This window comes from Pseudomonas sp. BIGb0164, assembly GCF_024810135.1.
Lineage (GTDB): Bacteria > Pseudomonadota > Gammaproteobacteria > Pseudomonadales > Pseudomonadaceae > Aquipseudomonas.
Map to the genome: position 1 here is coordinate 1 of NZ_JANUEA010000013.1, position 57,000 is coordinate 57,000.

General features: G+C 62.8%; 51 protein-coding genes (1 of these 51 only partly in view). 29 read left to right on the forward strand and 22 right to left on the reverse strand.

Annotated elements, in window-relative coordinates; translation table 11 throughout:
- The first annotated feature begins 177 nt into the window (after positions 1 to 177).
- Entirely contained in the window at positions 178 to 1,329 is a 1,152-nt protein-coding gene (macA, locus tag M2394_RS28495) for a macrolide transporter subunit MacA (RefSeq protein ID WP_259175491.1), read from the forward strand.
- 3 nt (positions 1,330 to 1,332) lie between these two features.
- On the forward strand, positions 1,333 to 3,291 hold the full coding sequence (locus tag M2394_RS28500; RefSeq protein ID WP_259175493.1) for a MacB family efflux pump subunit: 1,959 nt from the start codon (positions 1,333 to 1,335) through the stop codon (positions 3,289 to 3,291).
- A gap of 71 nt (positions 3,292 to 3,362) precedes the next feature.
- Here M2394_RS28500 and M2394_RS28505 read toward each other — a convergent pair whose 3' ends face one another.
- Both M2394_RS28505 and M2394_RS28510 read right to left on the reverse strand, forming a co-directional pair.
- Entirely contained in the window at positions 3,363 to 4,034 is a 672-nt protein-coding gene (locus M2394_RS28505; RefSeq protein WP_178923234.1) for a response regulator transcription factor, read from the reverse strand.
- Positions 4,035 to 4,261: 227 nt separating this feature from the next.
- Complete coding sequence (locus M2394_RS28510; RefSeq protein ID WP_259175495.1) at positions 4,262 to 5,506, reverse strand: methionine gamma-lyase; 1,245 nt, start codon at positions 5,504 to 5,506, stop codon at positions 4,262 to 4,264.
- Between the two features lie 123 nt (positions 5,507 to 5,629).
- Here M2394_RS28510 and M2394_RS28515 point away from each other — a divergent pair, with 123 nt between their 5' ends.
- Complete coding sequence (locus tag M2394_RS28515; RefSeq protein WP_259175496.1) at positions 5,630 to 6,100, forward strand: Lrp/AsnC family transcriptional regulator; 471 nt, start codon at positions 5,630 to 5,632, stop codon at positions 6,098 to 6,100.
- Between the two features lie 3 nt (positions 6,101 to 6,103).
- Here M2394_RS28515 and M2394_RS28520 read toward each other — a convergent pair whose 3' ends face one another.
- Entirely contained in the window at positions 6,104 to 6,892 is a 789-nt protein-coding gene (locus M2394_RS28520) for a helix-turn-helix domain-containing protein (protein WP_178923240.1), read from the reverse strand.
- Positions 6,893 to 6,977: 85 nt separating this feature from the next.
- Here M2394_RS28520 and M2394_RS28525 point away from each other — a divergent pair, with 85 nt between their 5' ends.
- The 15 genes from M2394_RS28525 to aqpZ all read left to right on the forward strand — a co-directional run bounded on the left by M2394_RS28525 (position 6,978) and on the right by aqpZ (position 23,712).
- Positions 6,978 to 7,976 (forward strand): bile acid:sodium symporter family protein, encoded by a 999-nt coding sequence (locus M2394_RS28525; RefSeq protein ID WP_176998987.1) that lies wholly within the window; start codon positions 6,978 to 6,980, stop codon positions 7,974 to 7,976.
- Positions 7,977 to 8,083: 107 nt separating this feature from the next.
- The gene (locus M2394_RS28530) at positions 8,084 to 8,869 is read left to right on the forward strand and encodes an EAL domain-containing protein (RefSeq protein ID WP_259175499.1); all 786 of its coding nucleotides are present in this window, start codon (positions 8,084 to 8,086) and stop codon (positions 8,867 to 8,869) included.
- A gap of 63 nt (positions 8,870 to 8,932) precedes the next feature.
- Positions 8,933 to 9,559: a response regulator transcription factor gene (locus M2394_RS28535; protein WP_178923245.1), complete on the forward strand. Its 627-nt coding sequence runs from the start codon at positions 8,933 to 8,935 to the stop codon at positions 9,557 to 9,559.
- Positions 9,560 to 13,231 (forward strand): transporter substrate-binding domain-containing protein, encoded by a 3,672-nt coding sequence (locus M2394_RS28540; RefSeq protein ID WP_405046588.1) that lies wholly within the window; start codon positions 9,560 to 9,562, stop codon positions 13,229 to 13,231.
- A gap of 177 nt (positions 13,232 to 13,408) precedes the next feature.
- Positions 13,409 to 13,867, forward strand: coding sequence for an REP-associated tyrosine transposase (locus M2394_RS28545; protein WP_259175501.1), 459 nt, complete (start codon positions 13,409 to 13,411; stop codon positions 13,865 to 13,867).
- Positions 13,868 to 14,199: 332 nt separating this feature from the next.
- Complete coding sequence (locus M2394_RS28550; protein ID WP_178923249.1) at positions 14,200 to 14,745, forward strand: fimbrial protein; 546 nt, start codon at positions 14,200 to 14,202, stop codon at positions 14,743 to 14,745.
- Between the two features lie 62 nt (positions 14,746 to 14,807).
- Positions 14,808 to 15,545 (forward strand): fimbria/pilus periplasmic chaperone, encoded by a 738-nt coding sequence (locus M2394_RS28555; protein ID WP_256732900.1) that lies wholly within the window; start codon positions 14,808 to 14,810, stop codon positions 15,543 to 15,545.
- A gap of 26 nt (positions 15,546 to 15,571) precedes the next feature.
- Entirely contained in the window at positions 15,572 to 18,142 is a 2,571-nt protein-coding gene (locus tag M2394_RS28560; protein ID WP_259175505.1) for a fimbria/pilus outer membrane usher protein, read from the forward strand.
- Positions 18,143 to 18,154: 12 nt separating this feature from the next.
- Entirely contained in the window at positions 18,155 to 19,273 is a 1,119-nt protein-coding gene (locus M2394_RS28565) for a fimbrial protein (RefSeq protein WP_259175507.1), read from the forward strand.
- A 9-nt stretch (positions 19,274 to 19,282) separates the two neighbouring features.
- The gene (locus tag M2394_RS28570) at positions 19,283 to 20,494 is read left to right on the forward strand and encodes an EAL domain-containing protein (RefSeq protein ID WP_259175508.1); all 1,212 of its coding nucleotides are present in this window, start codon (positions 19,283 to 19,285) and stop codon (positions 20,492 to 20,494) included.
- Entirely contained in the window at positions 20,491 to 20,775 is a 285-nt protein-coding gene (locus tag M2394_RS28575) for a hypothetical protein (RefSeq protein ID WP_178923257.1), read from the forward strand. The genes M2394_RS28570 and M2394_RS28575 overlap by 4 nt, the downstream gene beginning before the upstream one ends.
- A gap of 55 nt (positions 20,776 to 20,830) precedes the next feature.
- On the forward strand, positions 20,831 to 21,190 hold the full coding sequence (locus M2394_RS28580; protein WP_178923259.1) for a type 1 fimbrial protein: 360 nt from the start codon (positions 20,831 to 20,833) through the stop codon (positions 21,188 to 21,190).
- A 124-nt stretch (positions 21,191 to 21,314) separates the two neighbouring features.
- Positions 21,315 to 22,499 carry a sugar transporter gene (locus M2394_RS28585; protein ID WP_178923262.1) on the forward strand — a complete coding sequence of 395 codons (1,185 nt, stop codon included), beginning with the start codon at positions 21,315 to 21,317 and terminating at the stop codon, positions 22,497 to 22,499.
- Positions 22,500 to 22,510: 11 nt separating this feature from the next.
- Positions 22,511 to 22,870, forward strand: coding sequence for a lysozyme inhibitor LprI family protein (locus M2394_RS28590; protein WP_259175509.1), 360 nt, complete (start codon positions 22,511 to 22,513; stop codon positions 22,868 to 22,870).
- 137 nt (positions 22,871 to 23,007) lie between these two features.
- Positions 23,008 to 23,712, forward strand: a complete 705-nt coding sequence (aqpZ, locus tag M2394_RS28595) for an aquaporin Z (protein WP_178923266.1) — start codon at positions 23,008 to 23,010, stop codon at positions 23,710 to 23,712.
- A gap of 51 nt (positions 23,713 to 23,763) precedes the next feature.
- Here the strand turns inward: aqpZ and tal are convergent, their stop codons facing one another.
- The 7 genes from tal to M2394_RS28630 all read right to left on the reverse strand — a co-directional run bounded on the left by tal (position 23,764) and on the right by M2394_RS28630 (position 30,968).
- Positions 23,764 to 24,687, reverse strand: a complete 924-nt coding sequence (gene tal / locus M2394_RS28600) for a transaldolase (protein WP_259175510.1) — start codon at positions 24,685 to 24,687, stop codon at positions 23,764 to 23,766.
- Positions 24,688 to 24,711: 24 nt separating this feature from the next.
- Positions 24,712 to 25,665 (reverse strand): sugar-binding transcriptional regulator, encoded by a 954-nt coding sequence (locus tag M2394_RS28605; protein ID WP_178923270.1) that lies wholly within the window; start codon positions 25,663 to 25,665, stop codon positions 24,712 to 24,714.
- A gap of 45 nt (positions 25,666 to 25,710) precedes the next feature.
- Positions 25,711 to 26,511, reverse strand: a complete 801-nt coding sequence (locus M2394_RS28610; RefSeq protein WP_259175511.1) for an SDR family oxidoreductase — start codon at positions 26,509 to 26,511, stop codon at positions 25,711 to 25,713.
- 22 nt (positions 26,512 to 26,533) lie between these two features.
- Positions 26,534 to 27,298, reverse strand: a complete 765-nt coding sequence (locus M2394_RS28615) for an SDR family oxidoreductase (RefSeq protein WP_178923274.1) — start codon at positions 27,296 to 27,298, stop codon at positions 26,534 to 26,536.
- Positions 27,299 to 27,453: 155 nt separating this feature from the next.
- Positions 27,454 to 28,962, reverse strand: a complete 1,509-nt coding sequence (locus M2394_RS28620; protein WP_178923276.1) for a sugar ABC transporter ATP-binding protein — start codon at positions 28,960 to 28,962, stop codon at positions 27,454 to 27,456.
- 15 nt (positions 28,963 to 28,977) lie between these two features.
- Positions 28,978 to 29,910, reverse strand: a complete 933-nt coding sequence (locus M2394_RS28625; RefSeq protein WP_176999006.1) for a sugar ABC transporter substrate-binding protein — start codon at positions 29,908 to 29,910, stop codon at positions 28,978 to 28,980.
- A gap of 50 nt (positions 29,911 to 29,960) precedes the next feature.
- Positions 29,961 to 30,968 (reverse strand): ABC transporter permease, encoded by a 1,008-nt coding sequence (locus tag M2394_RS28630; protein WP_259175512.1) that lies wholly within the window; start codon positions 30,966 to 30,968, stop codon positions 29,961 to 29,963.
- A 361-nt stretch (positions 30,969 to 31,329) separates the two neighbouring features.
- Here M2394_RS28630 and M2394_RS28635 point away from each other — a divergent pair, with 361 nt between their 5' ends.
- The 3 genes from M2394_RS28635 to M2394_RS28645 are packed head-to-tail and all read left to right on the forward strand — an operon-like array spanning position 31,330 to position 34,568.
- Entirely contained in the window at positions 31,330 to 32,166 is an 837-nt protein-coding gene (locus tag M2394_RS28635; RefSeq protein ID WP_178923278.1) for a transketolase, read from the forward strand.
- Positions 32,156 to 33,088: a transketolase family protein gene (locus tag M2394_RS28640; RefSeq protein ID WP_259175513.1), complete on the forward strand. Its 933-nt coding sequence runs from the start codon at positions 32,156 to 32,158 to the stop codon at positions 33,086 to 33,088. The genes M2394_RS28635 and M2394_RS28640 overlap by 11 nt, the downstream gene beginning before the upstream one ends.
- Before the next feature lie 4 nt (positions 33,089 to 33,092).
- A complete protein-coding gene (locus M2394_RS28645; protein WP_259175515.1) occupies positions 33,093 to 34,568 on the forward strand; it encodes an FGGY family carbohydrate kinase in 1,476 nt (491 codons plus the stop codon).
- Positions 34,569 to 34,760: 192 nt separating this feature from the next.
- Here M2394_RS28645 and M2394_RS28650 read toward each other — a convergent pair whose 3' ends face one another.
- The 6 genes from M2394_RS28650 to M2394_RS28675 form a co-directional block, all read right to left on the reverse strand.
- Positions 34,761 to 35,705, reverse strand: a complete 945-nt coding sequence (locus M2394_RS28650; protein WP_259175517.1) for an aliphatic sulfonate ABC transporter substrate-binding protein — start codon at positions 35,703 to 35,705, stop codon at positions 34,761 to 34,763.
- Positions 35,706 to 35,946: 241 nt separating this feature from the next.
- Positions 35,947 to 36,843 (reverse strand): DMT family transporter, encoded by an 897-nt coding sequence (locus M2394_RS28655; RefSeq protein ID WP_259175518.1) that lies wholly within the window; start codon positions 36,841 to 36,843, stop codon positions 35,947 to 35,949.
- Positions 36,840 to 37,106, reverse strand: a complete 267-nt coding sequence (locus tag M2394_RS28660) for an Ada metal-binding domain-containing protein (protein WP_259175519.1) — start codon at positions 37,104 to 37,106, stop codon at positions 36,840 to 36,842. Before M2394_RS28660 ends, M2394_RS28655 begins: the two co-directional genes overlap by 4 nt.
- Positions 37,103 to 37,801 (reverse strand): 2OG-Fe(II) oxygenase, encoded by a 699-nt coding sequence (locus M2394_RS28665; protein ID WP_259175521.1) that lies wholly within the window; start codon positions 37,799 to 37,801, stop codon positions 37,103 to 37,105. The genes M2394_RS28660 and M2394_RS28665 overlap by 4 nt, the downstream gene beginning before the upstream one ends.
- A 2-nt stretch (positions 37,802 to 37,803) precedes the next feature.
- Entirely contained in the window at positions 37,804 to 38,526 is a 723-nt protein-coding gene (locus M2394_RS28670) for a 2OG-Fe(II) oxygenase (protein ID WP_259175522.1), read from the reverse strand.
- 70 nt (positions 38,527 to 38,596) lie between these two features.
- A complete protein-coding gene (locus tag M2394_RS28675; RefSeq protein WP_259175523.1) occupies positions 38,597 to 39,460 on the reverse strand; it encodes a LysR family transcriptional regulator in 864 nt (287 codons plus the stop codon).
- Between the two features lie 102 nt (positions 39,461 to 39,562).
- Here M2394_RS28675 and M2394_RS28680 point away from each other — a divergent pair, with 102 nt between their 5' ends.
- Entirely contained in the window at positions 39,563 to 40,561 is a 999-nt protein-coding gene (locus tag M2394_RS28680) for a quinone oxidoreductase (RefSeq protein WP_259175524.1), read from the forward strand.
- Between the two features lie 61 nt (positions 40,562 to 40,622).
- Here the strand turns inward: M2394_RS28680 and M2394_RS28685 are convergent, their stop codons facing one another.
- Together M2394_RS28685 and M2394_RS28690 are read right to left on the reverse strand one after the other, a co-directional pair.
- Positions 40,623 to 41,087 carry a hypothetical protein gene (locus M2394_RS28685; RefSeq protein ID WP_178923292.1) on the reverse strand — a complete coding sequence of 155 codons (465 nt, stop codon included), beginning with the start codon at positions 41,085 to 41,087 and terminating at the stop codon, positions 40,623 to 40,625.
- Between the two features lie 145 nt (positions 41,088 to 41,232).
- The gene (locus tag M2394_RS28690) at positions 41,233 to 41,955 is read right to left on the reverse strand and encodes a pirin family protein (protein WP_259175525.1); all 723 of its coding nucleotides are present in this window, start codon (positions 41,953 to 41,955) and stop codon (positions 41,233 to 41,235) included.
- 180 nt (positions 41,956 to 42,135) lie between these two features.
- On the opposite strand from M2394_RS28690, the gene M2394_RS28695 reads away from it, so the two are divergent.
- Complete coding sequence (locus tag M2394_RS28695; protein WP_178923294.1) at positions 42,136 to 43,086, forward strand: GlxA family transcriptional regulator; 951 nt, start codon at positions 42,136 to 42,138, stop codon at positions 43,084 to 43,086.
- 150 nt (positions 43,087 to 43,236) lie between these two features.
- Entirely contained in the window at positions 43,237 to 44,688 is a 1,452-nt protein-coding gene (locus M2394_RS28700; protein ID WP_259175526.1) for a winged helix-turn-helix domain-containing protein, read from the forward strand.
- Here M2394_RS28700 and M2394_RS28705 read toward each other — a convergent pair.
- Both M2394_RS28705 and M2394_RS28710 read right to left on the reverse strand, forming a co-directional pair.
- Positions 44,635 to 47,397: a helix-turn-helix transcriptional regulator gene (locus tag M2394_RS28705; protein WP_259175527.1), complete on the reverse strand. Its 2,763-nt coding sequence runs from the start codon at positions 47,395 to 47,397 to the stop codon at positions 44,635 to 44,637. The genes M2394_RS28700 and M2394_RS28705 overlap by 54 nt on opposite strands.
- Positions 47,398 to 47,455: 58 nt before the next feature.
- Complete coding sequence (locus M2394_RS28710) at positions 47,456 to 47,854, reverse strand: helix-turn-helix domain-containing protein (RefSeq protein ID WP_259175528.1); 399 nt, start codon at positions 47,852 to 47,854, stop codon at positions 47,456 to 47,458.
- A 205-nt stretch (positions 47,855 to 48,059) separates the two neighbouring features.
- Here M2394_RS28710 and M2394_RS28715 point away from each other — a divergent pair, with 205 nt between their 5' ends.
- The 3 genes from M2394_RS28715 (at position 48,060) to M2394_RS28725 (ending at position 51,361) form a co-directional block, all read left to right on the forward strand.
- Entirely contained in the window at positions 48,060 to 48,968 is a 909-nt protein-coding gene (locus M2394_RS28715; protein WP_176999024.1) for a LysR family transcriptional regulator, read from the forward strand.
- 786 nt (positions 48,969 to 49,754) lie between these two features.
- The gene (locus tag M2394_RS28720) at positions 49,755 to 50,672 is read left to right on the forward strand and encodes a hypothetical protein (protein ID WP_259175529.1); all 918 of its coding nucleotides are present in this window, start codon (positions 49,755 to 49,757) and stop codon (positions 50,670 to 50,672) included.
- A gap of 251 nt (positions 50,673 to 50,923) precedes the next feature.
- A complete protein-coding gene (locus tag M2394_RS28725) occupies positions 50,924 to 51,361 on the forward strand; it encodes a carboxymuconolactone decarboxylase family protein (RefSeq protein WP_178924950.1) in 438 nt (145 codons plus the stop codon).
- Between the two features lie 131 nt (positions 51,362 to 51,492).
- Here M2394_RS28725 and M2394_RS28730 read toward each other — a convergent pair whose 3' ends face one another.
- On the reverse strand, positions 51,493 to 53,646 hold the full coding sequence (locus M2394_RS28730) for a TonB-dependent siderophore receptor (RefSeq protein WP_259175530.1): 2,154 nt from the start codon (positions 53,644 to 53,646) through the stop codon (positions 51,493 to 51,495).
- Positions 53,647 to 53,819: 173 nt separating this feature from the next.
- On the reverse strand, positions 53,820 to 54,716 hold the full coding sequence (locus M2394_RS28735; protein ID WP_178924946.1) for a helix-turn-helix domain-containing protein: 897 nt from the start codon (positions 54,714 to 54,716) through the stop codon (positions 53,820 to 53,822).
- A 138-nt stretch (positions 54,717 to 54,854) separates the two neighbouring features.
- Between M2394_RS28735 and M2394_RS28740 the strand changes: the two genes are divergently transcribed.
- Together M2394_RS28740 and M2394_RS28745 are read left to right on the forward strand one after the other, a co-directional pair.
- A complete protein-coding gene (locus M2394_RS28740; RefSeq protein ID WP_176999028.1) occupies positions 54,855 to 56,213 on the forward strand; it encodes a glutamine synthetase family protein in 1,359 nt (452 codons plus the stop codon).
- A 24-nt stretch (positions 56,214 to 56,237) separates the two neighbouring features.
- Positions 56,238 to 57,000: the 5' portion of a polyamine ABC transporter substrate-binding protein gene (locus tag M2394_RS28745; protein ID WP_259175533.1), read on the forward strand. 326 nt of this gene lie beyond the right edge of the window; only the first 763 of its 1,089 coding nucleotides appear in the window; the start codon lies at positions 56,238 to 56,240; its stop codon lies off the right edge, out of view.

A 57,000-nucleotide genomic window follows, 5' to 3' on the forward strand; every position in this document is an offset into this window, starting at 1 on the left:
CGGCCCCCCAAATCACTGGCGGATTACGGGCACACCGAGCCTGGGCGAGGTGCCGAGTGTTGGGGCAAGAGCCTTTTGGTTACTTTTGGGCTCTTTCCAAAAGTGACCCGCCGTAAGGGCGGAACCCATATCAGCCGTTACCCAAGTAACGGATATGTACACGATCAAAGGCCATCTATGGAAAAGTCAAAGTTACGCAAAACAGGATTAGGCCTGGCACTGGCAGTCGCGGCAGCGTTGGTCATCTACACCGTCCAAGCCCCCGCCGACGCCCCCCAATACCTCACCGCCACCGCCGAACGCGGTGACATCGAAAACGCCGTCCTGGCCACCGGCCTGCTCGAAGGCATCAAACAGGTCGACGTCGGCGCCCAAGTCTCCGGCCAGCTCAAATCCCTCAAAGTCAAAGTCGGCGACAAGGTCAAGAAGGGCCAATGGCTCGCCGAAATCGACCCCTTGATCCTGCAGAACACCCTGCGCAAAGCCCAGGTCGACGAAGAAAACCTCCAGGCCCAACGCCGCGCCACGGCCGCCCAACTCAAGCAAGCCAAGTCCGTGTACGAGCGCTACAAAGGCCTGCAAATCGACGAATCGGTCTCCCGCCAGGACTTCGAGGACGCCGAATCCACCTATCAGGTGCAACAGGCCAACCTGCTGTCCCTGGACGCACAGATCAAAAGCGCCCACATCCAGATCGACACTGCCAAGGTCAACCTGGCCTACACCCGCATCGTCGCGCCCATCGACGGCGATGTAGTGGGCATCGTCACCCAGGAAGGCCAGACCGTGATCGCCAGCCAACTGGCGCCGGTCCTGCTCAAGCTCGCAGACCTGGACACTATGACCGTCAAGGCCCAGGTCTCCGAGGCCGATGTGATTCACATCAGCCCGGGCCAGCAGGTGTACTTCACCATCCTCGGCGAGGCGGACAAACGCTACTACGCCAAGCTGCGTGGCACTGAACCGGCGCCGCAGAACTTCCTCGAAACCCAGCCCGCCGGCACGCCCAAGCAGAACACGGCGGTGTTCTACAACGCGTTGTTCGACGTGCCCAACCCCGATCATCGCTTGCGCATCGCCATGACGGCCCAGGTGCGCATCGTGCTCGACACCGCCCAGGCGGCGCTGATGGTGCCGGTGGCGGCGCTGGGGCCGCGCAACAACGATGGCACCTACTCGGTGCGGGTGCTCGACGCCAAGGGCAAGGCGGTGTCGCGGGAGGTGAAAACCGGCATCAATAACAACGTCAAGGTGCAGGTGCTCGAAGGCCTGGCCGAAGGTGACAACGTGGTGATCGGCGACGCCACGCCGGCCGTGGCGGGGAATTGATCGATGACCCAGCCACTGTTGAAGCTCAAGGGCATCACCCGCAGTTTCATGGCCGGCGAGCGCGAGTTCATTGCGCTCAAGGGCATCGACCTGACGATCGAGGCCGGGGAGATGGTCGCGATCATCGGCGCCTCGGGGTCGGGCAAGTCCACCCTGATGAACATCCTCGGCGGCCTGGATTACGCCACGGCCGGCAGCTACAAGATCAACGGCATCGAAACCCGTTCCCTGGGCGATGAACAACTGGCGGAACTGCGCCGCGACTACTTCGGTTTTATCTTCCAGCGCTACCACCTGCTGGCGCACTTGAGTGCCTTGCACAACGTGGAAATGCCGGCGATCTATGCCGGCACGCCGGAAACCGCGCGCCACAGCCGCGCACGGGAGCTGCTTGCACGCCTGGGCCTGGCGGGGCACACCACCCACCGACCCAGCCAGTTGTCGGGCGGGCAGCAACAGCGGGTGAGTATTGCCCGGGCCTTGATGAACGGCGGGGAAGTGATCCTGGCCGATGAACCCACCGGCGCCCTCGATACCCACAGCGGCAAGGAGGTGATGCGTATCCTTGCCGAGCTGCACGCGGCCGGGCACACGGTGATCATCGTCACCCACGACCCCAAGGTGGCCGCCAATGCCCAGCGCATTGTCGAGGTGTGCGATGGCGAGATCGTCAGTGACAAGGCCAACGACAGCGTCGGGCTGGAGCTGAACACTGAGGCGCCCATCGAGCCCAAGCGCAGCGGTGCCCGGCGTTTGGTGGCCAGCCTGGGGTTGTTCAAGGAAGCGTTCAACATGGCCTGGGTCGCGCTGGTGTCCCACCGCATGCGCACGCTGCTGACCATGCTCGGGATCGTCATCGGTATCACCTCGGTGGTGTCGATCTCGGCCATCGGCGAAGGGGCCAAGCGCTATGTGCTCAAGGACATCCAGGCGATCGGCAGCAACACCATCGACATCTTTTCCGGCACCAGTTTTGGCGACAGCCGTGCCTCGGCCATCGAGACCTTGATGCCGTCGGATGTGGAGGCGCTGAACCAGCTGTATTACGTCGACAGCGCTACGCCGGTGGTGGGCCGCAACCTGTTGCTGCGCTTTGGCAACATCGACCTGGATGCGCAGGTCAACGGCGTGAGCGACCGCTACTTCAAGGTCAAGGGCCTCAAGCTCGAGGCCGGTATTGCCTTCAGCGAAAGCGATGCGCGGCGCCAGGCCCAGGTGGTGGTGATCGACCACAACACCCGCCAGCGCCTGTTCGGGCCGAACATCGACCCTCTCGGCCAGGTGATCCTGGTGGGGAACCTGCCGTGCACGGTGATCGGGGTGACGGCCGACAACAAAAACATGTTCGCCGCGAGCAAGGCGTTGAACGTGTGGGTGCCCTATGAAACGGCGGCAGGAAGGCTGCTGGGGCAACGCCACTTGGACAGCATCACCGTGCGCATCAAGGACGGCCAGCCGAGCAAGGTGGTGGAAGACAACGTCAACAAGCTGATGCTGCAACGCCACGGCACCAAGGACTTCTTCACCAATAACCTCGACAGCATCATGCAGACGGTGCAGAAAACCAGCCGTTCGCTGGCGTTGCTGTTGTCGTTGATTGCGGTGATTTCGTTGTTGGTGGGGGGCATCGGGGTGATGAACATCATGCTGGTGTCGGTGACTGAACGCACCCGTGAGATCGGCATCCGCATGGCGGTGGGCGCACGGCAGTCGGATATCCGTCAGCAGTTTCTGGTGGAAGCGGTGATGGTGTGTCTGATCGGCGGGATGATCGGCATCTCGCTGTCATTTGCCATTGGCTATCTGTTTTCGTTGTTCGTGAAGGAATGGGAAATGGTGTTTTCCCTGGGCTCGATCGTCACGGCGTTCGCCTGTTCGACGATGATCGGCATTGTGTTTGGCTTCGTGCCGGCACGAAACGCCGCACGCCTGGACCCGATCGAGGCATTGGCCCGGGATTGATACCTCCCAGGCACTGGATACTCAATGTGGGAGCGGGCTTGCTCGCTCCCACATATTAGATCTGCGTGGACTTAAAAACTGGCGGTTTCTTCAGTGGCATACATCCACCGCAACAACGAATGCCGCCCGCTGATCCCCAGCTTGATCGACGCGCGCTTGAGGTAGCTTTCGATGGTGTTGACCTTCAACGCCAGTTGCTCCGCCAATTCCGGTGCGGTACGCCCGGCCAGCAGGCCGACGCACACTTCCAGTTCGCGGTTGGACAAGGTCAGCCCCGATTGCACCAGGCGTTCTTCAATGCGCCGGCGCAGGGTGTCGATGCCCTGGCTTTGCGGCACCTGCAGTTCGCTGTCGGTGCGGCACGGCTGGATGGCGGCGATGTGTTTTTCCACCATGGGCAGCAACAGCGAGGAAAAGTCCTGCAACATGCTGCGCTCCTGGGGCGAAAAGCTGTCGGACTGGCTCGCGCGGTACACCGACAGCACGTAGCGCATGTCGTCTTTGCGCCGCGTCAGGTGCAACTGCGCGGCGGGCTGTTCTTGCCCCAGCGCGGTCATCGAATCGGTGTACACAGGGCTGATCTTGCGGCGCAGTTGCCCTTCGGAACTCACCCGCAGCTGCGAGATATGCGTGGCGTCCACTGCCAGTTGGGTGAGGATGAGGTCATGCAGCATGCGTGGGAAATGGCGACTGCCGGTGCTGGCGATGACCTTGCCTATATGTGGGAACAGGTGTGAGTTCATCAATTCGTCCATGAGTTTCAAGTGCAGGCATTCGGCTATATAGCGACGGGGATTAAGAAGGTAGCAAGTGCGAATAACCCACAGTGATAATGCTCTCCGTCGGAACGTATGCTAGTACAGCCTGGCGAAAGGATGGGGATCCAATCTGCAAAAAAACCACTTTAAAAGCACAAAACGGTGGTCGGACCTGTCCGACCACCGTTTTGGGAAAACGCCGTGCTTGAGCGCTATCTGACGGCGTGCGCGACCATCGCGGTATGACGCGGGGTTGTACGTGTGCATTTGGCCAGGGCTTGTTGCACATCTGCCAGCAAATCGGCGACATCTTCAAGCCCCACCGACAGGCGCACCAGGCCTTCACTGATGCCGTGGGCCGCGCGCTCCTCGGGCGTGTAGGTGGAGTGGGTCATGCTGGCGGGGTGCTGGGCCAGGGATTCGGCATCCCCCAGGCTGACCGCGCGGGTGAACAGTTTGAGTGCGTTCATGAAGCGCCGGCCAGTGTCGATCCCGCCCTTGAGTTCGAAGGCGATCATGCCGCCTGATTGGCTCATCTGCCGCGCCGCCAGGTCGTACTGGGCGAACGAGCGCAAGCCAGGGTAGGTGACGCTCGCAACAGCCGGATGGGCTTGCAGCGCCTCGGCCACGGCCAGGGCGTTGCTGCAATGGCGGTCCATGCGCAGCGCCAGGGTTTTCAGCCCGCGCATCAACAACGACGCATCCTGCGGCGACATCACGGCACCGGTCAGGTCCTTGAGCCCTTGCAGGCGGATACGCTGGGCCAGCGCGTGGCTGCTCACGGCGATGCCCGCCGTGATATCGCCATGGCCGCTGAGGTATTTGGTGGCCGAGTGCACCACCACATCCGCGCCCAGGTCCAGGGGGCGTTGCAGGTATGGGGTGCAGTAGGTGTTGTCGACCACCAGCGTGATGTTGCCGTGGGCGTGGGCGATGTCGGCCACGGCGGCAATGTCCACCAGTTGCAGGTTGGGGTTGGCCGGGGTTTCGCAATAGATCATGCGCGTGGCGGGGGAGCGCGCGGCACGCAGGGCGTCCAGGTCGGTGAGGTCGACGTGGCGCACCTTGATGCCGAATTCGCCAATACCGTGGTGCAGCAGTGCGAAGGTGCAGCCGTAGAGCGTCTGGCTGACGATCACCTCATCGCCGGGGCGCAGCAACGTCCAGAAGGTGGCGGCGATGGCGCCCATCCCGGAGCTGAACGCCACCGCCGCCTCGCCGTTTTCCAGGGTGGCCATGCGCGATTCCAGCAGCGCCAGGGTCGGGTTGGAAATGCGCGTATAGAAGTGGCCGTTGGCTTCGCCGGCAAAACACGCCGCGCCATATTCGGCGGTGGGAAAGGCAAAGGTTGCCGACAGGTAGGTGGGCGGCACGAGCGCGCCGTGGTGGTCCTTGGGGTCGTAGCCGTGGTGGATGGCGCGGGTGGAAAAGCCGAATGCATTGTGTTTATTGTTCATGTCGGACGCTCCTTATTTCCTACAATGCTATGCTCATAACCAGAGATGAACGTTGCAAAAAATGCGCACAAATCCCGCGTCCTGGGATGAATCTCCTATAAAAATAATGAATTGAGGCACGTTATGCCCGTGAGTCTGGACCGCACCGACAAAGCCCTGTTAAACGCCCTGCAGGCCAATGCTCGCCTCACCGTGGCCGAACTGGCCGACCGCGTTTCCTTGACCACCTCGCCCTGCTGGCGACGGGTGCGGAACCTGGAAGACAGCGGGGTGATCAGCGGCTACCAGGCGATCCTGTCGCCCAAGGCCCTGGGGTATGGGGTGACGGCCTTTGTCAGCATCATGATGGAAAGCCACACTCAGGAAATCGCCCGGAAGTTCGAGCAGCGGCTGCTGGAAATCCCGGAGATCGTGGCGTGCCACAACGTGTCGGGGCGCTATGACTTTTTGCTCGAAGTGGTGGCCAAGGACCTGGAGTCGTTTGGCGAGTTTGCCCGCGAGGTGTTGCAGACCCTGCCGTGCGTCAAGGAGATCTATTCGAGCTTTTCCTACAAGTCGGTCCGGCCCTTGCGCGTGATCCCGTTGCCGGGATAAAGCTCAGCGAAAGAACTCCCCCGGTGTCGCCTCGAATTGTTGGCGAAACGCATTGATAAACGCTGACGTCGACTCATACCCGCAGCCCAGCGCCACATCGGTCACCCGTTCGCCTTGCTCCAGGGCGGGCAGGGCGGTCAGCAAGCGCAGTCGTTGGCGCCAGGCGCGAAACGTCAGGCCGGTGTCACTGAGGAACAAGCGGCTGAGGGTCTTCTCACTCACCCCCAGTTTCTGGCTCCACTGGCCCAGGGTGGTCTGCTGTTCCGGGTGCGCGTTGAGGCTGCGGTAGATCTGGCGCAGGCGCGGGTCCAGGGGCAGGGGCAGCATCAGGTCGACCTGGGGCGCCGCGGCCAGTTGGTCCAGCACCACCTGGGCCAGGCGCCCGTCGGGTCCGTCTTCGGCGTACTCCACGGGCAACTCGCTGAAACTGCGGATCAACTCGCGCAACAGGCTGCTCACCTCCAGTACATGGCAGCGTTCGGCCGCCCAGGTGGTCACGCTGCAATCGAGGTACAGGCTGCGCATTTCAGTGTGGGGCGAACTGAACACCCGGTGCGGCACGCCTGCGGGGATCCACACCGCACGCTGGGGCGGCGCGACGAAGCGGCCGACGCTGGTCTGAATCTCCAGCACCCCGGAAATCGCGTAGGACAACTGCACCCACGGGTGGCTATGCCGACGGGTCAGCGCCCGGTTGGGCAGTGATTCGGTGCGCCCATACACCGGGCGTGGCAGGCTGGAAAGCCCAGGCACTGTGCGGCGGACGGTCTTGTCATGTCCTTTAGGCGGCATTTACTGGCTCATTGGCGTTAGTCGGTAACAAGCCGTTACGTTAGAGTCGCGAGGATGCTCTTGGCAACCCCTGGAAGATTTGCTTATGACCCGCCCGCGTTTTCTGCCTGACAACTTCACCCTGACATTGATTGCCACGGTGATCCTCGCCTCCTTGCTGCCCGCCAGCGGCCAGACCGCCGTGGCCTTCGGCTGGGTCACCAACCTGGCCATCGCGCTGCTGTTTTTCCTGCACGGCGCCAAGCTGTCGCGCCAGGCCATCGTGGCCGGTGCCGGCCACTGGCGCCTGCACTTGCTGGTGTTCAGCCTGACCTTTGTACTGTTCCCGCTGCTGGGCCTTGCGCTCAAGCCGGTGCTGTCGCCGCTGATCGGCAAAGACCTGTACATGGGCATGCTCTACCTGTGCGCGTTGCCGGCCACGGTGCAATCGGCGATTGCCTTTACCTCCCTGGCGCGGGGCAATATCCCGGCGGCCATCTGCAGCGCAGCGGCCTCCAGCCTGTTCGGGATTTTCCTGACGCCGCTGCTGGTCACCCTGTTGCTCAACGTGCATGGCGATGGCGGTTCGACCGTCGACGCGATCCTGAAAATCAGTGTGCAACTGCTGCTGCCCTTTATTGCCGGGCAGATCGCCCGTCGCTGGATCGGCGAGTGGGTCGGCCGCAACAAGGCCTGGCTGAAATTTGTCGATCAGGGTTCGATCCTGTTGGTGGTGTACGGCGCGTTCAGCGAGGCGGTCAATGAAGGCATCTGGCACCAGATCCCGCTGTGGGAACTGGGTGGCCTGGTGGTGGCGTGCTGTGTGTTGCTGGCCCTGGTGCTGGTGGCGTCGACGCTGCTGGGCAAGGCCTTTGGTTTTAACCAGGAAGACCGCATCACCATCCTGTTCTGTGGCTCGAAGAAGAGCCTGGCGACCGGTGTGCCGATGGCCCAGGTGCTGTTTGCCGGGGCGACCATGGGCGTGCTGATTCTGCCGCTGATGCTGTTCCACCAGATCCAGCTGATGGTCTGCGCCGCCCTGGCGCAGCGCTATGCCAAGCGGCCGGAGTCGATTCCGGAACTGATGGCGCAGGTTGATCCTTAATGAGGTCTTGGGAAATTTCCTACGTATAGGTGGGACGTTTCCCTTATAGATCAAGACTATTCCCGGCCACTATTACCCCATTCGCACCCGCAAAGTGGTTGGTAAGCATGGCCTCTTCCCCCGTCAAACCCTTGCCCAGTGAGCTGGAGATCCAGCGTGGCCTGGCCCTGGGTGAGTTTCGCGCCTGGTTCCAACCCAAGTTCTTCATGCACACCGGCCAACTGGCGGGCGTGGAGGCCTTGGTGCGTTGGGAACACCCGGCGCGGGGCGTGCTGTTGCCCGAAGACTTCCTGGCCGCCGTGCTGGCCTACGACCTGATCGACGACATGTTCAAGCAATTGCTCGAACAGGGGCTGAGCCTGCTCGGCGTATTGCGCCGCCAGTCCATAGCGCTGGAGCTGGCGTTCAACCTGCACGCTTCGCAATTGCTCGGTGGCGCCCTGGTCGCTCACATCCAGTGGGCCCTTGGGCAGCACGGGTTTTCCGGTTCTTCCCTGGTGTTCGAGTTTGCCGAGAACGGTTTGCTGAACGCCTCGCCGGCGGTCCAGGAAAACCTGCTGCGCCTGCGCATGCTGGGCTGCGGCTTGGCCATCGACGACTTCGGCAACGGTTTTTCCTCCCTCAAGTTGCTCTGTCAACTGCCCTTCAACCAACTCAAGCTCGACGGCGGCTTTGTGCGCCACAGCCCCAGCCTGGTCAGCAGCACCCTGGCACTCTCGCGGTTCCTGGGCATGGGCCTGGTGATCGAGGGCGTCAGCAACCCGCAGATTCGGGACGGCGTGCTGGCCCTGGGCTGCGAGCTGGGCCAGGGGTTTTACCTGGCGCGGCCCATGGCGGGCTACCGTTTGCTGCCTTGGCTGGAAGCGCAGGCGTCCGGCTATTCAAAGTTCTAAGAAATTTCCTACACTCAGGTCGCGCTCGTGTATTTTGTGGCGGCGTGTCTCACAGGGGTTGTTATGTTTAAAGCGTTAGTCGTGGACGATCATCCGTTTATTCGCTCCTCGGTGAAGATGCTCCTCAAGCAGGAAGGCTTCGAGGTGGTGGCCGAGGCCGACAATGGCGCCGACGCGGTGCAGTTGGCCCGTGAACACGAGCCTGAACTGATCGTGCTGGATATCGCCATGCCCAAGCTCGATGGCCTGGAAGTGATCGCGCGCATTTGCGGCCTGGGCCTGCGGTGCAAGATCCTGGTGCTGACCTCGCAGTCGCCGCTGTTCTATTCCATGCGCTGCATGAAGGCCGGCGCGGCGGGGTATATCTCCAAGACCAACGACCTGGATGAGCTGATCAAGGCGATCAAGGCGGTCATGGGTGGCTACACGTTCTTCCCCAACTTGGCCCACAGCTCGGTGCGCCGCAGTGACGCCGAAACCACCGACCTGGAATTGATCCAGACCCTGTCCGACCGCGAGCTGACCATTTTGCAGCAGCTGTCCCAGGGCTTGAGCAACAAGGAAATCGGCGACGCGATGCTGCTCAGCAACAAGACCATCAGCACCTACAAGACGCGCCTGATCGAGAAGCTCAAGGTCAAGTCGGTGGTGTACCTGGCCGATTTCGCCAAGCGCAATAACCTGGTCTGAATGAACATGTCCTCGCGTAAATGGCTGATGGGCTTGCTGCTCGCCGGCACCCTGAATGGTGCCGTGCTGGCGGCCGCACCGGCCGATACCTATCAGGTCCTGGGCCGCTCCCATGTGTCGGAGTACGCGGTCTCGCTCGCCGAGCAGGACTGGAGCTGGCTGCGCAGCAAACGCACCCTGGTGCTGGGCGCGTCCGCCCCGGATTATTCGCCGTTTGGCATGACCACCAATGGCCGCGATTACGAAGGCATCACCGCCGACTACGCCACCCTGCTCAGCGAACTGCTGCGTACACCGGTGGAGGTGCACCGCTTTGCGTCCCGGGCCGATGTGATCGAGGCGCTCAAGCGCGGCGAGGTGGATTTTCTCGGCACCGCCAATGGGTTTGAGCAGGCCGACCATGACCTGCTGATGTCGACCTCCTACGCCGAGGACCAGCCAACCCTGGTGACCCAGGTCGCCAACAGCCAGACCCTGACCGAGGACCTGGCCGGCAAGAAGATCGCGATGCTCTACCACTACCTGCCGCCGCAGGCCGTCGAGGCGTTCTACCCCAAAGCCACGTTGCAACTCTATCCCTCGACGTTGAGCGCAATCGGCGCCGTGGCCTTCGGCAATGCCGACGTGTACCTGGGCGACTCTATCAGCGCCCAGTACCTGATCAACAAGAACTACTTGAACAACGTGCAGCTGGCCGACTTCTCGCGGATGGAGGTCAGCAACTTCTCGTTTGCAGTGGCCCAGGGCAACCGCCGCTTGTTGCACATCATCAATACCGCGCTGGCGGCGATCCCCCAGGGCGAGCGCATGACCATCCTGCGCCGCTGGAGCGCGGGCGGTGGCAGCATGCCAGGGCGCACCGCACTGAACTTCAGCGCCAGCGAGCTGCGCTGGATGGCCGCGCACGCCCATGTGAGGGTGTCGGTCGACGACAGCTTTGTGCCGTTCTCGTTTTTCAACGAAGACGGCGAGTTCCGTGGCATCAGCGCCGATGTGCTGGCCAAGGTCGCGCTGCGCACCGGCTTGAAGTTCGATGTACGCAGCACGCAGTCGGTGGCAGGCATGATCGAGCAGATCCGCACGGACAAGGCCGATCTGTTGATTACCGTCACCCCCAGCCAATCCCGTGAAAGCCAGATGCGCTTCACGCGGCCTTACTTGAGCACCCCTTACGTGCTGGTCAGCCGCACCGGCCCGGACAGCCCGGCCACCCTGGATGACATGGCCGGCAAGCGCCTGGCCGTGATCACTGGTAACCCGGTGCGCGACCAGTTGCTGGGTGAGTACCCGAATATCACCCTGGTCAACGCGCAGAACGCCCAGCAAGCCATGGCCCAAGTGGCCAATGGCGAGGCTGATGCGGCGGTCAATTCGTTGATCACGGCGCGCTACATGATCTCGCGCCAATACCGCGACCGGTTGCGCATCACCACCACGGTCGGCACCGAATCGGCGCGGGTTGCGTTCGCCACGTCGCGCGGTGCGCTGGAGCTGTATTCGATCCTGGAGAAAGCGCTGCTGAGCATCCCGCCGGAGGAGATGGACGAAGTCACCAACCGTTGGCGCAGTGAAATTGCCGTGGATGACAGCTACTGGCTGCGCAACCGTGCGCTGATCCTGCAAGGCTTTGCCGTTGCCGCGATCTTGCTGCTGGTGGCGTTCGGCTGGATCGCCTACCTGCGCATGTTGATGCGCCAGCGCAAACAGGCGCAGATCGCGTTGAACGACCAGATGGAGTTCATGCGCGTGTTGATCGACGGCACGCCGCATCCTATTTATGTGCGTGACCGTGAAGGGCGACTGCGCATCTGCAACAGCGGTTACCTCGACGTCTTCGGCGTGGAGCGTGACGCCGTGCTCGGCAAGACGGTGGTCGAAGGCGTGCTCAAGCGCGCCGACGAAGCCGCCGCCTACCACGAAGACTATTTGCAGGTGATGGCCGACGGCGTACCCCGGGTGCAGGACCGTCGCTTGACCATGGGGCCGGACAACGTGCTGACCATCTACCACTGGATGCTGCCGTATCGCGGCAGTGACGGTGAAGTCAGCGGCATGATCGGCGGCTGGATCGACATCAGCGAACGCCAGCATTTGCTCGAAGCCCTGCGTGAAGCCAAGGAAGGCGCCGACGCGGCCAACCGGGCCAAGACCACGTTCCTGGCAACCATGAGCCATGAAATCCGCACGCCGATGAACGCGATCATTGGCATGCTCGAACTGGCGATGAAAAAGGCCGACCAGGGCGTCACCGACCGTTTCTCCATCGAAGTGGCGTCGGGTGCGGCTCGCGGCCTGCTAGACCTGATCGGCGATATCCTCGACATCGCGCGCATCGAATCCGGTCGCCTGTCCCTGGCACCGGAGCGCGCCAACCTGCGCGAGCTGGTGGAATCGGTGGCGCGGATTTTCGAAGGGTTGGCGCGGCAGAAACAGCTGCAGTTGATCCTCGACCTGGATGCCAGTATCAACCGTGAGGTGCTGGTGGACCCGCTGCGCTTCAAGCAAATTGCCTCCAACCTGTTGAGCAATGCGATCAAGTTCACCGGCCAAGGCCAGGTGCGCCTGCGGGTCAGCGCCGAACCTGGCGCCGATGACGAGCGCCTGGCGATCTGCCTGCGGGTGGAGGACACCGGCAGCGGTATTTCCAACGAAGACCAGCAGCGTCTGTTCAGCCCGTTTGCCCAGGCCAGCAACCATGGGCAGTCGGCGCGCGGAGGCTCTGGCCTGGGCCTGATGATCAGCCGTACGTTGTGCGAAATGATGGGCGGCAGCCTGGTGCTGCACAGTGTGCTGGGGCAGGGCACCCAAGTGGAAATGCGCGCCAGCTTGCCGACCCTGGCGGCGCTGGAACATGCGCCGGCTGCCGAGCCGATGCAGATGCCGGCGTCCCAGGCGCTGAAGGTGCTGGTGATCGACGATTACCCGGCCAACCGTCTGTTGCTCACCCAGCAACTGCACTACCTCGGCCACCGTGTGGTGGATGCCGAGGACGGCGCCCATGGTTTGCGGGCCTGGCGTGCAGAGCATTTCGACGTGGTCATCACCGACTGCAATATGCCGTTGATGAATGGCTATGAACTGGCCCGGGCGATCCGTGACGAAGAGCGTTCCCGGGGCCTGCAACCCGGGCTGATCCTCGGCCTGACCGCCAATGCCCAGCCCGAGGAGAAAGACCGCTGCCTGGCGGCGGGCATGGACGATTGCCTGTTCAAGCCCATCAGCCTGCAGGACCTGAGCGCACGCCTGACCTCCCTGACCCCGGAAAGCGTGCCGGCACCGGTCGAGGCCTTGCCGGACGACATCGACCTCACCAGCCTGGAACAACTCAGCCGGGGCGACGAGGCCTCGATCAGAAGCCTGCTGCACGACCTGGCCACCAGCAACCAGCAGGACATGTCCCGTTTGATGCAGCTGTTCACCCAGCACGACGTCACCGGCCTGGCCGACCTGGCGCACCGGGTCAAGGGCGGCGCGCGGATCATCAAGGCGCAACGCCTGATCCAGGCCTGCGAAGCCCTGGAAGCCGCCTGCGAAGGGCTCAATTCGGCGGTCTTGACCGACGCCGTCGACACCTTGCAACAAGCCATGGAACAACTCGAACACCACCTCGACACCTACCTGGCTTGTAGTGAGCGAGCTAGCCTCGCGCCCCAGGCACCGCGCATTCCCTGAAAAAACACGGCGTCCGGGTTGAAATGGCAGCGCCCCCGGCGCGGGGCAAGCCCGCTCACTACAACGATTGTGTCCGGGTTGTGGGGTACAGACATATCCGGTGACTGGATGGGGCGGAGCGGATCCCTGAAGCGGGCTAGGGTTAGTGCTCTCAAGGACGTTCCCAGGAGCAGCGGATTGCTACCCACCCCTCAAACTCATCGCCTGCGTCGTGGCCGTTATTCGGAACACGGGCGCAGCTACCTCATCACTGCCGTCGTTCACCACCGTCAACGCCTGTTCACCGACCTGTTTCTCGGGCGCTTGCTGGTTGCCGAATTCCGGCGCGTTCATGAGCAAGGCCTGGTCGACTCCCTGGCCTGGGTCATCATGCCGGATCACATCCACTGGCTGTTTGAACTGAAGCAAAAGACGTTGGCCGACGTGGTACGGCGTATCAAGTCACGCAGCACACTGACCATCAACAGACGCCGCCATAGCAAAGAACGCGTGTGGCAACCCGGGTATTACGACAGGGCTGTGCGGGAAGAGGACGACATTCGCACCATGGCGCGTTACATCGTGGCCAACCCCTTGCGCGCAGGCCTGGCTGAACGGGTGGGTGAGTATTCGCTGTGGGACGCCGCCTGGCTCTAACGCCCAATAACCCTGATGTCGCGAAAATAGGCCTGTAGTGAGCGAGCTCGCCTCGCGCCCCAGACACCGCGTATTCCCTGAAAAACCGCGTCGACTGGATTGGGGGCGGCTTCGCCACCCAGCGCGGGGCAAGCCCGCTCACTACAGTGTGTGGCGTGGGAAATTTCCTACGTGTTGCGGGGATGGGGACTACAGGGTTGGGTAATTCCGAGGCGGAAAATAAATCACGTCGACACAGCAGATGCTTTGTTTATTTCAGGCGCGTATCCGGCGCCTGGCAACTCATCCGTGCATGGCGACAGTGATTAAAACTTTCCCCTTGGAGTTGCACCATGAAGATCAAAGCCCTCTCGCTCGCAGCCCTGGTTTGCGCCACCGGCGCCCAGTTCGCCAATGCTGCCGATGGCACTATCAATTTCAACGGTGAGCTGGTCAACCAGACCTGCACCATCGCCGTTGACGGTGTTGTCAGCCCGGCCGTCGCTACCGTGACCCTGCCGACCATCTCTACCGGCCTGCTGACCGCTGCCGGCCAGGCCGAAGGCCGTACCGGTTTCAACATCCAGTTGAGCAACTGCGTCGGTTCTGCCGCCACGGCTGCGGCGTTCTTCAACTCGGGCGCCACTGTGGACCCGGTCACCGGCAACTTGAACAACATGACCGGCACCGCCACCAATGTGCAGCTGCAACTGGTCGACGCCCAAGGCGGCGCGGTGATCCAGGCCGGTAACACCAACCAGCTCACCCGCACCACCCGCAACACCATCGACGCCAGCGGCACGGCGAACATGCCGTACGCCGTGCAGTACTTCGCCACCGGCACCACCACCGCCGGCACCGTGGTCAGCTCCATCACGTACAACGTCGACTACCAGTAAGCCCCAGTCACATCTGCGCGCGGCCTGTGCGGCGCGCCGATGTGCGGCTGATGAGGTGTGTTATGTCCTGCCTGAAAATGCTCCGCCGTAGCGCATGTGTGGCCCTCGCCACGTTGGTCTGTTCCCAGGCCATGGCCGGTGTGGTGATCACCGGCACCCGTTTGGTCTACCCCGCGGGCCAGAAGGAAATCACCGTCAAATTGAACAACAACGGGATGCACCCCGCGCTGGTCCAGGCCTGGGTGGATACCGGTGATATCAACGCCAGTCCCACCAGTTCCAAGGCACCGTTCGTGCTGTCGCCGCCGGTGTCGCGCATCGACCCGAGCAAGGGCCAGAGCCTGCGCCTGATGTTCACCGGCGCGCCGTTGGCCAGCGATAAAGAGTCGGTGTACTGGCTCAACATCCTGGAAATCCCGCCCAAGGCCGATGGCCCGGTGGACCTCAATATGCTGCAGATGGCGTTTCGCTCGCGGATCAAGATTTTCTACCGCCCCGATGGCCTGCCGGGCAGTGCCACCGAGGCACCCGCCGGGCTGCAATGGAAGGTCGTCCCGCAGGGCCAGGGCTATGCGCTGCAGGCCTACAACCCGAGCGCGTTCCATGTGTCGCTGGTGGAACTGACCCTCGCGACCGGCAACCAGCGCTTCGACGGTGAGAACGGCATGGTCGACCCGGGTGCGACCCGCGTGTTTGCGGTCAATGGCCTCAAGGCCTTGCCCGGCGCAGGCCAGGTCGAGTTCAACGCCATCAACGATTACGGCGCCCTGATGCCGATGCAACAACCGCTCAAGCCCTGACTCCCATCGCGCACGAGTAACTGACCATGACTATTCCAGGCCTGGGCCACGGCCCGCAGGCGCAACCGCGCTTTGCCCTCAACCCGCTCGCAGTGGGTGTCATCACCGCGCTGGTAGGGTGCCTGGCGCCGTCGGCGTGGGCTGAAGACGTGCAGTTCAACGACGCCTTCCTGCCCGAGGACTCCCGCAGCCTCGACCTCACCGCGTACCAGAAGAGCAACCCGGTGCTGCCGGGTGACTATCGGGCGGACGTGGCGGTCAACGGCAACCTGGTCAGCCGTCAGGACATCCGTATCAACGCCGATGCAGACGGCAGCCACCCCGTGGTGTGTTTCAACAGCGGCCTGCTGCAACTGATTGGCGTGGACATGCACAAGCTGTCGGCCCACGCGAGCGCCGCCCTGGAGAGCGGCGCCACGTGCCTGGACCTGGGCCAGTTGATCGAAGGCGCCACCGCGACCTTTTCGCCGGACAACCAGCAGTTGGATATCAGCATTCCGCAGGTGGCCTTGCGCCGGGACGCCCGTGGGTATGTCAGCCCTGAACTGTGGGACCGTGGCGTCACGGCCGGCACCTTGAGCTACACCTTCAACGCCAACCACAATAAGACCGACTTCGGCACCTACGACTCGGCCTACCTGGGCCTGAATGCCGGCTTGAACCTGGGCGACTGGCGCCTGCGCCACAACGGCTCGCTCAATTGGCAGAAGGACGCGGGCCAGGATTACCAGACCCTCAACACCTACGCCCAGCGCGACGTGACAAGCCTGCAAAGCCAGCTGACCGTGGGCGAGGCCAATACCAGTGGCGAGATCTTCGACACTCTGGCCTATCGCGGCGTGCAGCTGGGCACCGATGACCGTATGTTGCCCGAGTCCCAACGCGGCTACGCACCGGTGATCCGAGGCATTGCCCGCACCGGGGCACGGGTGGCGGTGCGCCAGGCCGGCAACCTGCTCTACGAAACCACGGTGGCGCCGGGCGCCTTCGTGATCGACGACCTGTACGCCACCGGCTATGGCGGCGACCTGGACGTGACTGTGTACGAGGCTGATGGCAGCGAACAACGCTTTGTCGTGCCTTACGCCGCCACCGCCCAATTGCTGCGCCCTGGCACCTCGCGCTTCAGCGTGACCGCCGGTGAAACCCGCAGCAACTACCTCGACCGCCAGGCCAGGCTGGTGCAAGGCACCTACCAACTGGGCCTGAGCAATATCTTCACCGGCTACGGCGGCGTACAGGGCAGCGACGACTATCGCGCGCTGCTCGGCGGGTTGGCGTTCGGCACGCCGATTGGCGCTATGGCCGTGGACGTGACCCAGGCCCAGACCGACCTCAAGAGCGGCCAGGCCAAAGGGCAGAGCGTGCGCATGAGCTACAGCAAGAACATCCTCAGCACCGGCAGCAACTTCGCCGTGGCGGCCACGCGTTTTTCCACCCAGGACTACCTGGATTTCACCAACGCGATGCAACTGCTGGACGCCGAACGCACGGGCCTGGATACCAGCCTGTTCGGGCGCCCGCGCAGCCGTGTGTCGCTTACCGCCAACCAGAGCCTCGGCCCGTGGGGCCAGGTGGCGTTCAGCGGCTTTACCCAGAATTACTGGAACCAGCCGGGCCGCGATGTGCAATACCAGTTCAGCTACAGCAAACAGGTGCGCCAGGTCAGCTATGGCATCAGTGCCAACCGCAGCCGTGTCGGCCTGGGCGAGATGGACACCAGCCTGTTGTTCACCGTGAGCATGCCCCTGGAGTTCGGCAAGTCCACCCGTCAGCCGCAACTGTCGGCGCGGGTCATGCGTGACACTCAGGGCACCTACAGCGAGCAGGCGACCCTCAGCGGCACCGCTGGCGAGGATCGTCAGTATCAATACAGCCTCACCGGTGGCCATGAAGGCGCCAGCGGTGCCAACAGCACCTCGGTCAACGGCCAATACATCGGGCCCAAGGCGGTTGTCGGCGGCACGGTCAGCCGTGGGCAGGGCTACGACAGCCTGTCGCTGAACGCCAGCGGCAGCGTGGTGGCCCACCCCGAGGGGGTGACGTTTACCCCGTATCGCGGCGAAACCATGGCCGTGATCAGCGCCCCAGGTGCCCAGGGCGCCAAGGTGGTCGGCTTCCCGGGTCTCAAGCTCGATGGCCGGGGCAATGCGGTGGTGCCTTACCTGCGCCCCTATGAATTGAACGAAGTGGCGATCGACCCGATCGGCTCTTCCCTGGACGTGGAACTCACCGAAACCAGCCAGCAAGTCGCGCCGCGTGCCGGTGCGGTGGTGGCCCTCAAGTACGGCACCAGCACCGGTGAAGCCCTGTTGCTCAACGTGACGCTCACCGATGGCAGTGCGCTGCCGTTCGGCGCCAGCGTGACCGATGACCGGGGCGTGTCCGTGGGCGTGGTGGGGCAGGGTGGTCAGCTGTATGCGCGGGTCAAGGACGATGCACGGCGTTTGTTGATCAGTTGGGGAACCAAGGCCGGCCAGCAGTGTGCGTTGCCGCTGCCCGCCGGCAAAAGTGACGGCCAGCAACTGCGCCAGCTGGATGTGGTGTGTGCCTCACCAACGGACACGTCGCGGCTCAACGCTGCGCGGTCGAACTGATTCGGAGGTTATATGAAATATGTACTGGCCATTTTTGCGTGTGTGTTGGGTGTGTTCGGCAGCCAGGTTTCGTTCGCCGCCGTGTGCCGCTTTTCGGACGACAACCCGCTGGGTAACCGGGGCGTGACCGCCACCATGCCGTTGTTGGGGACGAACATTACGGTGGGTCGTGATGTGCCCCTGGGGGCCGAGGTGTATCGCCAGACATTCGCTCCCGCCAGCGTCATCAGAGCCACCTGCAACGACATCAGCACCTACGCGATTGAACGCAACTTCTTCACCCGCACGCCGATGCCGTTGAGCAGTTGGTCCTCGGGCCCCTATGCCGGGAAAATCTATGAAAGTGGCGTGCCCGGGATCGGCATCGTGGTGACGCATGGCAATGATGCCGTGCCCTATGACTGGAACTGGATGAACTGCACCAATTGGACCGTCACCTGCATTGTTTCGCTGGGCACGGGGACGCTCTCGTTCACGGTTCTTTTCATCAAGACCGGGCCTGTGTCTGCGGGTGTCGTCAATGGCAGCAACATCCCATCGCCGGGTCGCAACCTGATCACCGACCTGACGATGGACATGATCCGTCTCAACTTCTCCGGCAGCATCAATATCGTCTCGCGCACCTGCGCCACGCCGGACGTCGCGGTGCCCATGGGCAGCCATCAACTCAGTGAGTTTTCCGGACGCAACACCTTCACGCCCTGGAAGGATTTCTCCATTGCCCTGAACAACTGCCCGGCGTTCAACGGCTACTACCAGAGCAGTGGGCCGACCTGGACCAGCGATGGCGGCAGCGGCCTGGTGGGCAACCTGGACTCGCGCAAGAGCAACGTACTGCGGGTGCGCATCGACCCGACGCTGGCGGCGGTCAACCCCACTCAAGGCATTTTGAACGTCAACCCCAGTGCGCCCGGCGACAGCCCGGCCGCTACCGGTGTGGGAGTGCAGGTGGCCGACAGTCACGGCACGCCCTTGCCCCTGGCCACCTTGCGTGCCAGTGGTATCACACCGCGTGCCGATGAAGGGGCCAGCTATTCCATACCGCTCAAGGCCCGCTACATCCAGACCGAAGACCGCATCACGGCCGGTCCGGCGAATGCCACCGCCACCTTCACCATTGACTATTACTGAGGCTTTTTCATGTCATTTCTACCGCTGCGGGTCCTGGTACTAGAGGACCACCTGTTCCAACGTTCCGTGGCCGTCAGCTTGTTGAAGCAACTGGGCTGTGGCGAAGTGCTGGAAGCCGCCAATGGCGAAGAGGCCCTGGCAGCGCTGCACCGCGCCGGCCGCGTGGATGTGGTGGTGTGTGACTTGCAAATGGATGGCATGGACGGCCTGGAGTTTATCCAGCGCATCAGTGCCACCGGGCAGGTGGGCGCGATCATCGTCAGCAGTGGCCTGCCCTGGGATGTGCGCCGCGCGGTGCGCCAGATGGGTGCGTTGCTGGGGGTGAACATGCTCGGGGATATTGGCAAGCCGTTGCAGGCCGAAGCCCTGCAGCCGTTGCTGGAACTCGCGTTGAGCCAGCGCCCGGTGGTCCCTGACGTGCAGTCGCCGCTGGACATCGCCGATGAACCGCAGGTACGCCAAGCCATTCTCGACCAGCAACTGGAGGCCTGGTACCAGCCCAAGTTCGACCTGCAGACCGGTGCCGTGCTCGGGGTGGAAGTGTTGGCGCGCTGGAACCACCCGTTCAAGGGGGTGCAGTCGCCTGCGGTGTTTTTGCCGGCGATGGAAAAAGCCGGCCTGATGGACGAACTGCTGTTTGCCCTGATGCGCCAGGGCCTGTCCTTGCAACGTCAGGCCAAGGGCCAGGGGTTGAGCCTGGACCTGGCGTTCAACCTGCACGCAGCGCAGTTGGCCGATGCCGGCTTGACCGCCCATATCAAGGGCCTGCTCAGTGCCTACCAGGCACCCTGCGCAGGCATCACCTTTGAACTCACCGAGAGCGGCCTGCTGGAAGTGCCTGCCGTGTCCCTGGAAAACCTGGTGCGCCTGCGCATGCTCGGGTGCCGCCTGTCCATCGATGATTTCGGTGCCGGGTTTTCCTCGTTGCAGCGCCTGTGCCAGTTGCCGTTCAACGAGATCAAGCTCGACGCCGAATTCGTCCGTGGCCTGGCCCATGAGCCACGCTGCCGCGCGGTGATCGGCAGCACCCTGGCCCTGGGCAAGACCCTGGACATGTCGGTGGTGGTGGAGGGTATCGAAACCGCCGAGCAGCACCAGCAACTGTTGGAACTGGGCTGCACCCAGGGCCAGGGCTACTGGCATGCACGGCCGATGCAGGGCGCCGACCTGTTGCGCCTGCTGCAAGGCAACGCGCAACTGCGCCGCTGGAGCCAGCCATGATCAATAAAGCCCTGCGCATCATGATCGCCGACCCGCAGCACCACCAGCGCCTGCGCCTGGAACAGGACTTCAATCGCCAGGGCTATTACGCCATTGCGCCGGTGTCGAGCCTGGATGAAATGCTCACGCTGCTCGATTACGGCGGCCTGGGCTTTGACCTGGTGCTGGTGAATGCCAGCCTGGCCGCGAGCGAGCGTTTTGACCTGTCGGCCTATTGCCTGGAGCACCCACGGGTGGGCCAGGCGTTGATCTACGCGGTGCCCCAGCGACAAACGGCCTAAAGTCCGAGCCGTCGTGGACGACTACCTTCTTAACTACACAAGAAGGAGCGTCGGCATGAACCTCAAGCGTTTGTCATTGGTTACCGGCTTTCTTGCGGTGTGGGCGGGAAACTGCATGGCCGCCTCCTCGGGTGTCATTCAGTTTCACGGGAGCATTGTCGAGCCTGGCTGTGTGCCGGACGCACCGGGCGGCGCCGCAATGCTGTTGAAAAACTGCCCGCAAGCGTCTCGCGGTAGCCAGTTCGACGTACAACCTGCCCGTAGCGTCCAGGCGCTGGGCAACGCTGCGGTCAACGTCAAGCTGGTGACGGACAGCGGCGAGGGGCGCTATTACGACCAGCGGTATGTGCTGGTGGATTCACGGGGCAAGCCCATTCAATCGGGGGCCTACGTGGTCACCATGACCGCACCCTGAGGACGCTTGAGGTTATTTTGAGCCGGATGAGCGTCAACAACCGGGCCGCAAACCTATAGAATGCTCGGCGGCGGCGCTTGTCCTGGGCGGCCGCTTGATCATCGCCAGAGTACCGCGCCCTTCAATGAGCATTTCAGCCGCAACCCCCCAAGCCAACTGGCAACCGGTCATCGCCCTCGCGCTGGCCGCGTTTGTGTTCAATACCACCGAATTCGTCCCCGTCGGGCTGCTCAGCGCCATTGGCGCCAGCTTCGACATGCCCATCGCCAGCGTCGGCCTGATGCTCACCATCTACGCCTGGATCGTGTCCCTGACCTCGCTGCCGGTGATGCTGCTGACCCGCAACGTCGAGCGGCGCAAATTGCTGATCGTGCTGTTCGGCCTGTTCATCGCCAGCCATGTCCTGTCCAGTGTCGCCACCAGCTTCGGCATCCTGATGCTCAGCCGGGTCGGTATTGCCTTGTCCCATGCGCTGTTCTGGTCGATCACCGCCTCGCTGGCGGTGCGCCTGGCGCCAGAAGGCAAGCAGGTGCAAGCCCTCGGCCTGCTGGCTACGGGCACGTCCCTGGCAATGGTGCTGGGTATTCCCCTGGGTCGCCTGTTGGGCGAAGCCATGGGCTGGCGCACCACGTTCCTGGTGATCGGTGCCTTTGCGGCCGCCCTGGTGTTCTGGCTGGCGCGCACCTTGCCGTTGCTGCCCAGCCAGAACTCCGGCTCCCTGCGCAGCCTGCCGTTGCTGTTCAAGCGTCCGGCGCTGGTGGCGCTCTACGTGCTCACCGCCATGACCGTGACCGCGCAATTCACCGCCTACAGCTACATCGAACCCTTCGTCGAAGGCGTGGCCGGCATGAGCGGCGGCGCCGTGACCCTGATCCTGCTGGTCTTCGGCGGCGCGGGCATCATTGGCTCGCTGCTGTTCAGCCTGGTGCACCGCTTCAACCCGCACCTGTTCGTGGTCGGCGCGGTCTCCATCCTGGCCGCCTGCCTGGCGTTGCTGTTGCCCCTGAGCGGGGCCGAGTCGTACCTGGTGGCACTGAGTGTGTTCTGGGGCATGGCGATCATGGGATTCGGCCTGGCCATGCAATCGAAGGTGCTGGTACTGGCGCCGGATGCCACGGACGTGGCCATGGCGATGTTCTCCGGCATCTACAACATCGGCATCGGCGGCGGCGCGCTGATGGGCAGTTGGGTTGGCAGCCACTTCGGCTTCGCCTGGATCGGCGCGGCGGGCGGCTTGCTGGCAGCGGTGGCGCTGATCGGCTATTGCCTGGCGATTCGCAGATTCGGCACGGGTGTTCCCCGTCCGTGAGGAGACAGCGTATGACGATCAAACCTGTGGTGTTTGCGCTGCTTGCCAGCGCGTCGGCGCTGCTGCTCAGCCCTTCAGGCTCTGCCGCCAGTTTCGACTGCACCAAGGCCAAGGCGCCTGACGAAATCACCATCTGCAAGCACGTCAGCCTCAATGACCAGGATGTGACGATGGCGTTGCTCTACGACCTGAACAAGCACTTCATGGCCATGGGCGGGCGCGGTTCGTTGATGGACGGGCAGGCCGAATGGCTCAAAAAACGCCACACCTGCGGCGCGAACGTGAGCTGTTTGAGCGATGCCTATACGCAGCGGATTGGCATGCTGCGTGGGTTTATCGATGAGCGGGTGATGACGAAGGGGCCGTTCTGAACGTTAGTGCAGGCGGTGTTCGAAGCCCGGTAAAGAAGACCTCATAAAAACCAGACAAGTCTCACGGAGAATCTGGTTACGCATTGCTACCGTCGCCCAGGACCGCACACATCCCGTGTGACGGCACCTGAGTAGCAATGGAGTCGCGTGTGCAAAAGCGTTTGACTGTAGAGTTTCTGGGCACTTTCTGGCTGACGTTCGGCGGCTGCGGCAGTGCGATCCTGGCGGCGGCATTTCCTGGGTTGGGCATTGGTTTTGCCGGCGTAGCCCTGGCGTTTGGTCTCACCGTGTTGACCATGGCCTATGCGGTGGGGGGGATTTCCGGCGGGCATTTCAACCCGGCAGTGACCGTCGGCCTGTGGGTAGGACAGCGCGTGTGCGGTGCAAAGGTGTTGCCCTATATCGTGGCGCAAGTCATCGGTGCGATTGCCGCGGCTGCGGCCCTGTATGTGATTGCCAACGGCCAGCCCGGCTTTGAGATGGGCGGCTTTGCGGCCAACGGCTACGGTGCGTTAAGCCCGGGCCTGTTCGACATGAAGGCCGCGCTGGTGGCTGAAGTGATCGCCACGTTCTTCTTTGTGCTGATCATCATGCGCGTCACCGCACCGGGCCCGGCCGCCGCCTTTGCGCCGATTGCCATCGGCCTGGCCTTGACCCTGATTCACTTGATCCTGATCCCGGTGACCAATACTTCGGTCAACCCTGCACGCAGCACCGGCCCGGCGTTGTTTGCAGGCGGCGAATACATTGCGCAGCTGTGGCTGTTCTGGCTGGCACCGATGGTTGGTGGCGTGCTGGGGGCGCTGTCGGCGCGTGCATTGGACGAACGCAGCCCGGCGTGATACGGCGGCTTTTGCAGGAGCGCGCTTGTGCGCTCCTGCAGAAAACCTGCGTTACAGCGCAGCCAGTACGGCCTCGAGTTTTTCCTGGTCCCGCGCGAACTGGCGAATGCCTTCGGCGAGTTTTTCGGTGGCCATTGCATCTTCATTCGACGCCCAACGGAACTGCGCTTCGGTCAGTGGTTGGCGCGCTTCACCCGTGGCGCCCGGCACCAGTTTGCGTGCCAGTGTGCCGTTGTCGTCGGCCAGCTTTTGCAGCAGGTCCGGGCTGATGGTCAGGCGATCACACCCCGCCAGTTCTTCGATCTGGCTGAGGGTGCGGAAGCTGGCGCCCATGACCACGGTCGGGATGTCGTTGGCCTTGTAGTAGTTGTAGATGCGTGTCACCGACTGCACACCCGGGTCTTCGGCACCGGTGTAGTCCAGGCCGGTGTTCTTGCGGTACCAATCGTAGATGCGGCCCACGAATGGCGAGATCAGGAACACCCCTGCGTCGGCGCAGGCCACGGCCTGGGCGAAGGAGAAGAGCAGGGTGAGGTTGGTCTGGATACCGGCTTTTTCCAGGCGTTCGGCGGTGCGGATGCCTTCCCAGGTGGAGGCCAGCTTGATCAGCACGCGGTCGCGGCCGATACCGGCCTGGTCGTACAGGGCGATCAACTGGTTGGCCTTGGCCCACAGCGCTTGCTCGTCGAAGGACAGGCGAGCATCCACTTCGGTGGAGATACGCCCCGGGATCACCTTGAGAATGCCGGCCCCCACGGATACCGCGAAGTGATCGCAGGCCAGGTCTACATTGCCCTTGGAGTGGGCGACGGCGCTGCGCAGCAGTTCGGCATATTCCGGAATGGCCGCGGCCTTGAGCAGCAGCGACGGGTTGGTGGTGGCGTCCACCGGGCGCAGGCGGCTGATGGCTTCCAGGTCGCCGGTGTCGCAGACCACGGTGGTGAACGCTTTGAGTTGTTCGAGCTTGGACGTCATGGGCAGCAGTCTCCAGAAAAGGGGTTAGTGGTTCAGGGCCTGGGCGGTGTCGAGGTCGGTGATCAGGATGTCGAGGTAGCCGCCCTTGAGCGCGCCGCGAATCGCCTGGACCTTGTTCAGCCCGCCCGCCAGGCCAAGCACACGTTGGATCGAGCGCAGTTTGGGCAATGCCACCGACACCACGAATTCTTCGTCTTCTTCCAGCACCGGTTTGCCCTGGGCATCGAAGTAACGCAGGCAGATATCGCCCACGGCGCCGCGCTCGGCGAGCAGGCGCAGCATGTCTTCGGTGTAGTAGTTGCCGCTGTTGCGCAGCAGTTGCGAGGGTTCCAGGTCGCCAATGCCAACGATCGCCAGGGTGATGCTGTCAAAGCGCTGCAGCACCTCCTTGACCTCTTCCATCTGCACGATGCGCTGCTTGCTTTCCACCGATTGCTCGATGCTCTGGGACGGCAGCAGGAACGCCGGGCAGTTGAGCAGGGTGGCCAGGCGCTGGGTGAGCAGGGTGGCTTCGAAGGCGCCTTTGTGGCCCACGCCGCCGAGCAATTGCACCACTTCCTGAGCGCCTTGCTTGCCCGGTTGCGCGTGCAAATGGCCGACCATGGCGCGGATGGTGCTGCTCCACGACGAAATGCCGATATGGTCCTGGGGCGACAGGCTGGTTTCCAGGTAATGCGCCGCCGCCGAACCGATGGCCTGCTTGATGCTTTCATCGCTACCGGGTTCGGTGGCTTCCACCACGATCACCCGGCGCACGCCGTAGCGCCGTTGCAACTGGGTTTCCAGTTCCAGGTGCAGGCCTTGCAGGCGCATCACGCTGATCTTCACCACGCCTTCCTGCAGCGCCCGGCGCAGGGCGCGGCTGATAAAGGACTGGGACAGGTCCAGTTGTTCGGAAATCTCGGACTGCTTCAGCCCTTCTTCGTAATAGAGGCTGGCGATCTTGGTGATCAGGCGCTGTTCTTCGATCTGGCTCATGAAAGCCTCAATAAATGAATCAATGTCGGTGAGGATACCAAACCCTTACGACATGATCAGGCCGCCATCGATATTGATCGCCTGACCGGTCAGGTAGGCCGCGTCGTCAGACGCCAGAAACGCCACCAGACCTGCCACATCCGAGGGTTTGCCGGCGCGGCGCAGGGGGATGTTCTTGACCCATTCGGCCATCAGTTCGCCCTTGCCGTAGCGTTTTTCATCGGTACTGAGGATCTCGCCCCACACGCGGTCGTTGTAGTCCCACATTTCGCTTTCGATGATGCCGGGGCAAAACGCGTTGACCGTGATGTTGTGCCGCGCCAGTTCCAGCGCCAGGCTTTGGGTGATACCGATGACGCCCATCTTGCTCGCCGCGTAGTGCGGCGTATAGATGAACCCCTGGCGGCCCTGGCCGGACGAGGTGTTGATCAGCCGCCCGCTGCCTTGCTTGACCATGTACTTGGCCGCTTCCCGGCAGCCCAGCCAGACGCCGGTGGTGTTAACGTGCAGCACCTTGTCGAAGTCGGCACGGGGCATTTTGTCGTAGTGATCAATGGTGATGATGCCGGCGTTCTGCACCGACACGTCAATGCTGCCAAAGCGCGCATGGCCTTCGCGGTAGAGCTTTTCGATATCCTCTTCGTTGGTGACGTCGATGCCCAGGGCGAGGGTGGCGACCTTGTATTCCTGGGCCAACTGGTCGGCGGTGAAGGTCACGCGCTCCAGGTCGTTGGAGGCCAGCACCAGGTTGGCGCCTTCCTGGGCGAAGCGTTCGGCAATGCCGGCGCCGATGCCACGGCAAGCGCCGGTGATGACTACAGTTTTACCGCTGAAGCGTTGCGACATGACAAAAGGCTCCAAAAAAGGCTTACCAGCAGACAAAACCGCCATCGACCAACAGGTCGACGCCGGTGCAGAACGACGAGGCCTGGCTGACCAGGAAAATCGCCGGGCCGACCATTTCTTCCACGCTGGCCATGCGGCCCATGGGCGTGGTCTGTTCAAAGATCTTCACCTGGTCGGCCACCTCCGGGCGCGAGTTCATCGGCGTGGCGGTGTAGCCGGGGCTGATGCAATTGACCCGCAGGCCCTTGTCGGCCCATTCCATCGCCAGGCTTTTGCTCAGGTGGATGACCCCGGCCTTGGACGTGTTGTAGTGGGCTTGCAGCAAACCCCGGTTGACGATGCTGCCGGACATGGACGCGATGTTGACGATAGCGCCTTTGCCCCGGGGCAGCATCACCGCGGCCTGGGCCTGGCAACTGAGGAAAATCCCGGTGAGGTTGATGTCCAGGGTGGTTTGCCAGCGTTGCAGCTCCAAGTCTTCGGCGGCCTGGGCATTGGCGATGCCGGCGCAGTTGACGGCCACGCTGAGTTCGCCGAGTTCGGCTTCGGTGCGGGCCACCGCCGCGTCGAGGGCAGCGCGCTCGGTGACCGTGCCGCTCAGGGCCAGGGCGCGACGGCCCTGGGCCTGGATGCGTTCCACGGTGCTGGCGATGCCGGGGCTGCCCGGCAGGTCAAAACAGGCCACATCGGCCCCAGCCTCGGCCAGCCCGACCGCGATGGCCTGGCCGATCCCGCTGCCGGCGCCGGTGACGAAGGCGACCTGGCCGTGAAGACTAAAAAGTTGCATGAACGACTCCATTATTTGAAATAACACCGAACCCCTGTGGGAGCTGGCCTGCCTGCGATGGCGGTAGCTCAGTCACATCTGCATCGGCTGACCCTCCGCTATCGCAGGCAAGCCAGCTCCCACATTGGATCTTCATTGTTTGCGAAGGTAGGGCACTAGGCCGTGGCCATTTCCATCACCGAAACCGGTGTTGCCTCGCCACGCTCCAATATCCCCATCTGCCGGCCCCGGCTCATCACCATCACCCGATGGGACAGGCCGAGCACTTCATCCAGGTCCGAACTCACCACAATCACCGCCATGCCTTTGGCTGCCAGGTCTGCGATCACTTCATAGATCGCCGCCCGTGCGCCCACGTCGATACCGCGAGTGGGCTCGTCGAGGATGAACACTTTGGGATTGCGCGCCAGCCACTTGGCAATGATCACCTTCTGCTGGTTGCCGCCCGACAAACTGGAAATCCGCGACTGCGGCGCACCTTTCACGCCCAGCCGTGCCACCGCCGTGCGCGCGAACTCGCGCAGCGGGGCAGGTAGCACCCAACCGCGTTTGTCCAGCAGGTCGGTGTTGCCATAGATCAGGTTGTCTTCGATGCGATGTTCCACCACCACGCCTTGCTGCTTGCGGTCTTCGGGCACCAGCACCACACCGGCCTGGATCGCCTCGAAGGGCGAGCGCAATTGGCGAATCTCACCATCCAACACCATATGCCCCTTGATGTCCTGGGCCGCGCCGGCAATGGTGCGCACCAGCTCAGTCCGCCCGGCGCCGACCACACCGGCAATGCCAAACACTTCACCAGCGCGCACGCTGAAATCGATGCCGTGCAACGCAAACTCACGGCAACTCAGGTCCTTGACCTGCAACATCACGTGTTCCTTGGGCGCCTGCAACGTCGGGAAAATTCGCTCCAGGCTGCGCCCGACCATCTGTTCTACCAGCTCGCGCACCGGCACTTGGGCCGTGGCGTGCAGGGCGATCTGGCGACCGTCACGCAGCACCAGCACGCGGTCGGCGATGCGCGCGATTTCTTCCAGGCGATGGCTGATATAGATAAACGACACACCTTCAGCCTTGAGCCGCTCCACCTGCTGGAACAACAGCTCGGTTTCTTCACCGCCCAGGGCGGCCGTGGGCTCGTCGAGGATCAGCAGCCGCGCCTTGAGGGTCAGCGCCTTGGCGATTTCCACCAGTTGTTGGGCGGCCACGCTCAGGCCTTCGACCTTGCGCGACGCCGGCACCTTGAGCCCCAGGCGTTCCAACTGGATCTGCGCCTGGGCCTCGATGTAGTCGCGGTCGACCCGCCCGTGACGCATGGGCAGGCGGCCGACGAAGATGTTTTCGGCGATCGACAATTGCGGCAGCAGGCGGATTTCCTGGTGGATCAGGCCGATACCGGCGCCCAACGCGGCCCCCGGTGAGCCAGGGGCGTAGGGCTGGCCCAGCCAGGTCATGCTGCCCCCGGCTTCGGGTTGCACCAGCCCCGCGATGATCGACGACAAGGTCGACTTGCCCGCGCCGTTCTCACCGAGCAGGGCCAGCACTTCACCGGGGCGAATGTCCACGTTGACCTGGGACAGCACCTGCACCGGCCCATAGGCCTTGCTGATATTGCGCAGGCACAGCACCGCCTCAGCGGTGGTATCCAGAGCGGCTGCTCTCATGACGACCTCCGAGGTTTACGGGTGCTGTTGCAGGAACGGCGCGACGTTTTCTTTGGTGGTCAACACGGTCGGCAGCAGTTGTTCCTTGGGCACGGCTTTACCGGCCTTGAGGTCGATGGCCGACGCCACGGCCAGGCGCCCCATTTTCTGGGTCTGCTGGGTCATGGTCGCGTTCAGCACGCCACTTTCCACGGCCTTGAGCCCGGCGACGTCGCCGTCGAAACCCACCACCACGACTTTGTGATCCAGGTTGCCGACCTTCACCGCCTGGGCGGCACCGAGGGCCATGGCATCGGCGCGGCCGAAGAATACGCTGATGTTCGGGTCACGCTGGAGCAGGTCCTGGGCCACGGCGAAGCCTTTGTCCTGGGCCCATTCGGCCGGTTGCTGGGCGACCACCTTGAGGTCCGGGAAGGCTTTCAAGCCTTCTTCGAAGCCTTTGGCCCGGTCAATTTCAGGCGTGGTGCCCAACTGGCCTTGCAGGATGGCGATGCGGCCTTTGCCGTCGGTGATCTTGCCCACGTATTCGGCGAGGGTCTTGGCCCCGGCCACGCTGTCGCTGGCGATAAAGGTGTCACCCGGGGCATCGGGCGCGTTGCGGTCCACGGCAATCACCGGGATGCCAGCGGCCTTGGCGGCCTTGACCGGTACACCGGCTGCGGTGGCACCGGCCGGGATGTAGATCAACACGTCGATCTGGCGGGTGATCAGGTCTTCAATCTGGCTGACCTGGGTGGACGAGTTGCCCTGGGCGTCCACGGTGATCACCTTGATCCCCTTGGCCTTGCCCTCGGCTTCCACCGATTGCTTGATCTGGTTGAAGAAGTCGGCCTGCAGGTTGGCCACGGCCAGGCCGATGGTCAGGTCCTTGGCCCAGGTGGTGCCGGCTGCGGTGAGGGTGGCGGCCGCGAGTGCGGTGGCGATAAGCAGTTTCTTGGGGCTGAACATGTCGGTGACTCCTGGTTTTATTGTTGGAGGGTGTCAACTGTCGAACAGGTTTATCGGGCGGTGCTGGAGCGGCGTCGCAGGGTGTCGATGGTCACGGCGAGGGCGATGACCACGCCGATCACCACTTGTTGAATGAAGGGCGAGACGCCGAGCAGGTTCAGGCCATTGCGCAACACGCCAATGATCAGCACGCCGACCAGGGTGCCGCCGATGCTGCCCACGCCACCGCTGAGGCTGGCCCCGCCAATCACCACGGCGGCGATGGCATCCAGTTCCAGGCTCAGGCCGGCGCTGGGTTGGGACGAGTCGAGGCGGGCGGCGAGGGTGACGGCGGCGATACCGGCCAGGGCGCCGCTGATGGCGTAGACCCACAGGGTGATCGCACGCACCTTGATGCCGGACAGGCGCGCCACTTCGGGGCTGCCGCCCATGGCATAGAGGTTGCGGCCACCGGCACGAAAGCGCAGGAACACCCAAGCCACCACCAGCATCACCAGAAACAGGCCGACCGTGGCCGAGAGGAAGCCGAAATGCCGCACCGTGGCCAGGTTGGTGAACCAGTCCGGGTAGCCGACGATCTGCCGGCCTTCGGTGAGGATGTTCGCCAGGCCCCGGGCCACCGACATCATGGTCAGCGTGGCAATGAACGGCGGCAGCTTGGCGTAGGTAATCAGCCCACCGGAGACCAGCCCGGCGAGCATGCCGCTGGCGATCGAGATCGGAATCGCAAAGCCCAGGGGCATGGCCTGGTCCTGGTACAACCAGCCCAGCATCATCATCGAGAACGCCAGCACCGAGCCGACCGACAGGTCGATGCCGCCGATCACGATCACCGCCGTCATGCCAATCGCCAGGATGCCCAGCACGGTGACCTGATCGAGGATGTTCAGGCCATTGCGCAACGAGAAGAAGAATTCAGAACTGAAGGAGAAGACCAGCACCAGCAACACAAGGCCGATCAGCGGGCCACCGATGTTGCTGGGAAGCAGTTTCACCAGCCGGGGACGGCGGGTCGGCTTGAGATCGGCCGGGTGATGGACAGAGGCTTTGGCGTCCACATTGTTCTCCTGACTTATTTTTTTTGGAGTTCATTCAGGCGGCGTGAATATTTATGCGTGCCTGACTGTTAATTCAGATTCCAGTGACACCGTGGCAAAGTCAAGCGCTTAATTTTTCATGCATGCCTCTAGACCGCCGTTTTTATCGGGCGCAAAGCCACGGGATAGATAAGCGCGCGTGGGATTTTAGCCGTCTGTCCGAGGGGAGTTTCCGGGTTTTATTTCATTTTTCCGCCGTTCGCTCACTTGACCTGCTGCGGGATCGGCGTCTAAATAGAAATATATTGTCACAGCTGAATAAATATTCAAAACAGCCGTGAACGCTTTCACCCCGCGTGGTCAGCCTCAAAGGAGCCGCTGCATGAATGCCTTCCAGTACGACGCCCACCAGATCAAAGAACAGGCCCGTTTGATCCGGCGCCATGTGATCCGCTTGAATGCCGACTCCCCGGCAGGCGGCCACACCGGGGCGGACCTGTCGGAAACCGACATCCTTGCCACCCTGTATTTCCGCATCCTCAACACCGGCCCCGAGCGCACGGAAGACCCCGAGCGCGATATCTACATCCAGAGCAAAGGCCATGGCGTGGGCGGTTTGTACTGCTGCCTGGCGCAGGCCGGCTACATCCCCACCGACTGGTTGCCGACCTACCAGCACTTCAATTCCCATTTGCCCGGCCACCCGGTGCGGCAGAAAACCCCGGGCATCGAACTCAACACCGGCGCCCTCGGCCACGGGTTGCCGGTGGCGGTAGGGCTGGCGTTGGCGGCGAAGATGTCCGGCAGTAAAAAGCGCATCTACGTGTTGACTGGCGACGGCGAGCTCGCCGAAGGCTCCAACTGGGAAGCGGCGATGGCGGCGGCCAAGTACGGGCTGGATAACCTGTTTGTGATCGTCGACAAGAACAAGCTGCAACTGGCCGGGCTGACCGCCGAGATCATGCCGCTGGACCCGCTGGACGTGAAATGGGCGGCTTTCGGTTTCACCGTCAGCGAGTGCGATGGCAATGACGTCGGCCAGCTGATCGAGAGCCTCGAAACCATGCAAGCCCACACCGGCTCACCCCAGGTGCTGATCGCCCACACCATCAAGGGCAAGGGCGTGTCGTTTATTGAAGCGCGTCCCGAATGGCACCACCGCGTGCCCAAGGGTGATGAAATCAACGCAGCACTGGAGGAGTTGAATCATGGCAAGTGAACACCTGGCGAGCGTCATGGTGGAGGCGTTTATCGCGGCGGTCGATGCTGGCCTGGACGTGGTGCCGGTGGTCAGCGACTCCACCTCCACAGCCAAGATCGGTCCGTTTGCCCAACGCTTCCCCGAGCGGTTGATCAACGTCGGCATTGCCGAGCAGTCCCTGGTCAGCGTGGCGGCTGGGCTGGCATTGGGTGGCAAGATCGCGGCCACCTGCAATGCCGCGCCGTTCCTGATTTCCCGCGCCAACGAACAGATCAAGGTGGACGTCTGCTACAACCAGGCCAACGTCAAGATGTTCGGCTTGAATGCCGGCGCCAGTTACGGCCCGTTGGCCAGCACCCACCACAGCCTCGACGATATTTCGGTGATGCGCGGGTTTGGCAATGTGCAGATCTTCGCCCCGGCCGATGCGCTGGAGTGCCGGCAGATCATCGATTACGCGCTGCGCTATAAAGGCCCGGTGTATGTCCGGCTTGACGGTAAAGCTTTGCCTGAGGTGCATGGCGCCGACTATCGATTCGTGCCCGGCCAAGTGGACATCCTGCGCCAGGGCGCAGACGTGAGCATCGTTGCGTTGGGCTCCGTGGTACACGAGGCGGTGGATGCGGCGGCCTTGCTGGCCGAGCAGGGCATCCAGGCGCAGGTGATCAACCTGTCGTCGATCCGCCCATTGCAGCGTGACGCCTTGCTCAGTGCACTGAGCGCCACGCGCGCGGTGATTACCGTCGAAGAACACAACATCAATGGCGGCGTCGGCAGCCTGGTCGCCGAAGTGCTGGCCGAAGCCGGGCTGGGCATTGCGCTGGTCCGCCTGGGTATCGCCGACGGTGAATACGCCGCGGCCGGCGCCCGCGAACCGACCCGCGCCTTGCATAACATCGACGCGGCTGGGATTGTGGCGGCTGCCACTCGGTTGCGGTGAACCCATGACAAACCACACTCCGCTGATCCTGGCGATAGATGAAGGCACCAGCAACGCCAAGGCGGTGCTGGTCAACGAACTCGGGCAGGTGATTGCCCGGGGTTCGCGGCCCTTGAGCATCAGCCACCCCCAGCCCGGGTTTTCCGAGCAGGACCCGTTGTTGATCTGGCTGCACACCCTGGCCGCGATTGAAGAATGCCTGGCCCAGGTGGAGCGACCGATCACGGCATTGGCCATCAGCAACCAGCGCGAGTCGGTGGTGGCCTGGGACCGGCGCAGCGGCGAGCCGTTGTCGCCGTGCATCAGTTGGCAATGCCGACGCTCCACCGCGTTGTGCGCACAGTTGCATGAGCAGGGGCACGAAGCACTGATCCTGGAAAAGACCGGGCTGGCCCTCGACCCGATGTTTTCCGCCGGCAAATTTCGCTGGATCCTTGATCACCTGGACAACGGCCACGCACGTGCGGCGGCCGGTGAAATCTGCCTGGGCACGGTCGACAGTTGGTTGTTGTGGAAGCTCAGCGGCGGTCAGGTGTTCGCCACCGATTATTCCAACGCCGCGCGCACGCAACTGTTCAACCTGCACACCGGCACCTGGGACCCGGAGCTGCTGGCCCTGTTCGCGATTCCAGCTGCGGCGTTGGCGCCGATTCGGCCGAGTGCGGGTTTCTTCGCCGAAACCGTCGCGCTGGGCGGCTTGCCTGCGGGTATCCCGGTGATGTCGATGATGGGCGACTCCCATGCGGCGCTGTACGGGCAGGGTGGTTTCGCCCCAGGGCTGGTCAAGGCCACCCTCGGCACGGGCTCGTCGTTGATGACACCGATGGGCGGGCCGATTGCGTCCACCCATGGGCTTTCCACCACCTTGGCCTGGCATGACGGCAACGCGGCGACGTTCGGCATGGAAGGCAACATCGTGCACACCGGCGCCGCCGTGCAGTGGGCCTCGCGGCTGGTGGCCGGTGAGTCGCTGGACGCGTTGACGGAACAGGCCGCGCAATTGCCGGATAACGGCGGCGTGTACTTTGTGCCGGCGCTGTCCGGGTTGGGGGCACCGCATTGGAAAGCCGACGCCCGTGGCTTGATCTGTGGCCTGAGCGAAGCCACCTCGGGCGCGCATATTTTGCGCGCCTCGCTGGAGTCCATCGGCTATCAGATTCGTGATGTGTTCGAGGCGATGCAGCAGGACATCGGCAGCCCGTTGAAAGAGCTGTGGGTCGACGGCGGTGCGACACGCAATCGCTGGTTGATGCAGTTCCTGGCCAACCTGCTGCAACGTCCGGTGGTGCGCAGCCTGTCGCCGGAGGTCTCGGCACTCGGGGCTGCACACCTGGCGGGTAGGGCGTTGGGAATTTGGGCGAGTGATGAGGCTTTGGGTGCGCTGGAGCGTCAGCGCGAGCGCTTCGAACCCCAGGATGATCCTGCGATGGCAACTCGGTATGCCGAGTGGAAAAAGGCCCTGGCCCGCACCCTTCTCTAACACCCGATGAACATCAAGCCTGTGGGAGCTGGCTTGCCTGCGATTACGGTGGGTCAGTCAACACATTCATCAACTGAGCCACCGCATTCGCGAGCAAGCCCGCTCCCACATTTAGACCGATTTATGCCTGACCCAACTGTTTAAGCCTCGGGAAAACCGGTCTTCTGTGCCCAGCGATTCTGACAAAACCTCTCACGGCCTCCAGGTCTGCACATCCTTGGCATCCACGGCCTTGGGCAGCAAGCCCGCCTTGAAGAACGCATCGGCAATCTTCTGCTGTTCGCCCAACTGATCGAGCGTCACCGGTTGCACCTGATAGCTACGGTGCGCGTTGGCCGCTTCAACGGTGGCCACATCAAGGTTACCCCACAGCGGGCCAAGCACCTTGGCGGCGTCTTGCGGGTGGGTTTTCACCCATTGGCCGGCTTTTTCCAATTGTTCGTACACCACCTTCAGGACCTCAGGGTGGGCCTTGGCGTAGGGCGTGCCCGTCAGGTAATAGCGCTTGTAGCTGGCCAGGCCCGCGCCATCCGCCAGAGTGCGGGTGGGCAGTTGGCGCTGCACGCCTGTGAGGAAGGGTTCCCAGGTGACCCAGGCATCGACTTTATTGTTCTCGAACGCAGCGCGGCCATCGGCCGGTGTCAGGTAGGCCGGTTCGATATCCGAGAAGGCCAGGCCCGCTTTGGCCAGCGCCGCGATCAACAGGTAGTGGGTGCCGGCGGCTTTGGTCACGGCGACTTTCTTGCCTTTGAGGTCGGCCAGTTGCTGGATCGGCGAGTCCTTGCGCACCACGATGGCCTGGGCCGACGGCGAGGGCGCTTCCTGGGCAAAGTAGGTGAGTTTGGCCTGGGCCGCCTGGGCGAAGATCGGCACGGTGTCAGCCACGTCGGCGCTGATGTCGACGTTGCCGACGTTCAGTGCCTCCAGCAGCGGCAGGCCGCTGGGAAACTCGTGCCAGGACACGTCGATATTGTCGGCCTTGAGGGCTTTTTCCAGGGTGCCCTGGGTCTTGAGCAGGGTAATCAGGGTGGACGATTTCTGGTAACCGATACGCACGGTCTCCTGGGCCTCGGCGCTGACCGCCACGGAAAAAGCCAGAAGCCCGATGACAACGGCGAGGGGACGACGAATAGACATGGCGCGCTCGATCTTCAATGGAATGCAGCCAAGCATAAAGTTCTAAAAACCAATCGATAAATACTCTTTCGATCTGAGCTTAAATCGCTTTCTCACCTTGTAGTGAGCGGGCTTGCCCCGCGCCCGTGCCGCCACAAATCCCCGCAATTTTCCCTGGAACAGATGAGGTGGGGCTTATTACGCCGCGCGGGGTAAACCCGCTCACTACAAGCGTCCGCGCTGCCACAATCCTGGCAAAGGGTCAGGAGGTCGATTTGGGCCGGCTGTTGCTGAGCACACACCACACGGCCAGGCAGATGAGGCCGCCGCCGTAGAGGTGTGCGCTGGACAGTCGTTCGCCCAGGAATAGCACACCCCACAGCACGCCAAACGGCGGGATCAGGAAGGTCACCGTCAGTGAACGAACCGCTCCGATATCGGCGATCAGGCGGAAATACAGAATGTACGCATACGCGGTGCACACAAACCCCACCACTCCCAGCGCTGCCCAGACCGTCGGGTTGCCCCAGCTGTGCGGCGGGTTGAGCACGGCTGAAACACCGAAGAACGGCAGCAGGAACAACGTCGCGCCGATCTGGCTGCCAAAGGCCACGAGCTTGGCGTCCAGCCCGCCCTTGTCGGCGATCCAGCGGCGGGTCAGGAACCCGGCAACGCCGTAGCAGCCGGTGGCGACCAGGCACGCCAACGCGCCGGTCACCACGGCGACCGAAAGGGTGACCGGGCCGGTGGTGGTCAGCAGGGTGATGCCCATCAAGCCGATCACTACCCCGGCGGCTTTTTTCGGCGTCAGCGGGTCGCTGAAAAACAGCGCGCCCATCATCACGCCCATCAGCGGGGTGGTGGCGTTGAAGATCGCCGAGTAGCCCGCCGGCAGCAACGTGGCCGCCACGCCGTACATCAGGAACGGCACGCCGGAATTGATCACGCCCAGCACCAGGGTGGGTTTGAGTTTGCCGTTGAAGGCGATGCGGGTGCGCAGCACGGTGACAATCACCGCCAGCCCGATGGCCCCCAGCAGCACACGGAAAAACGCCGTGGGCAACGCGCCCAACACCGGCGCCGCGATGCGCATGAACAGAAAACTCGCGCCCCAGATCGCCGCCAGTACCAGTAGCCGAACACCGTCAGAAAGCTTCATGCGTCACCTTTGTTTGTGGAATTCCAAATCGCGTAGTGCTCGGGCATGCACACTGCACAAGGCCGGTAGCCGGCGGCAATGGCGGTGGGCTCGTCGGCAAAGAACACGCGGTGTTTCACATAACCGCCGTTGGCAATTGCTCGCCGTGCGGCGCGGCAGTCCAGGCGGCCGTAGATCCGGGTGCCGCGATGCCCGGCGCAGGTGCCCGGCACAAGGCTGGCGTAAGGTTTGCCCGTTACCCCGAGCAAGGTGAGCGTCTTCATCGGCCACCCTCTTGGGTATCAGGTGCATCATGGAACAGCACTTCCAATCCCACGCGTTCGCCGCCGCGCACGCGGCTGATGGCGTGCTTGAGGTTCACACGGTAATAGCCCTGGCTGCCTCTGAACGGGCGCACCGCCGTGGCGATGATCGCCACGTCACCGCGTTTAAGCGGCACCACCATCGGCCGCGATTGCAGGCGCGGGCGTTGTTCGGTCATCACCAGCTCACCTCCTTGGAAGTCCGTCCCCGGCTCGGACAGCAGTGCAACGATTTGCAAGGGAAACACATGAAAGCCGGCATTGCGTTGATGCAGGGGCACCTGGTCATGCACACGCAACCGGTACAGATGGGACTGCCCTCGGGTCTGGCCGGCGTTGCGGTTTTGCCGCAGGAACTCATCCAGCGTAGCCGGGTAACGCGCATCGATGGCCAGGGTTTCGTTCCAGCGATTGGCGACTGGGGCCAGGCGCCGGTAGAGCACCGTGCGCCACTCGGCCAGCGGGGTGGGCAGGTCTGTCTCGAAGTAGCGCCATTGCGCAAACAGGTCCTGCGCGGTGATGCACTGGGCCAGGGCGTCGACGACCGCTGCGCGCAACAACCCGGGCAGCACGGCGTAGCCTTCGCTATCGAGTTGGCGGTGGAGGTCGGCCCAGTCCAGCTGATCAAGTGCGGCGTCGAATTCAAGCAAGTTCATGTTCACCTCGCATCATGAAAAATCAGGCCGACGGCATGGCGCTGACCGCTGCGGATGCGGCTCACACCGTGGCGCATGGCGACTTTGCGGACGCCGCGCGGGCCCATGGCCGGCCGTTGATTGACGGTAAACACCAGCCCATCGCCCTGGCGCAGCGGGATGACTTCGGCGCGCTGGCCCTGGGATGAACGCTCGGTCATGACGAACTCGCCGCCGACGAAATCCCGTCCGGGTTCCGATAACAGGATCGCCACCTGGAGCGGGAAAACGTGCTCGCCGTAGAGGTCCTGATGCAGGCAGTTGTAGTCACCTGCGCCATATTTGAGGATCAGCGGAGTAGGGCGGGCCTGGCCTGCGGCATGGCAGTGGCGCAGGAACTCGTTCAGCTCACTTGGGTACTGCACGTCGAGGCCGAGCTGGAGGTTCCAGGCATTGGCAAGCGGGGCGAGGCCTGTGTAGAGCGCGTGCCGCAGTTGATCGAGCAACGGCGGCAAGGGGTAGGCAAAGTATTTGTACTCGCCGCGCCCGAACCCATGCCGCGCCATCACCACCCGCGAGCGATAGCCGGTTTCCTGCGCATAGCGCGCGGCGAGCGCCTCGCACTGTTGGGCTGTCAGCAGCGCGGGCAGCACCGCGTTTCCGTGGGCCTCGAGCTCACGGGCGATGCGGTTCCAGTCGTGCGTGGGGGCGTTGTTTCTGGGGGTGTGCATGGCCTTGACGCTCATCGGTGGGCAGATGAGCGGAGTCTAGGGGGCACTTGCCGGCTTGGAACTCTGCGGCTTGCGGTCGAATTGTTTAACGGCGCAACTGCGCTTCACCTTCGATGCACGCCACCAGAAACTCCATCACCACTTTCACCAGAGGTGAGCGACGCATGTCCGGGTACACGGTGAGCCAGATGTCGCGCATGGGACCGTCGGTGGCGGTGGGCAAGCGTGTCAGCAGTGGATCGTGGTCGCCCACCAGGGTCGGCAGCACTACCGCGCCTACTTGGGCGCGGGCCGCCATTTGCTGGGTGACCAGTTCGCTGGCGGCAAACACGATGGGGCGCACGCCGCGCAGTTGGTGCATCCAGGCCTGTTGGGGCAGGTGGTCGCGGCTGCTGTCGTAGGCGATGAACGCCCACTGAACGGGAGGCTGTTGCGCTAATTCGGCAGCGCCATACAACCCGAAGCGCACCACGCCGACCTTGCGCCGGACCAGCGCGTCTTCGTCGGGACGCACGGTGCGCAAGGCGATATCTGCTTCGCCTTTGTCCAGCGCAGCCAGTTGGGTGGAGGGCATCAGCACCAGATTCAGCTGTGGGTACTGCGCACGCAATCGCGCGACATGAGGTGCGATGCAGTGGTTGGCGATGGACGGCGGGCAACTGACCCGCACCGTGCCGGCCATCTCGATGGAAGCGACCCGCGACAGGCGCATCACGTCGGTCGCCATCGCGTCCATGCCCGCCGCCAGTTCGGCCAACGCCCGGCCCTGGGCGGTGAGCGGGCGGCTACGGGGCAGGCGGTCCACCAGTTTTACGCCCAGGGCTTTTTCCAGTGCATCGACCCGGCGCCCCACGGTGGCGTGTTCCACCTGCAACTCACGGGCAGCCGCCGACAGCGACTGGGTGCGCGCCAAGACGGTGAAGTAATACAGGTCTTGCCAGTCGAACATCGGGGTATTTCCGCACAGAGGCTGGGAGAGATTGGGGAATTTTCCTACTGAGAGGCCCCTTTTACCATGGCCGCTTCCCAGAGCAAACGGAGTTGTTGCCCGATGAAAGCCATCACCCTGCAAGCCTATGGCGGCCCTGAAGTCGCCCAGTTGCGCCACGATGTTCCAAAACCCGAGGTCACCCCGGGGCATGTGCTGATCAAAGTCGCCTGCGCCGGGATCAACTTCATGGACATTCACACGCGCCAAGGCAAATACGCCCAGTCGGTGACCTACCCGGTGCGCTTGCCGTGCACCCTGGGCGTGGAAGGCGCCGGCGTGGTGGTGGAAGTGGGCCCTGGTGTGAGCCACTTGGCCGTAGGCGACCGGGTGGCGTGGTGCATTGCCTGGGGCGCGTATGCCGAATACGCCAACGTCCCGGCCGACAACGTGGCGCAGATTCCCAGCGAAATCACGTTCGATCAGGCGGCTGCCACGATGTTCCAGGGCTGCACGGCTCACTACCTGATTGATGACGTGGCGCGTTTGCAGGCCGGCGACACCTGCCTGATTCATGCCGCGTCCGGCAGCATCGGGCAATTGCTCGTGCAAATGGCCATCCGTTTGGGTGCGACTGTGTTCACCACTGGCAGCACCGCCGAGAAATGTGCGATTGCGCTTCAACGCGGCGCCCACCAGGCCTGGACCTATGACGGCTTTGCCGATCGGGTAATGGACGCCACAGCGGGCCGAGGCGTGGACGTGGTGTTCGACTCGGTGGGCAAAACCACCCTGCGCGACAGTTTTCGCGCCTGCCGGACCCGTGGGTTGATCGTCAATTACGGCAATGTCTCGGGCTCGCTGACCGACCTGGACCCGATTGAACTGGGTGAAGCGGGTTCCTTGTTCCTGACCCGCCCACGGCTGGCCGACCACATGGCTGACGGCGCCACCGTGCAACGGCGTGCCAACGCGGTATTTGCAGCGATGCTGGAAGGTTCGCTCAGCGTGGATATCGAGGGGCATTACAGCCTGGAAACGGTGCAGCAGGTGCACGCACGGATCGAAGCCCGGCAACAGATCGGCAAGGCCGTGCTGTGGATCGACCGCGACCTGCATTAATCACAGGCGAAAAAAAACCGGCTGATCAGGCCGGTTTGGGGCACCTCGCCAACCGCGAGGGTTATGCGTTGTTGCTGTGCAGACGATCAGAACCACCTTCGGCCAGACCACGTTCTTGCAGACGATCCGCACCGCCTTCGGCCAGGCCACGTTCTTGCAGACGGTCAGCACCGCCTTCGGCCAGACCACGTTCCTGCAGGCGATCAGCACCGCCTTCGGCCAGGCCACGTTCTTGCAGACGATCCGCACCACCTTCGGCCAGACCACGTTCCTGCAGGCGATCAGCACCGCCTTCGGCCAGGCCACGTTCCTGCAGGCGATCAGCACCGCCTTCAGCGACACGACGTTCCAGCAAGCGATCAGAACCGCCTTCGGCAACGCGGTTACCTTGCAGGCGGTCGGCACCACCCTCGGCAACGCGGCTGTCCATCAGGCGATCTGCGCCGCCTTCAGCGACAACAGGGTGAGCAAAAGCGTTGGCGGCGAGTACCGAGAAAGCGAGGCTAAGCAGGATTTGGCGTTTCATGGTTGTGTGCTCCGAGTGTTTAAGTAGGTTGCTGCTGGGTATGGATTTAATGGTACGCGTTGGATTTTTTAAGAGAACTTCATTGCGCTGATGGTGACTATCGACGCCAGCGATGGCCCGTTTCAGGGGACCATCGTGGTGCACGTCATGGCATCTGCGGCAGTTCTTGCGGGCGCAGGTCAAACACCAGCACCTCGGCATCCGCGCCACCACTGAGGCGGATCTGGCGCTCATCCCGCACCCGGGCACCGTCACCTTCCTGCAAGCGCTGGCCATTGACCTCGACACTGCCCCGGGCCACATGGATGTACACGTGGCGGTCTGGCGCCAGGTCCAGGCTCGCGGTTTCGCTGCCGTTGAACAGCCCGGCATACACCCGCGCATCCTGGCGAACATGCAGCGACCCCTCGGCGCCGTCCGGCGAGATGATCAACTGCAAGCGCCCGCGTTTCTGCGCTTCGCTGAAGTGCTCCTGCTGGTAGCGCGGTTCGGCGCCGGCCACGTTCGGCACGATCCAGATCTGCAGGAAGTGCACGCCACGGCTTTGGCTGTGGTTGAACTCGCTGTGGGCCACGCCGCTGCCGGCGCTCATCAGTTGCACATCGCCCGGGCGGATCACCGAGCCGGTGCCCAGGGTGTCCTTGTGTTCCAGGGCGCCTTCGAGCACGTAGGAGAAAATCTCCATGTCGCGGTGCGGGTGCTGGCCGAAGCCTTTGCCGGCCGCCACGCGGTCATCGTTGATCACCAGCAGGTCGGAAAAACCCTGCTCGCTGGGGTTCCAGTAGTTGGCGAACGAGAAGGTGTGGAACGACTTCAACCAGCCGTGATTGGCGGCGCCGCGTTCGGAAGCTTTGCGAAGGGTCAGCATGGTCTTGTCCTCAAGTGAGCGGGGTCTGCGAAGTGCAGGTCGCTTGCGTTGAGAAGAAGGTTAATGGTTACCAATAAATTCATTAAGAAGCTGAAATATGAATAACTGTCTCTTTAAAGTTGACAGTAAAAGACATGCCATAATGTCTGCCGCTTCCCTTATCGACGGACCTTGCTCTCTATGAAAACCGTGGCCATGGCGCTTTTTCCCGACTTCCTCCTGCTCGACATGGCCGGCCCGCTCGAAGTGTTTTCCATTGCCAACCGCTACCTGCCGCAAGCCGAGCACTACCAGATCCTCACCCTCGGCATCGAGCCTGGGCCGTTGCGTGCCTCCAACGGTGTGAGCGTGCAGCCCGACCTGCTGCTTGAGCAGGCGGCTGATGACTATGACCTGCTGCTGATCCCCGGTGGTCCCGGCGCCTATAACGAATGCCACCCGGCGTTGCTGCCGTGGCTAAAAGCCGCTGCACCCCGGGCGCGGCGCTTCGGTTCGATCTGCACCGGCGCCTTTGTGCTGGGGCACGCCGGCCTGCTCGATGGCCACCGCGTGACCACCCACTGGCACTATACCGAGCGCCTGATCAAGGCGTTTCCCAAGGCGATTGTCGAGACCGATCGCATCTACCTGCAGGACGGTCGGCTGATCACGTCGGGCGGCGTCACGGCCGGTATCGACCTGGCACTGTCCGTCGTCGCCCAGGACCACGGCAAGGCGGTGGCGGTGGAGGTGGCCAAAGTGCTGCTGGTGGTGATGAAGCGCCAAGGTGGCCAGGCCCAGTTCAGCCCGATGACCGCCGCCGTGGCGCCCCATGAAAGCGCGATCACCCGGGTGCAGAACCAGGTGCTGGCGCAGTTGGACCAGCCGTTCACCATTGAATCAATGGCCGCACTCGCCGGCATGAGCCCACGCCACTTTGCGCGGCTGTTTGCCAAGGAAGTCCAGATGACGCCCATGGCCTTCCTGCAAGGCGCGCGCATCGACCGCGCCCGGCATTTGCTCGAAACCACCGACCTGCCGCTCAAGACCGTGGCGTTCCACGCAGGCTTTGGCAGCGTGCGCTACATGCGCTTTTTATTCAGTGACAAGCTCGGCCTGAACCCGACCCAGTACCGACAACAGTTCAGTTAACCGCCGGATGTCCGTCTGGCGCACCCGAATGTCCGTGTCGCTCCCCCTGCCAGCATTGTCCTGTCACGGCAGGCTGGCAAGATAGCGCAAGGCCCACGGAAAAGGATGCGCAGCCGCCCAAGAACGGGCGTTCCAGCGCTTTTACACCCGATGAACAACCCCCACGCGGTGAGCTTCGGCCCCTACACGTTTCATCCTCAGCAACGCTTGGTCAGCAAGGCCGGCTGGCCGGTGCCGTTGGGTGGGCGTGCGCTGGATATCCTCGCGGTGTTGCTGGAGGCGCCGGGGCAATACGTCAGCAAGGAGGCGCTGATTGCCCGCGTGTGGCCGAGCAGTGTGGTGGAAGAGAACAACCTGCGTGTGCACATCGCCGCTTTGCGCCGCGCCTTGCCGGGGCAGCCTTACATTCTCAACGAGCCTCAACGGGGCTATTGCTTCGTGGCAACGCAACAGGCTGCGCTGCCAACGGCGATGCCCCGGCATAACCTGATGGCCCGGCTCAGCCCGGTGATCGGCCGTGACGAGTTAGTGGGGCGGTTGGCACGGCGCCTGTCGGGGCAACGCTTGATGACCCTCACCGGTTGCGCTGGCGTGGGCAAGAGCACCCTGGCAGTGGCCCTGGCTGAACGGGTGTTGCCACGTTACCGCGACGGCGTGTGGTGGGTGGACCTGGCGACGGTTACCGCGCCGACTCAAATGTTGCGCCATCTCGCCAGTGCCCTGCACCTGCAGCCCTGTGGCAACGCCGCAGCATTGGCCAGCCAACTGGCTGCGCGCCAATTGTTGCTGGTGCTCGACGGGGCGGATGTGTTGCTCGGTGCCTGCCGTCATCTGGTGCGCACGCTGCACGAGAAAGCCCCCCAGGTCAGCGTGGTGTTGAGCAGCCGCGAAGCCTTGCAGGTGCCGGGCGAATGGGTGCAACCCGTGCCGCGCCTGGCAGTGCCGGTACCCTCGGCGTGGGCCAGTGTCGAGCAGGCCATGGAATACCCAGCGGTGCAGGTGTTCGTTGCACGCGTACGCGCCGCGCAGCAAGGCTTTGCCCTGCGACCCCAGGAACTGGCCCCGCTGCGCGATATCTGCCGGCGCCTCGACGGCATCCCGTTGGCTCTCGAATTGGCGGCCGCCCAGGTGAATGCCCTGGGGGTGCACGGCGTACACGCACAATTGCAGCAAGGTTTGCAGGTGCTGACCCGTGGCCGGCGCACGGCGGTTGAGCGGCACCAGTCCTTCACGGCGGCCCTGGATTGGAGCTACGAGCGCTTGAGCTTGCCCGAGCGCTGGCTGTTCCTGCAGATGGCGCTGTTCAAGATGGCCGTGACGTTGCCGGCCTTGAGTCGACTGGTCGCCGGCACCGAGCTGGAGCACGCCGACCTGTCGTACTTGCTGGAGCGCCTGGCGGGCACCTCATTGCTGACCGTGGAGCCCGGCCCTGGGCCTACGCGCTACCGCCTGCTCAACAGTGTGCGCAGCTACGCCCTGGCGCAGTTGCGCAACCCTGAGCAAGTGGCGCGCCTGCAACAAGGCTATGGGCATTACCTGGGACCGTTTTCAGGCCGGCCGTTTGTCTTGCAGCTCGTCGAGCAGGCGGCGTGCGCGGGTTAGGTCATGGGTGGCAAACCCTTCGGTGAATTGCCCATAGACCGAACCCACCAGTTCGCGGGCGACACGCAAACGGCCCTGGCTTTTCCATAACCGCGCCAATGACGTGGCACTGCGTAATTCCCACGCCAGCGCGCCTTGCTGATGGGCCAGGCCCATGGCCTCCAGCAGCAACGCTTCGGCGCCACGGGCGTCCGTCATGCCTTCGGCCCTGACCCGCAGAATCTCCGGGGTACACCAACCGGCTGCACCGTTTCGGGCGCGCTCAAACGCGCTGTCACTGACCTCGCTGGCCTGGAAGGTCAGCAGGAGGTCTTCGACCAATCCCAGGCCTTGCAGCGATGCTTGTTGCGCCGTGCCCGCGTAGTGCTGGGCCCAGGTGTGGAACAGCTGCACCGAGTGTTTTTGGGATTGCTGCAACAACAGCTGCAGTAGTGAGTCTGCCGCCGAGGTGTCGCCGTTGTAGCGTGCAATCACCACACCGGCCAGCGCCAGGGTGTAGCAGATCGACGTACCGTGGTTGATCTGCAAGGCCAGATCCAGGGCCTGGCTGGCCGTGCGCCAGGCGCGTTCCGGAAAACCGCGCAGCCACAAGGTGCGCGCGAGGATGGTCAAGGACGCCACGCTCTGGTCGTACTGCACGCCGAAGCCATGGGTAAACCGGTTGAGATGGCCGCTGTGGGCCATGCGCTGGATCACCTGCTCGGCGTTGTGCAGCGCCAGCGCCTGGTTGCCGGCGAAGTGTTGCGCCAGTACGCGCAGGCGCTGGGCGCTGAGGGCCAGCAGTGGTTCGGTCTGCGGGCCGAGCTGGTCAAAGTGCAGGCTTTGCGCCAACGCTTCACGGTAGTTGCCGCAGCACAGGTTGACCGCCATATGCCCCGACACCGCCCGCAACTGGCCGGCCAGGTCCTTGCCGCCTTCGGCCAGGCGCCGTGCGCAGGCAAAGGCTTCAATGGTCTGCGGTGTGCCGCCCTGGGTGTGATAGGAAAAACTGCCCAGGGCCAGTTGCAGCATCATGTGCAGGCGCTGGCTCGGCGCGCTCGACTGCTGGAGCCGTGCCAGGGCCTTGCCCACGTACAGGCCGTGTTCACGCAGTAACGAAAGCTCTTGCCACAGCGGCATGGCGCCGACGGTCAGGCGAATGCCCAGCAGGTGCACACCCTTGTCGCCCAAGCCCCAATCGAGGGCGGCACGGATGTCTTCACGCAAGGGCGCGTAGCGGTCGATCCAGGCCTGGGTGGCAATCAGCTCCCAGTCGTCCTGCGCCTGGTTCATCAACGCCAGGCAGCGTTCTGCATGGCGTTCACGGGTGGTCTGGAGTTCATCGGCCACGCTGAGTTGTTCCAGGGCGTAGGTGCGGGTGATGTCCAGCAAGCGATAGACCATCTCGTCATCGCCGGCTTCCACGTTGAGCAGGGATTTGGCGACCAATTGGGTGATCGACCCCAGCACCTCGCTGGGTGCGACCTGTTCCCCGGCGATCACCGCAGCGGCGCTGGCCAGGCTGAAGCCGCCGCGAAACACCGCCAGGCGCCGCAGGCAGATCTGCTCGCACGGGGTGAGCAGGTCAAAGCTCCAGTCCAGCGTCGCGCGCAGGGTTTGCTGACGGGGCAGGGCGCTGCGCCGGCCACGGGTGAGCAGGCGGAAGTTGTTTTCCATCTGTACCAGCAGCCTCGGCAGGCCAAAGCGTTCGATTTGGGCGGCCACCAGTTCAATGGCCAAGGGAATGCCGTCCAGCCTCTGGCAAATATCAATCGCCAACGGCAGCTCGGCTTCGCTCAGTTCAAAGCTGTCCTGGTGAGACATGGCTCGTTCGATCAGCAATTGCAAGGCCGGGTAGCCCAGCGCCTGGGCGCGGTTGCCGCTGGCGGGCGGGCAGGCGAGGGGTTCCAGGCGTTGCACGCATTCGCCCTCGGCTCGTAACGCCTCACGGCTGGTGGTGAGGATGTGCAGGTGGGGGGCGTGGCGCAGCAGGGTTTCGCTGATCAGCGCGATGTCATCGAGCAGGTGTTCGCAGTTGTCGATCACCAGCAGCATCTGGCGTTCGTGCAATTGATGGGCAAAGGCGGCGAGGGGCTCATGCTCGGCGCAGGTCAGGTCGAGCAGGGCGGCGAGGTTGGGCAGGATCATCGACGGCGCGCTGAGCGGCGCCAGGTCCAGCAGGCGGATACCATCGCGGTAATGCCCGATCAGCAGTTCCGCCACGCGCAACGCGACGGTGGTCTTCCCAATGCCCCCGGGGCCGGTCAGGGTGATGAAGCGTTGCTGGGGCAGTTGCTGCACCAGCGTGTCGATCAGCGCCTGGCGGCCGATCATGCGGGTGTGGCGCAGGGGCAGGTTGTGGCATGGGCGCTGGGGTTCGCCGTCGGTGGGCAGTGTCATCGGTTCGATGCTCAGTGGCGCGACAAAACTGTAGCCACGCTGCGCCACCGTGACGATGTAGCGCTGCCCGGCCTGGCCGTCGCCCAGCGCCTTGCGCAGCGCCGCCATGTGCACGCGCAGGTTGCCGTCCTCCACCACGCTTTTGGGCCACACCCGGGCGATCAGTTCCTGCTTGCTCACCACGTTGCCCGCCTGCTCCAGCAGGATCAGCAGAATGTCCACCGCACGCCGCCCAAGGCGCAATGGGCGACCGGCCTCCAGCACCAGGCGTTGGTGCGGGTGGACGCGGTAGGGGCCGAAATGCACGGCCTGGTCGTGGGGGGCACTCATGGGTGGCCGTGCTCTGGAAAAAGGGTCTGGGCAGCATAGGCCACGCGGCTGCAGACCACTAGGCCGCGATCACTTGGGGCTTGTGGCGCAATTGGTGGTTTCGCCAGGTCATCGGGTTGACGCCTTCACTGCGGGTGAACATGTGGCAGAAGTGCGCCTGGTCGCAGAACCCGCACTCCAGGCTGATTTGCGTCAGGCTCAGGGCGGAACCGATGATCAGCTCCTTGGCCCGTTGGATGCGCTGTTGGCGTATCCATTCCTGGGGCGACAGCCCGGTGGTGCACTTGAAAGCACGAGAAAAATGGCTGCGCGACAGCGCACAGGCCTGGGCCAGGTCAGCAATCGCCAGGCTTTCACCGAGGTTGGCGAGGATCAGTTGTTTGGCAATACGCTCGCGCCGGGGGCACAGGCCGCCGGTAGCGGATAAGCGGGGAGCACAGTGCTCAAGTCGGGCCATGACAAATATCCGCAGTCGATGGGAGCGTTCCCGGTGAATGGAGGCAGTGTAGACCGACTCATTCTTGGCGCCGGACCGTCTGGCTGACGAGTTAATCGTTGTTAATTTCGCCAGGTCCAGGGCCGGAAAAGACAGCACAGGCGTGCAATCGCGGCGCCGACGGGCGTGCTTATCTGGCGGCTTGCCAACCGTTTGGATACACGCCATGAACCGTAACGACCTGCGCCGCGTCGACATGAACCTGCTGGTGATTTTCGAAGCGCTGATGTTCGAAAAGAACCTGACCCGTGTGGCCGAAAAGCTGTTCATGGGCCAACCCGCCGTGAGTGCGGCGCTGGGGCGTTTGCGGGACTTGTTCGACGACCCGTTGTTGCTGCGCAACGGGCGGGGCATGGAGCCCACGCCACGTGCCGTGGCGATACTCAAGGAGTTGCAACCGGCCATGGACACTATTTCGGGCGCGGTCAGCCGCGCCAAGGATTTCGACCCTTCTACCAGCTGTGCGGTGTTTCGCATTGGCCTGTCCGATGACGCCGAATTTGGCCTGTTCCCGCCCTTGCTCAGCCAACTGCGCGAAGAGGCACCGGGGATCATCGTGGTGGTGCGTCGGGCCAATTACCTGTTGATGTCGTCGTTGTTGGCCAGTGGCGAGATTTCGGTGGGGGTGAGCTACACCACCGAACTGCCGGCGAATGCCAAGCGCAAGAAACTGCGGGATATACCGTGCAAGGTGTTGCGCGGGGATGATGGCGTGCAGCCGCTGACGTTGGACGACTACTGTTCGCGGCCCCATGCGATGGTGTCGTTTTCGGGGGACCTGAGCGGCAATATCGACCTGGACCTGGCGCGCATTGGCCGGTCGCGGCGGGTGGTGCTGGCGGTGCCGCAGTTCAGTGGGTTAAGGGCGTTGCTGGCGGGGACGCAGATTATTGCGACGGTGCCGGATTACGCGGCGTGTGCGTTGACTGAGGGGACGACGTTGCGGGCGGAGGATCCGCCGTTTGCGATTGATGCGGCGGAGTTGTCGATGGTGTGGAGTGGGGTGCATGACAACGACCCGGCGGAGCGGTGGTTGCGGGGGAGGATTGGGGAGCATATGGCTCGGGTGGTTTGATTGGGGGGCATATCCGTTGCTGCGGTAACGGCTGCTATTGGTTCCGCCCTTACGGCGGGTCACTTTTGGAAAAGAGCCCGGAATGCCGGCCCAGCCAAAAGTAACCAAAAGGGCTCTTGCCCCAACACTCGGTGCCTCGCCTAGGCTCGGCATGCCCGAACGCAGGCTTGAATCCGTGGGCCGCCGCCACGCGCCATCCATGGCGCGGGGCGGCTAACCCGGCATCCCTGCCGGGTTACCCACGGATTCAAGCCTGCGTTCGGCCAGCGTGTTTGACGGGGCGCCTAAGATCAAAATCAAGAGCAACAGCACGGCGGCCTGGTAGCCGACCTGAGTGGTTGGATCAAAAGCGGATACGTGTAGGAGCTGGCTTGCCTGCGATGCAGACACCTCGGTGAGTCAGGTACACCGCGTTGATGCCATCGCAGGCAAGCCAGCTCCCACAGTGGGGCTCCGCGTTCTGCCTGTTTTTTTTGCGCCATCGTTAACGACCATCGCCGCGGTGCGACGATTCGGCATTCCGGCTCTATCAAAAGTGAGCCGCCGTAAGGGCGGAACCAATTTCAGCCATCACCCAAACAACGGATATGGACTCAACCCCCCCACCCAACAAACCGCCCCCCCCAACTCGATGCCTTAGCCAGACAGCCCACAAACAAAAAACCATGGGAATTCTACTGACGCCAAGCTTCAGTAAAGTCCTAGTCGTGCGAGTACGTTGTCTGGCAGCTAGCGCTGGCGCAAGCCTTCTACCATGGGTAACTATTCCATAGAAGGTGTGTACTTATGCAGATTCAAAAAACGCCATTTATTCCACCAATAGTGCCCGCATCTTCTCCTCATACTCCCCCTGTCTCAGTCCCACCCCGAAGTACTGAAACAACACCCGCCACGACGTCGGATGCCGGCGAAACCTCCAAGTTGGATAAGGTCGGCGATCCCAAACTGGAAATTAAAAAAGAGGCCACGTCGCCGAATGGGCTGTATCAAGTAAGTTACTCGGTACCTGCGCCGGGCGCAGGCTTGAGCAATATCACCTTTCCAATCGTTATCAACGAAGGCCTCCAAAGGAAATCGGCCAAGGACGGAGGGGTTTATTACGCGATGCAATTTGACATTAATAATGAAAAGGGCAAACGCTTAGGGGGCGGCTACATCGGGATACAGCCGCGTGGAGATGGCAGGGCACTCATTACGTTTTCTGGATTTGGTCCACATTTTAAAGCGCCGAAAGGAACCTCCGAAGCGGATGGGGGGAAAGGTGGCAGCAACAGCACAATGGTGGATTTCAAGTTCGGCAATAAATACAACCTCACGATAGAGCGAGACCCTGAGAACCCCAAGAGGCTGAGCGGATATATACAGGATGTGACAGACCCTGGTAATCCTGGGCCCAAGCAACATGTAAAAGACCTTGATGTTGATCAGAACGTCGCGTTGTCCGGTAGGAATATCGGTTTTGTCGAGCAGTACGGTGCGAAAATCAACCGTAGTTCTCAGGTTGCGTCGACCCAAGGTAGCTTTTCTGCGCCTTTTACTACCGATGAAAACGGCAAGGCCAAGGTCGGAGACATCAAAGGATTGGGGTTGTATGGCCGGTACAAGAACTCGATAGTTGGCAGTCAAACGGTGATCAAGGAGGCCGGAGCAGGCAAAGAGATAAAGTTTTCTTTCCAGGGTGTAGGTTATGAAAAGAACACCTGATGTGTGACGAGTAGAGGCTGTATGTAAACTTCAAAACTGGGAGACCTCATGCAAATGAAGCCTCCCAGAACGGTTTTGCGAGGCCATGCGCCTCAGCACAGGTGACCAGCACCGAAGCAATGGGCTGTTCCTCATCAGGTTTGAGCCAGCCCATCACATTGGTCACCCATTCTTCCCCCAAATTGGATATTCCTCCCCCAGGCCCCGATGACTAACCTAGCCATCAATCCCCACTGCCTTGGAGTGCCACCATGCAAACCCGCACCGATTTCTACACCGCCTCCCCAGACGCCATGAAAGCCATGCTCGCCCTGGAAGCCGCCACCGGCAAATTGTCCATCGAACTGCCCCTGCTGGAACTGATCCGCCTGCGTGTATCGCAGATCAACGGCTGCGCCTTCTGCCTCGACATGCACACCGCCGACGCCCGCAAAGGCGGCGAAACCGAACGTCGCCTCTACACCCTGTCCGCCTGGCGCGAAACCCCGTTCTTCACCCCGCGTGAACGCGCCGCACTGGCCTGGGCCGAAAGCCTGACCCTGATCAGCCAGACCCACGCCCCGGACGAAGACTTCAATGCCCTGGCCGCCGAATTCAGCGCCCAGGAACAGGTCGACCTGAGCGTAGCCATCGCCACCATCAACAGCTGGAACCGCCTGGCCATCGGCTTTCGCAAAATGCCTAAATAACCCCCTCAAATACGGTGCGAACCTCGGCATCGCTATCGCCCGCAAGCGGGCTCCTACAGTGTGTCGGTGGGGCTAGCAAAAATGTCGAGGTCGCCACGACCTTTGTAGGCGCCGGCTTGCCGGCGATGGCATCAGAAGTTCACCGAAGCACTCAGGCGCGCCGTCAGCGGTGCGCCCTGGAACAGGTAGTCATCGCCCAGGTATTCGCCCGCGTCGCGCCAGTAGCGCTTGTCGAACAAGTTGTCGACGCTCAGGCGAAACACGGTTTCATAGCCATCCACCTTCGTGGTGTAGCGGCTGCCCACATTGACCACCGCGTAATCCCCCACTTCCACATTGCCGGTGCGGTTGGCGTATTTCTTGGCGCTGTATTGCACACCACCCAGCACCGCCAACCCGTTGACCCACGGCAACGCATAGTCGGCATACACACTGGCACGCAGCTTGGGCACGTTGATCGCCTGGTGACCTTCATACTCCGGCGTGCCGCTGCCGGTCACCCGTGCGCGAATCGCGGCCACACTGGTTGCGATCTGCAGGCGGTCGGTGGCCCAGCCGTTGGCCGACAATTCCAGCCCGGTGTTTTTCTGCTCGCCCTGTTGTACGTAGGTGAAGAGACCGGTGCCGTCGGGCTTGGCGTACTGGTAGGCCTGGCGGGTCTGGAACACGGCGGCGGCGAAGCTGATGCGGCGCCAGTCGTATTTCACGCCGGTTTCGATCTGGCGTGAGGTGGTCGGGGCCAAGGTTGTGCTGTTGTTGGTCGCGAACCAGGGGGCGGTGCCGCCCAACGACAAACCTTTGCTGTAGCTGGTGTACAGCGAGATATTTTCCACCGGCTTGTAGATCAACGATGCCTGAGGCAGGAACACGTATTGTTGGGTGTGACGTGTCTGATCGCCCGTGGTGCCATCAAACGCCTTCTCATCCAGGCGCACTTCGCGGCCTCCCACAACGGTCTGCCATTGCTCGTTGAAACGGATGCGATCGGTGACGAACAGGCCATATTGGCGGCTGTCGAGGTTGCGATGGCTGTCGTTCAACGGCTTGTCGGTTGGCGTGAAGCTCGGTGCATCTTCGTTGATATTGCTGCTGCCGATGTACTCGTTGACTGCTTCGCGCTTGTCGACCACCCGGCGAAACGCGCTGGTACCAAAGGTCAGTTCGTGGCCCAGGCCTGCGGTGTCGAACAGCCCGGTCATGGCCGCCTGCACTTCATCGTCCCGGCGTGTGTCGTCGGGGCTGCGGTAGTCGTAGATGTCGTAGTCACCTTCGGGGCTGAAGGTGTTGGCGTTGCAAGTCCCTACGTAATAACAGCCCCACGCAAACGAACTGTAATCATCAATCACCACCTTGCTGCGTGCCGCACTGACACTGCCTTTCCACTGGTCACTGAAACGGTACTCAAACTTGCCGTTGAGGTTCAGCGAGTCGATGCCCACCTGATGGGAGCCGGTCTGGTGGCCAAGCAGTTTTTTCGGCGAGGCGTCATGGGGCACTTCGGTGCCGCCGAGCAGTTGATAGCCCGGCACCGAACGCTGGTTCTTGTTCTGGTATTCGGCGTCCAGTTGCAGCACGGCGTCGGGGCTGATGTTCCAGTCGAAGGCCAGGGACACGAAATCACGCTGGCCGTTGGCGTGTTCCACATAGGAGTTGAGGTCTTCGTGGGCCACGTTGGCGCGCAGGCCGAACTGCTGTTCGCTGCCAAACCAGCCGCCGACGTCGGTGGCCACATAACCGCTGCCCCGGTCGTCGGTGGACACCGTCACCGAGCGCACGTCTTCGGGGCGCTTGGTCACGTAGTTGATCACGCCGCTGGGCTCGGAAATCCCGCTTTGCAGGCCGGCCAGGCCCTTGAGCACTTCCACTTGCTGCTTGTTTTCCAGGGCGACGTTCTGCTCCCCGGTGATGGTACGCCCGTTGATCTTGTAGCTGCTCGCCGCGTTCAGCGAGAAGCCGCGCACCACAAAGTTTTCGTAGTAGCCGATGGGCGCGTAGCTGTCGCCCACCGAGGCGTCGTTGCGCAGCACTTCACTGAGCAGGCGTGCTTGCTGGTCCTTGAGCAGGGCCGCGTTGATCACCGTGATCGAGGCCGGGGTGTCCAGCAGCGGCGCCTCGTCGAAGCCGGCCACCGAGGCAGTTGAGTTGCGATAGCCGGATTCATCCTGGCCCTGGACGTTCACCGCCGGTAATTCCAGTTCTGCGGCGAAGCTGCTGCCGATACCGCCTGTGAGCAGCAAGCCGAGGGCGAAACGTGAGGTGACGACGGGACGAAAACGCAAAACCATGGGGGCAGGGCCTTAAAGCGCAGGGCAGGGGGGCGCATAAACTAGGCATAAGCGTGGTCTTTTACAAGTCTCCCGTAGGCGTCGGCTTGCCGGCGATGAAACCCTTGAATAATGCACTGATTTCAAGGGCGCCATCGCAGGCAAGCCAGCTCCCACAGAGTGAGGGGTGCCGTTCAGGTGGAGCGCTTGAGGGTTTCGCTGGGCAGTTCCTGGAACAGCGCCCGGTAGCTGTTGGAAAACCGCCCCAGGTGCCAGAACGACCAGTTCATCGCCACTTCGGCGACGGTGGTGTCACTGGCACTGAGCAGTTCGCGCCGTGCCCCGTTCAGCCGGCGCAACCTCAACCACTGTGCAGGGCTCATGCCGGTGTAGGTCTTGAAGCCCTGCTGCAGTTGACGCAGCGGCACCCCGGCAATCTGTGCCAGTTCCAGCAGGTTGACGGTTTCATCCGGCGCGTCCGCCGCCCATTCGCCGATGCGCGCCATCAGCCGGCGCTCTTCACTGCGCTTTTGCAATGAACTGCGGTCCAGGCACACACAGGCGTTGTCGAGGATAAACAGGCAGTCGTCCAGCAGTTGCTGGGTGAGGGTGTCGCGGCTGACAGGGTCGATCACCGTGGACAAGCGCGTCAGCGTCCCACTGAGCCAACGGGTGAACAATGCGTTCTGCTGGCAGGTCAGCGGCGCCATGAACAGGCCTTCAAGCTTCGCCACGTCCAGGCCCTGGCGCTGCACGAACTGCGGGCCGAACACCACCGCCACTTCGCGGTAGTTCTCCGGGGTGATCCAGGTGTTGCGGCTTTCGCCATTGAGCATGTACAGCGCGTTGTCGCTGCCGTCGAAACAGAACGCCAGGGCGCCGGGCGGCGCATTGAAATGCTGCTCGACGCGGGTGTTCATGCACTCTTCGTACACCTCCACGCCCTCCAAGTCGAGGTAGCGGATCTGCCCGGCGAAATGCCCCGGGGACATCTGCTGGTACTGCTGCACCCAACCGGGTGTCGCATTGCATTGGGCGGCTACATCACCGGTGGTGAAGGCCTGTACGCGCAAGGCGGTTGCCTGTGTCATGGGTGATCCGTGCGCACTCTATTGGTGCGTTGTGGTGCGTGCAAAGTGGATAGATGCCGTTTGAAGGCCGGCCCAAGATAGACCTCAATGCGCCAGGAGTACAAGCCGGCGTAGCACTCAACCCATGACGAGGTCCTTATGAACGCCCCCTTCGATCAGCTGTCTGCCTGGCTGAAAGAACACAAGATTACCGAAGTCGAATGCGTGATCAGTGATCTGACTGGCATCGCACGCGGCAAGATTGCGCCCACCAACAAGTTCCTGCATGAGCGAGGCATGCGCCTGCCGGAAAGTGTGCTGCTGCAAACGGTGACCGGGGACTTTGTCGACGACGATATCTACTACGACCTGCTGGACCCGGCCGACATCGACATGGTCTGCCGCCCGGTGTCCAACGCGACCTACGTGGTGCCGTGGGCGATCGAGCCCACTGCCATCGTGATCCACGACACCTTCGACAAACAGGGCAACCCCATCGAGCTGTCGCCGCGCAACGTGCTCAAAAAGGTCTTGCAGCTCTACACCGATCAAGGCTGGCAGCCGATTGTCGCGCCGGAAATGGAGTTCTACCTGACCCAGCGCTGCGAAGACCCGGACCTGCCGCTCAAAACCCCGGTAGGCCGCTCCGGCCGCGCCGAAACCGGGCGTCAGTCGTTCTCCATCGATGCTGCCAACGAATTCGATCCGTTGTTCGAAGACGTCTATGACTGGTGTGAAGCCCAGGGCCTGGACCTCGACACGCTGATCCACGAAGACGGCCCGGCGCAGATGGAAATCAACTTCCGCCACGGCGATGCCCTGGACCTGGCCGACCAGATCACCGTGTTCAAGCGCACCCTGCGTGAGGCCGCACTCAAGCACAACGTGGCCGCCACCTTCATGGCCAAGCCGGTGGCCGACGAGCCGGGCAGCGCCATGCACCTGCACCAGAGCGTGGTGGACATTGCCACCGGCAAACCGGTGTTCGTCGACGCCGACGGCAACAAAAGCCAGCTGTTCCTGCACCACATCGGCGGCTTGCAGAAGTACATCCCCAAGCTGTTGCCGATGTTCGCACCCAACGTGAACTCGTTCCGCCGCTTCCTGCCGGACACCTCGGCACCGGTCAACGTGGAGTGGGGCGAAGAGAACCGCACCGTCGGCCTGCGCGTGCCCACTTCCAGCCCCGATGCGATGCGCGTGGAAAACCGCCTGCCGGGCGCCGATGCCAATCCCTACCTGGCCATTGCGGCTAGTCTGCTGTGTGGCTACCTGGGGATGATCGAGCAGATCGAACCGAGTGCGCCGGTGGAAGGTCGCGCCTACGAGCGCCGCAACCTGCGCCTGCCGTTCACCCTCGAAGATGCGTTGGCGCGCATGGAGGACTGCGACACGGTCAAGCGCTACCTGGGCGACAAGTTCGTGCGCGGCTACGTCGCGGTCAAGCGTGCCGAGCATGAAAACTTCAAGCGGGTCATCAGTTCCTGGGAGCGTGAGTTCCTGCTGTTGAGCGTCTAAAAAACCAAAAAAAGGGGTGTCGATATGCGTCTTGTGAAAAAGCTTCTCCCGCTGGCTCTTGTCGCGGCGTTCAGCAGTGCCAGCCAGGCCGCGCAGACGGTAAGCGTCTATAACTGGACCGACTACATCGGCGAGACCACCTTGGCCGACTTCCAGGCCAAGACCGGGATCAAGCCGATCTACGACGTGTTCGACTCCAATGAAACCCTGGAGGGCAAGCTGCTCGCGGGGCGCACCGGCTATGACGTGGTGGTGCCGTCCAACCACTTCCTGGCACGCCAAGTGAAGGCCGGCGCGTTCCTCAAGCTCGATCGCGCGCAGTTGCCCAACTTCAAGAACCTGGACCCCAAGCTGCTCAAGCTGCTGGAAAAGAATGACCCGGGCAACGCCCACTCGGTGCCGTACCTGTGGGGCACCAACGGCATCGGCTACAACGTCGACAAGGTCAAGCAAGTGCTGGGCATCGACCATATCGACTCGTGGGCCGTGTTGTTCGAAACGGAGAACATCAAGAAGCTGAACCAATGCGGCGTGGCGTTCCTCGACTCGGCCGATGAGCTGTTCCCGGCGATCCTCAACTACCAGGGCAAGGACCCGCGCAGCGAGAACCCCGAGGACTACAAGCAGGCCGAAGCCAAGCTGTTGACGCTGCGTCCGTACATCACCTATTTCCATTCTTCCAAGTACATCTCGGACCTGGCCAACGGCGACATCTGCGTGGCCTTCGGCTACTCCGGCGACGTGTTCCAGGCGGCCAACCGCGCCAAGGAAGCCAAGAACGGCGTGA

Excerpts from the sequence above, each read along its gene's own strand:
- macA (WP_259175491.1), top strand. The coding sequence starts at position 178 with ATGGAAAAGTCAAAGTTACGCAAAACAGGATTAGGCCTGGCACTGGCA.
- M2394_RS28500 (WP_259175493.1), top strand. The coding sequence starts at position 1,333 with ATGACCCAGCCACTGTTGAAGCTCAAGGGCATCACCCGCAGTTTCATG.
- M2394_RS28505 (WP_178923234.1), bottom strand. The coding sequence starts at position 4,034 with ATGAACTCACACCTGTTCCCACATATAGGCAAGGTCATCGCCAGCACC.
- M2394_RS28510 (WP_259175495.1), bottom strand. The coding sequence starts at position 5,506 with ATGAACAATAAACACAATGCATTCGGCTTTTCCACCCGCGCCATCCAC.
- M2394_RS28515 (WP_259175496.1), top strand. The coding sequence starts at position 5,630 with ATGCCCGTGAGTCTGGACCGCACCGACAAAGCCCTGTTAAACGCCCTG.
- M2394_RS28520 (WP_178923240.1), bottom strand. The coding sequence starts at position 6,892 with ATGCCGCCTAAAGGACATGACAAGACCGTCCGCCGCACAGTGCCTGGG.
- M2394_RS28525 (WP_176998987.1), top strand. The coding sequence starts at position 6,978 with ATGACCCGCCCGCGTTTTCTGCCTGACAACTTCACCCTGACATTGATT.
- M2394_RS28530 (WP_259175499.1), top strand. The coding sequence starts at position 8,084 with ATGGCCTCTTCCCCCGTCAAACCCTTGCCCAGTGAGCTGGAGATCCAG.
- M2394_RS28535 (WP_178923245.1), top strand. The coding sequence starts at position 8,933 with ATGTTTAAAGCGTTAGTCGTGGACGATCATCCGTTTATTCGCTCCTCG.
- M2394_RS28540 (WP_405046588.1), top strand. The coding sequence starts at position 9,560 with ATGAACATGTCCTCGCGTAAATGGCTGATGGGCTTGCTGCTCGCCGGC.
- M2394_RS28550 (WP_178923249.1), top strand. The coding sequence starts at position 14,200 with ATGAAGATCAAAGCCCTCTCGCTCGCAGCCCTGGTTTGCGCCACCGGC.
- M2394_RS28555 (WP_256732900.1), top strand. The coding sequence starts at position 14,808 with ATGTCCTGCCTGAAAATGCTCCGCCGTAGCGCATGTGTGGCCCTCGCC.
- M2394_RS28560 (WP_259175505.1), top strand. The coding sequence starts at position 15,572 with ATGACTATTCCAGGCCTGGGCCACGGCCCGCAGGCGCAACCGCGCTTT.
- M2394_RS28565 (WP_259175507.1), top strand. The coding sequence starts at position 18,155 with ATGAAATATGTACTGGCCATTTTTGCGTGTGTGTTGGGTGTGTTCGGC.
- M2394_RS28570 (WP_259175508.1), top strand. The coding sequence starts at position 19,283 with ATGTCATTTCTACCGCTGCGGGTCCTGGTACTAGAGGACCACCTGTTC.
- M2394_RS28575 (WP_178923257.1), top strand. The coding sequence starts at position 20,491 with ATGATCAATAAAGCCCTGCGCATCATGATCGCCGACCCGCAGCACCAC.
- M2394_RS28580 (WP_178923259.1), top strand. The coding sequence starts at position 20,831 with ATGAACCTCAAGCGTTTGTCATTGGTTACCGGCTTTCTTGCGGTGTGG.
- M2394_RS28585 (WP_178923262.1), top strand. The coding sequence starts at position 21,315 with ATGAGCATTTCAGCCGCAACCCCCCAAGCCAACTGGCAACCGGTCATC.
- M2394_RS28590 (WP_259175509.1), top strand. The coding sequence starts at position 22,511 with ATGACGATCAAACCTGTGGTGTTTGCGCTGCTTGCCAGCGCGTCGGCG.
- aqpZ (WP_178923266.1), top strand. The coding sequence starts at position 23,008 with ATGGAGTCGCGTGTGCAAAAGCGTTTGACTGTAGAGTTTCTGGGCACT.
- tal (WP_259175510.1), bottom strand. The coding sequence starts at position 24,687 with ATGACGTCCAAGCTCGAACAACTCAAAGCGTTCACCACCGTGGTCTGC.
- M2394_RS28605 (WP_178923270.1), bottom strand. The coding sequence starts at position 25,665 with ATGAGCCAGATCGAAGAACAGCGCCTGATCACCAAGATCGCCAGCCTC.
- M2394_RS28610 (WP_259175511.1), bottom strand. The coding sequence starts at position 26,511 with ATGTCGCAACGCTTCAGCGGTAAAACTGTAGTCATCACCGGCGCTTGC.
- M2394_RS28615 (WP_178923274.1), bottom strand. The coding sequence starts at position 27,298 with ATGCAACTTTTTAGTCTTCACGGCCAGGTCGCCTTCGTCACCGGCGCC.
- M2394_RS28620 (WP_178923276.1), bottom strand. The coding sequence starts at position 28,962 with ATGAGAGCAGCCGCTCTGGATACCACCGCTGAGGCGGTGCTGTGCCTG.
- M2394_RS28625 (WP_176999006.1), bottom strand. The coding sequence starts at position 29,910 with ATGTTCAGCCCCAAGAAACTGCTTATCGCCACCGCACTCGCGGCCGCC.
- M2394_RS28635 (WP_178923278.1), top strand. The coding sequence starts at position 31,330 with ATGAATGCCTTCCAGTACGACGCCCACCAGATCAAAGAACAGGCCCGT.
- M2394_RS28640 (WP_259175513.1), top strand. The coding sequence starts at position 32,156 with ATGGCAAGTGAACACCTGGCGAGCGTCATGGTGGAGGCGTTTATCGCG.
- M2394_RS28645 (WP_259175515.1), top strand. The coding sequence starts at position 33,093 with ATGACAAACCACACTCCGCTGATCCTGGCGATAGATGAAGGCACCAGC.
- M2394_RS28650 (WP_259175517.1), bottom strand. The coding sequence starts at position 35,705 with ATGTCTATTCGTCGTCCCCTCGCCGTTGTCATCGGGCTTCTGGCTTTT.
- M2394_RS28655 (WP_259175518.1), bottom strand. The coding sequence starts at position 36,843 with ATGAAGCTTTCTGACGGTGTTCGGCTACTGGTACTGGCGGCGATCTGG.
- M2394_RS28660 (WP_259175519.1), bottom strand. The coding sequence starts at position 37,106 with ATGAAGACGCTCACCTTGCTCGGGGTAACGGGCAAACCTTACGCCAGC.
- M2394_RS28665 (WP_259175521.1), bottom strand. The coding sequence starts at position 37,801 with ATGAACTTGCTTGAATTCGACGCCGCACTTGATCAGCTGGACTGGGCC.
- M2394_RS28670 (WP_259175522.1), bottom strand. The coding sequence starts at position 38,526 with ATGAGCGTCAAGGCCATGCACACCCCCAGAAACAACGCCCCCACGCAC.
- M2394_RS28675 (WP_259175523.1), bottom strand. The coding sequence starts at position 39,460 with ATGTTCGACTGGCAAGACCTGTATTACTTCACCGTCTTGGCGCGCACC.
- M2394_RS28680 (WP_259175524.1), top strand. The coding sequence starts at position 39,563 with ATGAAAGCCATCACCCTGCAAGCCTATGGCGGCCCTGAAGTCGCCCAG.
- M2394_RS28685 (WP_178923292.1), bottom strand. The coding sequence starts at position 41,087 with ATGAAACGCCAAATCCTGCTTAGCCTCGCTTTCTCGGTACTCGCCGCC.
- M2394_RS28690 (WP_259175525.1), bottom strand. The coding sequence starts at position 41,955 with ATGCTGACCCTTCGCAAAGCTTCCGAACGCGGCGCCGCCAATCACGGC.
- M2394_RS28695 (WP_178923294.1), top strand. The coding sequence starts at position 42,136 with ATGAAAACCGTGGCCATGGCGCTTTTTCCCGACTTCCTCCTGCTCGAC.
- M2394_RS28700 (WP_259175526.1), top strand. The coding sequence starts at position 43,237 with ATGAACAACCCCCACGCGGTGAGCTTCGGCCCCTACACGTTTCATCCT.
- M2394_RS28705 (WP_259175527.1), bottom strand. The coding sequence starts at position 47,397 with ATGAGTGCCCCCCACGACCAGGCCGTGCATTTCGGCCCCTACCGCGTC.
- M2394_RS28710 (WP_259175528.1), bottom strand. The coding sequence starts at position 47,854 with ATGGCCCGACTTGAGCACTGTGCTCCCCGCTTATCCGCTACCGGCGGC.
- M2394_RS28715 (WP_176999024.1), top strand. The coding sequence starts at position 48,060 with ATGAACCGTAACGACCTGCGCCGCGTCGACATGAACCTGCTGGTGATT.
- M2394_RS28720 (WP_259175529.1), top strand. The coding sequence starts at position 49,755 with ATGCAGATTCAAAAAACGCCATTTATTCCACCAATAGTGCCCGCATCT.
- M2394_RS28725 (WP_178924950.1), top strand. The coding sequence starts at position 50,924 with ATGCAAACCCGCACCGATTTCTACACCGCCTCCCCAGACGCCATGAAA.
- M2394_RS28730 (WP_259175530.1), bottom strand. The coding sequence starts at position 53,646 with ATGGTTTTGCGTTTTCGTCCCGTCGTCACCTCACGTTTCGCCCTCGGC.
- M2394_RS28735 (WP_178924946.1), bottom strand. The coding sequence starts at position 54,716 with ATGACACAGGCAACCGCCTTGCGCGTACAGGCCTTCACCACCGGTGAT.
- M2394_RS28740 (WP_176999028.1), top strand. The coding sequence starts at position 54,855 with ATGAACGCCCCCTTCGATCAGCTGTCTGCCTGGCTGAAAGAACACAAG.